The following is a 57,671-nucleotide window of genomic DNA, read 5'->3' on the forward strand; positions in this document are numbered from 1 at the left end:
AATTTGGCTCATAAAGAAGCGGTAAAAACAGAAGTATATTTTTCGATTTAAACTTATCAAATATATATAAAAGTGTTTTGTGTATCTTGTAGCTAAAAGATTTTGCTCTAAATTTAACTATCTTATTTAGGCTTGATTTTGCCATTTTTCTATATTCGGTTTTACTAAATTTAACGCCCATTTTATAAACTTTATGTATAATATCAACTATTTTTATTTATAGGAAAAAATATGAAACTAAAAAGTCTAATTATAGCATGTTTGCTTATTTTTATTTACGGTTGTAGTAAAAATGACAAAAGCGAAGATACTACGCCCACATCCTCATCTATAAGTGAAAATTACGATAGAAGTTTCACTTTAACGTTAAATGATGGTAAGAATTTAAATATGCAAAGAAATAGTGAAGGTTTTGATATAGAAGATAACAATAAAGCGGTTTTGTTTACATTTTTTACGACTTGGTGTCCACCGTGCAAAGCTGAAATTCCGCATCTAGTAAGTCTTCAAGATAAATTTAAAAACGAACTCAGGATAATAGGCGTACTTATGGAAGAAAGAACAGCCGATGATATAAGTGAATTTATAAAAATGTATAATATCAACTACAGCGTAGCTTACGGCGAGTCGAATTTCTTTTTCGCTAAAGCACTTGGAGAAGTAGTAGGCATACCGTATTCAGTGTTGTACTATCCAAATGGCAAGTACGCGACTCACTATATCGGTTTGGTTCCAGAAGAAATGCTAGAATCTGACATAAAAAAGGTAATCTCATAATGTTCGATTTTCTAAAAAAAGGCTTAGAAAAGACTATTTCGTCGATAACCTCAAATAAACCAAAAGATAAAAAGATAACAAAAGATATATTAGAAGAGTTGCTTTTAGAAGCGGATGTACCTTTTGAAATTGTAGAAGAGATAGTGTATTATCTTCCGCCTAGAGATCTAGTAGATAGAGCAGATCTCGCAAGAGTTATGGAAACATACTTTTTATACGATAATCCAAACGATTTAGAAACAAAGCCTTTTGTACAAATGATAATCGGCGTAAACGGTGCTGGAAAAACGACGACCATAGCAAAATTAGCAAATTTATATAAAAATAGCGGCAGAAGCGTTATCTTAGGTGCTAGCGATACTTTTAGAGCGGGAGCGATCGAGCAGTTACGCCAGTGGGCAACCCGCTTAAACGTACCTATAATAGCAACTGCGCAAGGACACGATCCAGCAGCAGTTGCATTTGATACCATCAGCTCTGCTGTAGCAAAAGACTATGACAACGTTATCATAGACACTGCAGGTCGCCTGCAAAACCAAAAAAATTTGGCAAACGAGTTAGAAAAAATAGTTCGTATTTCAAGCAAAGCTTTAGCTTCAGCACCGCATCAAAAGATCATCGTACTTGATGGAACCCAAGGAAATGCCGCGTTAGCTCAGGCAAAAGCATTTAATGAAATTATAAATTTAGACGGCGTTATCATCACGAAGCTTGATGGAACAAGCAAAGGCGGCGCTCTGCTAGGCATAGCAAGAGAACTTGAGCTTCCTATACTATATATCGGCGTAGGGGAACAGATGGACGATATAATCAAATTTGATCCAAAAGATTTTGTTAAAACTATCTGTGATGCTATATACTTGGATAACGATGGCAAAAACTAAAACTATATTTGAGTGTGAAGCTTGCGGAAATCAACAGAGCAAATGGATGGGCAAATGTCCTGGATGCGGGGCTTGGGAAAGCTTTGTGGAGCTTAGTAGCGAACAGATAAAAGTCATCAATGAAATCTCAAAGATAAGTAACTCTCCTTCATCAAAAGCAAAAGCCATAACTGATATAAAAATAGAAGAAATTTCACGCCGCACTACAGGAGACGTTGAGCTTGATATCGTTCTTGGCGGAGGCTTGGTAGATGGCTCACTTGTGCTTATCGGCGGAAGTCCAGGCATCGGAAAATCAACACTGCTTTTAAAAATTGCTTCAAATTTGGCCGAATTTGGTGAAAATGTTTTATACGTAAGCGGGGAAGAAAGTGAGTCTCAAATAAAGCTACGTGCAAACAGACTAAATGCGAACAGCAAAAATCTATATCTTTTAACAGAGATAAACTTAGACAATATCCTAGCAGAAATCTCGAAAAAAGAGTATAAAACGCTAGTAGTGGATTCTATACAAACATTATATAGCGATAAAATAAGCTCAGCTCCTGGTTCAGTTTCGCAAGTACGCGAGATAACTTTTGAGCTGATGAGGCTTGCAAAAAGTAAAAATATATGCGTGTTCATCATCGGACATATCACAAAAGAAGGCTCTATCGCCGGACCTAGAATTTTAGAGCATATGGTTGATGTCGTGCTGTATTTTGAAGGCGATAGCAGTATGGAGCTCAGGCTTCTTAGGGGATTTAAAAATCGCTTTGGCTCAACTAGTGAAGTTGGGATTTTTGAAATGAGCAAATTCGGTCTGATAAGCGCAAAAGACGCTACTAGCAAATTTTTTACTAGAGGAGACGCAGTGAGTGGCTCAGCCATAACAGTCACGATGGAAGGAAGCCGCGCGCTTATAGTAGAGATCCAAGCTCTAGTTTGCGAGAGTAGCTATCCAAAAAGAAGTTCCACTGGATTTGATAAAAATCGTCTGGATATGATACTTGCTTTATTGGAGCGAAAGCTTGAAATTCCCTTGGGGCATTATGACGTTTTTATAAATGTTACTGGCGGAGTAAAGATAAATGAGACCGCATGCGATCTAGCTGTTGTAGCAGCTATCATATCGAGCTTTAGAAATCGCCCTATCAGCAAAGAAAGCATCTTTATAGGTGAGCTTAGCTTAAACGGAGAAATCAGAGATATATTTAACCTTGATGCAAGGCTAAAAGAAGCCAGTATGCAAAAATTTAAAAATATAATAGCACCGAGCAAACCGATAGAAAAATCAAATTTAAAGATATTCGTCGCAAAAGAAATTTCACAAGTGATTGAATGGATGTAAAGCAACGTCCAATAAACTTAGCATTTAAACTTAAAAATAGTGGAAAGTTTTGTTTAATAGATATAAAGTTATACCTTATGAAACAATAGTGCTTAAATTATGCATTATACCGTTCCAAATCATAACTGTCTTTGGATATATGCAAAAGATTTTATGATTTTAGTGAATATAGTGCAAGACCAACAACGAAAAGCATAAACAAGGTAAAAAACAAGTAAAATAAATAGTAATAAAAGTGTGAGCTATTGGCTCAAGTATAGTTTTATAAATGCTTTCCATATGGTTATTATAATATAAAAAAGTAAGCTCCAAATCCTAAAAAAGGTGAATTTTATACCATTTTGGGTTTAATGAGATTTTATCAATGGATTTAAATGAATTTATAGATTATTTTGAGATAGCAAAAAAAGGATAAATGAGGCTTAAAGCTTGATATCTTTATATCTTGCATCAGTTTTGCCAGTGTAAGGCTTTGAGCAGCTAAAATCAAAATGACAATAAAATTTTATTAAAGCAAAAACCAAAACCATAATAATAAAACTAAACATTTATAAGCCTTTTTTAAAAAAATACCATAAAAGGATTAAATATGTCAAATGCTACTTTAACCTTTGGAGTGGATTTAAGTGAGTTTAATACTGCTTTTAATAAAATTAACAAAACAACAACCACCCTAAGCGATGCCCTAGATAAAAACATAAAAACAGCACTAACAGCGATAAAAAATGCAAATCACAAAAAGTTTCAAATCCTAAAAGGATAAATTTATACAATATACCTTTATAGCGCTCTCTCCGCCTATTTGAGTTTCAAATCCTAAAAGGATAAATTTATACAGATATCTATGCAAACCATAGGGGGATTTTAACGTTTCAAATCCTAAAAGGATAAATTTATACAGCAAGAGATAGATGAAGCGTGGGCGAGGCTTAGGTTTCAAATCCTAAAAGGATAAATTTATACCAAAAATACATAAAGCCCATAGGGTAAGCATAATAAAAGTTTCAAATCCTAAAAGGATAAATTTATACCGTAGCATTTCAGCCAAAGGAATGAAAGCAGTGCAGTTTCAAATCCTAAAAGGATAAATTTATACCATAATTATCCAGCCACGGTGTTGATGAAACCTTAAGTTTCAAATCCTAAAAGGATAAATTTATACTCCTTAGTTTTGATTTTGTGTAGGGCTTGAAAAGGTTTCAAATCCTAAAAGGATAAATTTATACTCCTTAGTTTTGATTTTGTGTAGGGCTTGAAAAGGTTTCAAATCCTAAAAGGATAAATTTATACCCTTGAAATGTGGCAGTATGCGTTTGATTACTACTGGTTTCAAATCCTAAAAGGATAAATTTATACTGTTTGCCAATGTTAAAACTCTCTGTCGGTCTATGAGTTTCAAATCCTAAAAGGATAAATTTATACACAGAGGTAAAAAGAGACGACGAGGCTATTCAAAAGCGTTTCAAATCCTAAAAGGATAAATTTATACCAAAGATAAACAAAACCAAATCTACGCTTATGATGAGTTTCAAATCCTAAAAGGATAAATTTATACGGGCTAGTATATACTTTGGCTTTATATCGAAAAATATCGGTTTCAAATCCTAAAAGGATAAATTTATACCGGCAAACAAAAATGCATAGTAGCCTACGACTCTAGTTTCAAATCCTAAAAGGATAAATTTATACTTATTACACTTTCAAGCTCATCAGCAAGGTTAAGTTTCAAATCCTAAAAGGATAAATTTATACTATATGATGCTCTTTTTATTTGCACCACTCTTTACGTTTCAAATCCTAAAAGGATAAATTTATACTGAATATACCAAAGGGCTTTCAAACAAACGGGGCGTTTCAAATCCTAAAAGGATAAATTTATACCATTTTTTACCCTAAGATATTTTTTCGCAAAACTCTAGTTTCAAATCCTAAAAGGATAAATTTATACTACACCTGTTATTGCTGAGCTTCCTATAATGGACTTGTTTCAAATCCTAAAAGGATAAATTTATACGCTAGCTTATTTTCTACAAAGACGCTCATTTTGGGTTTCAAATCCTAAAAGGATAAATTTATACAATAAAGCGTTACTTTTCTAGCATATCAATCAAAAAGTTTCAAATCCTAAAAGGATAAATTTATACTTTAGAATGCGTCTGTGCAGAGAATAGCATAACGCGTTTCAAATCCTAAAAGGATAAATTTATACCAAGCCTTTTATTGTATATTTCATATTTTTCTTCGGAGTTTCAAATCCTAAAAGGATAAATTTATACGTTATGCTTGAAACAATACCCGGAAGCCAATTTTGGTTTCAAATCCTAAAAGGATAAATTTATACAAAGCCAAACCACGTTTTTAAGGCTATTTAAACAGTTTCAAATCCTAAAAGGATAAATTTATACGAATTATTCGGTTCTTTTGGTTTTGAAGCAATAGAGCGTTTCAAATCCTAAAAGGATAAATTTATACTTAGGGTATTTGTTAGCTCGTCTGTTTTAGTGTTGTTTCAAATCCTAAAAGGATAAATTTATACCAAACCAAAGGTCACTCCACTACCAACAAAAACACCGTTTCAAATCCTAAAAGGATAAATTTATACTCAACGCCGACAAAAAACATAGGGTCGCCATACTTAGTTTCAAATCCTAAAAGGATAAATTTATACTCATACAAAAAACAACTCATCTAAATTTAAAAAGAAGTTTCAAATCCTAAAAGGATAAATTTATACTCAAAAAAGGAATGAGCGTAGCGGAATTTTTAAATTGTTTCAAATCCTAAAAGGATAAATTTATACTGCCTGTTATATCATTAGCAAAACTTATATTTGAGTTTCAAATCCTAAAAGGATAAATTTATACACTGGGTGCTTAGTAGATATGACCTGAATGAGTTGTTTCAAATCCTAAAAGGATAAATTTATACTAATTCCAAAATAGAGAGCCTATATCCACAAGCTAGGTTTCAAATCCTAAAAGGATAAATTTATACAAAGATAGATTTGAGCTAGTAGAAGAATACAGGTAGTTTCAAATCCTAAAAGGATAAATTTATACTACGAGAACGAGGAGCTATTAGTAGGAGAGATGAGTTTCAAATCCTAAAAGGATAAATTTATACGACCCAGCCAAATAAACAACGATAGAACTCTCAGAGTTTCAAATCCTAAAAGGATAAATTTATACAAAGTTTCAATGCTCATTTTTAATCCTTTTTTGATAAGTTTCAAATCCTAAAAGGATAAATTTATACTTAATTGATGATTTTTATTTTCTTTGTGAAATCTGTTTCAAATCCTAAAAGGATAAATTTATACTTTTGCTGATTTGTTAGACTTCCCCTTGAACTTCGTTTCAAATCCTAAAAGGATAAATTTATACCTATGGGATAATTCTATAAGCCCGATGTTACTTGAGTTTCAAATCCTAAAAGGATAAATTTATACCTTTTGGTTATGGAGAAAAAGAGGGAAAAGAGGTTGTTTCAAATCCTAAAAGGATAAATTTATACATGGAAATGTTAGATAATAAAAACGTCACAACAAAGTTTCAAATCCTAAAAGGATAAATTTATACATTTCTATTTTGTAGGTCATATGTGATTTTTGATAGTTTCAAATCCTAAAAGGATAAATTTATACGCAAGATAGATAGCTTAAATGATGAGCTTAAAGCGTAGTTTCAAATCCTAAAAGGATAAATTTATACAGCGGTTGGGAGCATTTTCAATTTTCTAGCTTTGAGTTTCAAATCCTAAAAGGATAAATTTATACGAAATCATCAAAACAACGCAAGATGAGTTCAAGATGTTTCAAATCCTAAAAGGATAAATTTATACATAGCACTGTCTAAGCCGTTCATTTTAGATTTTAAGGTTTCAAATCCTAAAAGGATAAATTTATACTTATTTCAAATTTAGCCGATTTTTATTTGATAGTGGTTTCAAATCCTAAAAGGATAAATTTATACGATACTGTCTTGAATTTCACGTGTGCAAAGTATCCTGTTTCAAATCCTAAAAGGATAAATTTATACTCCTTAGTTTTGATTTTGTGTAGGGCTTGAAAAGGTTTCAAATCCTAAAAGGATAAATTTATACAAATGCTTGAAAGGCTTAATACAATTTTGGAAGAGTTTCAAATCCTAAAAGGATAAATTTATACGTTTCAATGCTCATTTTTAATCCTTTTTTGATAAGTTTCAAATCCTAAAAGGATAAATTTATACATTCGGCGGATACCAATACAGAAGTTGCGAGGACAGTTTCAAATCCTAAAAGGATAAATTTATACAAAAATCACGCTAGGCTTAACTTCAGCGTTATAGGTTTCAAATCCTAAAAGGATAAATTTATACCAATGGCGATAGAAATGCGATAGAAACAAGAGCCAAGTTTCAAATCCTAAAAGGATAAATTTATACCTAAATAGACCAAAAGAGCCAAGCCTTGATGAGCGTTTCAAATCCTAAAAGGATAAATTTATACTTAGCAGGTATGCCTATCATTCCTTTATCGATGATGTTTCAAATCCTAAAAGGATAAATTTATACGATGAGTTTCTTATATCGTTGTTATCAAAAAAATGTTTCAAATCCTAAAAGGATAAATTTATACGTCAGCTCCAACCATATGCAAAATATTACCATTTAGTTTCAAATCCTAAAAGGATAAATTTATACCTTGCGCGACTAGAAATGAAAAAATCACCAAAACCGTTTCAAATCCTAAAAGGATAAATTTATACGTTGTGTATCAGTTTTTAAATTATTTTTCAAAGGGTTTCAAATCCTAAAAGGATAAATTTATACTAATATTTATCCGCTATTAGAATTTTAGCGTAATGTTTCAAATCCTAAAAGGATAAATTTATACTCTATCGCCGATGATGACTAGCTCATCATTTAAGTTTCAAATCCTAAAAGGATAAATTTATACTAAAATAAATAATAATTTAGTCGAGCTTAGCTATTTGTTTCAAATCCTAAAAGGATAAATTTATACATCACGAAAGAGCGTTAGAGAGAAATTATTCACAATGTTTCAAATCCTAAAAGGATAAATTTATACATTCCGTTTATAGAGGGGTTTATTTCACTCCTTAGAGTTTCAAATCCTAAAAGGATAAATTTATACATTACCAGTCAGGCGCGTATTTTGTTATCAAGCCGTTTCAAATCCTAAAAGGATAAATTTATACCGTTTCAGATGCAAGCAGCATAAACATCAAAGTTGAGTTTCAAATCCTAAAAGGATAAATTTATACATCTATGGGCGGATTAACACTTATAGCACTGAAATTTGTTTCAAATCCTAAAAGGATAAATTTATACGCTTTTGAGCTTAATAGTGATTGAGTTTCAATAGTGTTTCAAATCCTAAAAGGATAAATTTATACTGTATCGTGCTATCCCTTTGCAAAATAGCCGATACAGTTTCAAATCCTAAAAGGATAAATTTATACGTAATACAATTGGCGAGTTTTGGGATGATAGCGTTCGGTTTCAAATCCTAAAAGGATAAATTTATACGTTTAGCTCTTTTAAACAAAGTTCAGCTAAACACTCAGTTTCAAATCCTAAAAGGATAAATTTATACGATTTTGTGGGCGGCGTGGCAGAAGATGCAACGAGTTTCAAATCCTAAAAGGATAAATTTATACCCATCCAGGTTGCTTTGCTCAACTTCCATTAAACGTTTCAAATCCTAAAAGGATAAATTTATACCAATAGGGCTTATTCCATATCCTCCGCCAAAGCTAGTTTCAAATCCTAAAAGGATAAATTTATACGTAAAGCCCTCCGTTTTGATAGGATTGTTCGCATATGCGTTTCAAATCCTAAAAGGATAAATTTATACATATATGGGAAGTTCAATCGGTGCAGATGAACCGTTTCAAATCCTAAAAGGATAAATTTATACTCAAAAACAGCTCTTGAAATTCAACAAGATATCGGTTTCAAATCCTAAAAGGATAAATTTATACAGGTGGTAGGCGATATAAAAAAATCGATAGTAGCAGGTTTCAAATCCTAAAAGGATAAATTTATACTTTAGCTTTTTTCACACTCTTCTATCAAAAAATCGTTTCAAATCCTAAAAGGATAAATTTATACTATCGGCGAAATTAGAAAAATGTATTTTAAGAATTTGTTTCAAATCCTAAAAGGATAAATTTATACTTTTATCATTTATTATTCTTGCGTATTTTTCCATTGTTTCAAATCCTAAAAGGATAAATTTATACGTGAAAATAGTCTGGGCATCGAAACTTTGGTAGGGTTTCAAATCCTAAAAGGATAAATTTATACAGCAGATATCCACTCCCTCGAATGATTTTATTTTTGAGTTTCAAATCCTAAAAGGATAAATTTATACCTATACTTACTTTTGTCATCTTTGTATTTTTTTCGTTTCAAATCCTAAAAGGATAAATTTATACTTAGCTCTCTATCAAACACAAAATACAGAAATTGTGAGTTTCAAATCCTAAAAGGATAAATTTATACGCGGAAGTATATCAATGACAATCAAGAGAGAATGTTTCAAATCCTAAAAGGATAAATTTATACTAAAATGACAAAACAAGACTTTCAAGAAGTATTTAGTTTCAAATCCTAAAAGGATAAATTTATACCAAAACGATATTTTAGAAATATCACAAGGGAGTTAGTTTCAAATCCTAAAAGGATAAATTTATACTTTTTGATGATACCTCATCAGCTTTTTTAAAACTTTCGTTTCAAATCCTAAAAGGATAAATTTATACGAGGTATGCCCCCTTTGTGGCGTTAAGTTGATAAAGTTTCAAATCCTAAAAGGATAAATTTATACACAGATAAAATAGCACTTGTGGATTATGAAAAGGCGTTTCAAATCCTAAAAGGATAAATTTATACTTTATTTGAGGTTGTCCTCTTTGTTTTGATAGAGGTTTCAAATCCTAAAAGGATAAATTTATACTCGATATATTTACGCTTTTATTTAAGCAGGTGGTGTTTCAAATCCTAAAAGGATAAATTTATACTTATTCAGATAACGACACAATACCATTTTAAGGAGTTTCAAATCCTAAAAGGATAAATTTATACGGTATCATCAAAAAGAGATTTAACAGTGCAAAAAAGTTTCAAATCCTAAAAGGATAAATTTATACAAGTTTTTCTTTGGATAGTTGAGGTTCATTAGTTAGTTTCAAATCCTAAAAGGATAAATTTATACTGGTTGAAGCACTTGGCGGTTGGGTGGATATTTGCAAGTTTCAAATCCTAAAAGGATAAATTTATACGGCAAGTTTGAACCAAAAACGCCTATGACGATGCTGTTTCAAATCCTAAAAGGATAAATTTATACATGATATAAAAACTCTTATCAAGCTTTTAGGTTAGTTTCAAATCCTAAAAGGATAAATTTATACGAAGTAAAAAGAGACGACGAGGCTATTCAAAAGCGTTTCAAATCCTAAAAGGATAAATTTATACAATGTCAGAAAGACCGATATTGCGCAAGTAAATAGGTTTCAAATCCTAAAAGGATAAATTTATACTTAATATCGCTCATCTTTATATCCAAAGCGGAATGTTTCAAATCCTAAAAGGATAAATTTATACACAATAGGGCTTATTCCATAGCCTCCGCCAAAGCTAGTTTCAAATCCTAAAAGGATAAATTTATACATATTTTCAACTTGCAAGCCGTTTTTTAAATCATTGTTTCAAATCCTAAAAGGATAAATTTATACTATGACCCCTTTGCTTGATAGGCATTATCAATTATTAATGTTTCAAATCCTAAAAGGATAAATTTATACTCTTAAGCCACTTGCTATCTTGCTTTGAAATCCTTGTTTCAAATCCTAAAAGGATAAATTTATACTTCACTATTTGGCTTTCTGATTGTAGGGTCAAGGAGTTTCAAATCCTAAAAGGATAAATTTATACACTATATCAGATTTTTTTATATTAACAATACGTATGTTTCAAATCCTAAAAGGATAAATTTATACGATAGTTTCCCAGCCTAGCACTTGTGATACTATTGTATTGTTTCAAATCCTAAAAGGATAAATTTATACGCCTACGATTTTGAAGCCTTTTTGTTCGCAGTATTGTTTCAAATCCTAAAAGGATAAATTTATACTCTCCTGCATTTTCTCATATACTTCTTTAGTTGGGTTTCAAATCCTAAAAGGATAAATTTATACTGAGGACGGCATCGAGTTTATCCGCGGTTTTGAGTTTCAAATCCTAAAAGGATAAATTTATACCGCAGTAAAATCTTAACTTAACACATTCAAAACTGTTTCAAATCCTAAAAGGATAAATTTATACTTCCACCACTGCGTTTATAGTCTTATCTTCAAAGCGTTTCAAATCCTAAAAGGATAAATTTATACTCAAAAAGTTCTGATATTTTGATTTCATTTATCAGTTTCAAATCCTAAAAGGATAAATTTATACTTGTTTCAGGGAGGAAAATTCACAAATCTCATCTTAGTTTCAAATCCTAAAAGGATAAATTTATACCGAATTACTAGCGTAAGCATTTATCCCTAAATTAGTTTCAAATCCTAAAAGGATAAATTTATACTCCTTAGTTTTGATTTTGTGTAGGGCTTGAAAAAGTTTCAAATCCTAAAAGGATAAATTTATACCGATAGAAACGGCATTTTATGGGTAGATTATACCAGTTTCAAATCCTAAAAGGATAAATTTATACAAGAAAAAGAGCAAGATAGCATAGACTTTGATAAGTTTCAAATCCTAAAAGGATAAATTTATACCCAATATTGCTTTTATTTTTTTCTTATTCATATTGGTTTCAAATCCTAAAAGGATAAATTTATACTAGAGGGTACAAAGTAGATACGAGCTCCCCTCAAAAGTTTCAAATCCTAAAAGGATAAATTTATACTGAATAAAAACTCGCTTCCATTCACGTGCTTAAGTTTCAAATCCTAAAAGGATAAATTTATACAATGTTTCATTTATCTTCATTGTTTATCATTTCATTGTTTCAAATCCTAAAAGGATAAATTTATACCTAAGAGTATTTTTTAAAATATAGATATATATTTTGTTTCAAATCCTAAAAGGATAAATTTATACATGGAAAAACTCTTAAACGACTTAAGAGATGTCCTGTTTCAAATCCTAAAAGGATAAATTTATACTGAAGCTGAAATGACTGAAAGTGAAAAAATAGAAGCGTTTCAAATCCTAAAAGGATAAATTTATACGTTGGCGGATTAGCACCACTTCCTACGAAAATGCAGTTTCAAATCCTAAAAGGATAAATTTATACTCTCTAGCATAGTGCCTTTTTCGCCTATAAGAACGTTTCAAATCCTAAAAGGATAAATTTATACAATCTCAATGGATGCTACCTACCGAAGCAGAATATTGTTTCAAATCCTAAAAGGATAAATTTATACACCCCTTTACTTGATAGGCATTATCAGCTATTGATGTTTCAAATCCTAAAAGGATAAATTTATACGCAGATTGGGGCTTTGCAAACGACCCTAACACGCGTTTCAAATCCTAAAAGGATAAATTTATACAGATAGCAAAAATGATATAAATAGCCCTTGCGAAAAGTTTCAAATCCTAAAAGGATAAATTTATACCAATCATTATTAAGCTCAAAAGCTCCAAAGAAAGTGTTTCAAATCCTAAAAGGATAAATTTATACTGGGACGAAGATATCAAGCAAGGCGTTTTAAGCGGGTTTCAAATCCTAAAAGGATAAATTTATACGCTACACTTCGCGGATATTTAGCAGGTGCGAAAAAAGGTTTCAAATCCTAAAAGGATAAATTTATACTTCAAAACAATCAGTCTCACAAAGCCTAAAAAAACGTTTCAAATCCTAAAAGGATAAATTTATACTTTAGAGGGTGGGAATAGTGCGTTTGGTGAGTTTTGTTTCAAATCCTAAAAGGATAAATTTATACGGTTACTTTAGGCACACAGTTCTATTGTTCTGCGAAGTTTCAAATCCTAAAAGGATAAATTTATACACACACTCATACTCATCATTCAGAATTTCACAAAGAAAAGTTTCAAATCCTAAAAGGATAAATTTATACACGGAAGCACAAAAATAGCAATGGAAAAAGGAAAAAGTTTCAAATCCTAAAAGGATAAATTTATACTTTAATAATCCATATGTTTTATTATTACCATTATGTTTCAAATCCTAAAAGGATAAATTTATACATGTTTGCGTAGATGGCGGAACAGATGAAGAGATAGCGTTTCAAATCCTAAAAGGATAAATTTATACTGAGAAAATATAAAGTATCACTAGGCACGGTGAAGTTTCAAATCCTAAAAGGATAAATTTATACTGGCTTCTTTAAAAAAAATCAATTCAAAACAAAAGGAGTTTCAAATCCTAAAAGGATAAATTTATACTTGGCATCGCTGATAGTTGCATCGGCTTCCTTGAGTTTCAAATCCTAAAAGGATAAATTTATACTTACATACCTTAAAAAACTTTTTTAGTTATTTTAGTTTCAAATCCTAAAAGGATAAATTTATACGTGGTTACTTTAGGCACACAGTTTTATTGTTCTGCGAAGTTTCAAATCCTAAAAGGATAAATTTATACTGATGGTAACACAAAAATAGCAATGGAAAAAGGGAAAAGTTTCAAATCCTAAAAGGATAAATTTATACCCAAAAGATAGCCGATGAAATGTTTTGCTTTGGTTGGTTTCAAATCCTAAAAGGATAAATTTATACTTAAAGCAGATTGATAGCAGTTTTTACAAATGGAGGTTTCAAATCCTAAAAGGATAAATTTATACTTCCTTTTGCTAAATTTAAGGCTGGTTTTGAAGTGTTTCAAATCCTAAAAGGATAAATTTATACACTTTGTATCACAAGAGCAGAGCTATCAGAAATATGTTTCAAATCCTAAAAGGATAAATTTATACTATCAACCGATGATTATGTGAGTGTTTATCAATCTAGTTTCAAATCCTAAAAGGATAAATTTATACAACAAATCAAAGATGAACAATAGAACAGCAAGACGTTTCAAATCCTAAAAGGATAAATTTATACGGTAATTCACGACTATCTATGCGATGAGGCTAAGAGGTTTCAAATCCTAAAAGGATAAATTTATACAACGTGGATTTTAGGCTTTTTGACAACTCTACAACGTTTCAAATCCTAAAAGGATAAATTTATACGGTTTTAAAATTACTCTATTCATATCATACACGCGTTTCAAATCCTAAAAGGATAAATTTATACTGCACAGACGCACTCTAAAAATGCGATATGCCTGTTTCAAATCCTAAAAGGATAAATTTATACACGGTAGGAATGCCTATCATTCCGCTACCTGCACGTTTCAAATCCTAAAAGGATAAATTTATACTAAAGACAAGAGAGTGGCCAAAGACGTAATTACTTGTTTCAAATCCTAAAAGGATAAATTTATACCGACCAAAGCGGACTACTAGCAAGTGCGACGGTTGAGTTTCAAATCCTAAAAGGATAAATTTATACTTTAGCCTATTGTTCATCTCTTATCCTTTATCAAATTGTTTCAAATCCTAAAAGGATAAATTTATACATCACAAAGCATAGGCGAGAGTTTAAGCTCTCAACGTTTCAAATCCTAAAAGGATAAATTTATACGAAAGGATTTAAAGATGAATGAGGAAATTGAGAAATGTTTCAAATCCTAAAAGGATAAATTTATACAGCAATATTCTAAATACCTCTCGAAGCAGTAGCAAGTTTCAAATCCTAAAAGGATAAATTTATACCAAACGGCGGAAATTTCTATTTTGAAACTCAAAAGTTTCAAATCCTAAAAGGATAAATTTATACTAAAGCCTTTGTAGCCGACCAAAAAATAGAAATTCGTTTCAAATCCTAAAAGGATAAATTTATACCCTTTGCATAAATGGAAGCGCCCCAGTGCTACCGGGTTTCAAATCCTAAAAGGATAAATTTATACAGATACTTCGTCCTTAAGTCCTTCAAGCTCATAAAGTTTCAAATCCTAAAAGGATAAATTTATACTATTTTTTTGTTGTCCGGATAAATTCCAGTTAAAGGTTTCAAATCCTAAAAGGATAAATTTATACAAAAACACGAACGAGCTAGTTTTCAATAATAAATGGGGTTTCAAATCCTAAAAGGATAAATTTATACTAATGCAGTTGTGATTAAGCTTAACTATCAAGACAAGTTTCAAATCCTAAAAGGATAAATTTATACTGTCGTTGAATTTGGTAGAAACTAAAAGGAGGAAAAAGTTTCAAATCCTAAAAGGATAAATTTATACATTCCTACCGTTTCAGAAAGAGGCGTTAGCGTAAAAGGTTTCAAATCCTAAAAGGATAAATTTATACATGAGAAATTGTCTATCTGATGGTTGGAAATCTTGTTTCAAATCCTAAAAGGATAAATTTATACTATGGCTCTACGGTTTTTAATGGCGTGAGGAGTAGTTTCAAATCCTAAAAGGATAAATTTATACCATAGATGATTATCCAGTAGTCATAATAGGAAAGTTTCAAATCCTAAAAGGATAAATTTATACAGCAACAAAAACAGCTAAATTTAGTACTTTGTACCAAGTTTTACTATATTTATTTTACTAAAAAATGGCTTAATATAGTATTTATAAAATCATCAAATAAAGCATTTAAGCTATTTTATAAATCTTAAATATAGCTTTATCAAGTTATTTAAAGCAATTTTTTTTAAGTATTTAGGCAAAGGTTGATCCATAAATAAATCTAACTTAACCATATTAAATCAAAATAAAAATAGCTATAAGGCAAATTTTAAACTCGCTAAACGCTTGTAAATTATTTTATTTTTTCATAGTCTATCAAGCCGATTATACCGTTTTCTATTTTTTTATGACAAGCCACGCAGTTTGCTTTGGATTTTACATCTTTTCTTAAAAATACTTTTTCATCTATCTTTCTATGCTTTTTTATCCAGTATTCATTTTGAGTTATGGCTATATTTTGGTCGTTTTTTGCATATTTAAGTATGTTAAATGCAGTTTTATCACCCCTTGTCTGAGCAGAATTTGCGACTAAAAAGTTCAGTATATTTTTATTTGTATCATCATCTATGCTTGCATCAGTGCCGAAATGATTTTCTAGTCCACCCATCATGATCTCCCATGATTTTTTAGGTAGTAGAAATGGCGGATAGATCATATGGCAGCTTCCGCACTCTTTAGCAAACAGAGCATTTTGCGACCGATAATCCACGCTTATAGCGTGAGATCTTAAAATAAAATTATTTGTATTAAAAATATAAAAAAAAGTCGAAAGTATAGCTAAAATCCATACAAAACAAAATACTTTTTGGATATAGTTTGGTTTAACGCTTTGATCGTTTTGCGTTAGTTTATAGCCAGTGATCATAGAGTCCAAAGCATCATTTTTATGTATAAATTTATCTATTAAAGCTCCGCAAGTATGGATAAGCACTGTATATAAAAGCACATTTGCAGATACTTCGTGTATGGATTTTACAAATTTAAGCTCACTATAACTATCATATAAAAATGCAAAAATTCCGCTATTTTTATCTATTGCATAGAGCATAAGTCCAGAAACAGCACAAACAAATCCGAGGCTTAACATAATAATGATCGCTATACTTGAAGCTGGATTATGTCCGATAAATTTCTCTTTCTTACCAAAAAAAGGGTGAAAATATGCCATCAATCCGTGGAATTTAAAATCGCTAAATTTAGAATGTTTTGTCCCGATAAATCCCCATACTATCCTAAATATAACCGCAACGCCAAAAACCACGCCAAAAGCGGCGTGGAAATAAAGCAAACTATCAAATTCACTCAATATATAAGAAATTATAAAGCTAAATATCAAGGCGATATGAGAAAATCTCGCCCAGAAGCTCCAAATATAACTTTTAATCACGCCAAGCTCCGTAATTTGGTATATCTATGCTTTTTTTACCATATATCCCAAGCTCAGCTTTTTTATGACAGGCGGTGCAATTTGACAGAGTTTTGACCTCTTTTTGAGTTATCATCCACTTTTCTATCTTTTTATGCTTTTTGATATGATAAGGGATATCTGTTATAGACTGGTACAAAACCCCGTTTTCTAAGGATTTGGTTATCTTTGCACTTCTTTTATAGTTCATCGCATTTTGGCTAGAATTTGCTAAAAGATAGCTAAGTATGCTTTTATTTGTCTCATCATCAATGCTCGCATCAGTGCCATAGTGATCGGCTAAATTTTTCATTATAAATTCCCAAGACTGAGTTGGCATAAGTCCAGGCTGATAGCCAAAATGACAGCTAGCGCACTCTTTTTTATAAAGCTCATTATCCACAGGTTTTACATCTAGTCCGCCTCTTACACCATCTCCTTTTGCATACAAACTCAAAATCGCCATACATATAAATAGTAAAAATTTCATATTTTATCCTTATTGCTTTATAAGATAATAAAGAACATCGCCTTTTTCTATAGCGGTTCCTTCTCTTAAATAGACATCTTTAAAATTTCTTTTTAGCCATTTTTTCACCTCTTTAACATAGCTTAGCCTAGAAGAATTTGCATTTGGCGAAAGCGGTGCGATGGTTTTGTTTGTAAAGATATTCATAGATTCTTTAGTAAGATCTTCGCCGTGACAGCTTTGACAGGATATATTTTGTGAGTTTTTACCAATATTTTTTGTAACAAAGATAAGCTCGCCTTTTGCTGCATCAAAATCTTTAAAATTTGGATCCAACTTTAAAGCTTCAGACTTCAACTCCGCTATATACTCTTGCATAGCAGCATTGAACTGAGCTGCATTTAGTGCATATGCACACAAAAATAATAACGCTATTTTTTTCATAATCTCTCCTTAAATAATATGCGAAATTATAAGTGTAAATTGTTTATTGATTGTTAAATTTATATTGCCAGAATAATCAAATTTAGATTAATAATGCTTTTAAGCGATTAATTATAAACTACTTGTAGTTGTTATTTGGCATTGAATTAATAGCCTGTTTAAAAGCCAGAAAGAATTTAATGGTGGAAGTTCAGTAATGCCATTTTAAGCCTTTAAATGCTGATTATAACATTGTTCAAGCCTTTTTTTATTAAATTTTACAATCATAAATAAAATTACTATAATGTTAATTTTTTATCTTTGTATTTTTGTAGGATTTTTTATTTCTTACTTTTGATTTATGTATGTCTAAATTTACTCTACTTTTTTGACTAACCTTAAAGTATAGAAAATATTCTCCACCACTTAAATTTAACCTTGTTATTTTTCTAAATTATGGCTCTTTAAAATAATGAATAATTTTCTATGTTTTTATCTTAGTGGGCTTTTGAATTAATATAATATAAAAATAGTATAATAAAACAATATTAAAAAGTATAAAATCAATATAAAAAACATATATTTTCATTTTTTTTATTTTGTATAAATCAAAAATAGTTAAAAAAGAGGGAGGAGTGTTTATCTGATTTTTTTACGGCTCTTTTAAATTTAAAATTTAGTAATTTTTGACTTGTTGTTTTTGCTTGTAATATCAAACCCATTTAAAATATCAATCAGTATTTATCTGTTTCTTTCCTTTTTTTTTAACTTTTTTGGTTTTTTTCTAAAAAAGACACTATTTCCCCATTCTTTATACTTTCATAAGTTTTTATAAGGGTTTTGACAATGTATAAAATAATGCTTATGATACTATATTAAAATAAATATTAATTAAATAAACTTAACTAAACTATTTAAATAATCAACATACCGCTGCATTAAAGCCCTATTTTGCTCTATTGTAGCTGTTTTTCTCTCATATGCGTATTTTACATTGTTTAACTCTTTATGTGCTAGTGCGTTTTCTATTGTTTTCTCGCTTATTCCTAGTTTTGTAAGGGTTGCAAGGTTTAAGGTACAAATTGTTTTAAATGTCGCTCTAAATCCGTGAGCACTTGCTTTGTTTAAGTATTTATTTTTACCACCTAAATTTCGTATCGCTTTGCCTATGCTGTCTTTGTTTATATGTCCTGCCATTGTAAGAGCTGGAAATACAAATTTGCTATTTATGGGGCTATATAGCTTTTGTTCTTTAAAGATATTAATAACTTCTTTTGATAAAGCTGTTTTATGGGTAAATCTCATTTTCATCTGTGTAGCAGGAATGCTCCATATGCCATTTTCTAAGTCAATATGCTCCCACATTGCACTAGCTGTATTGATAGGTCTATTTACACATAAAATTTGAAGTATTACTACTCTTTTTTGTTTGTAAATCCATCTTATTATCGTCTCGTAAATCACTCAAAAACTCTTTTAAAAGCTCTTTGCTAGTAATTGCTGCGTATCTTGTGTCAATGCCATTTTTAAGTGTAAAATGGCATTGATGTGGGGTATTGTTTGTGCAAAGCTTTGCAAGGATTATAGTCAATGTATCTGTCATTGATAGCAATTTCAAATAATGCGTTTAAATGATTAATTATACGATGTATTGTTTCAAGGCGAGATTGCTTTGGATTATAGGGATTAAAAAGTGGGTCTAGGACTTCTTTTAGGTGGCTAAATTTTATGTTTGCAATATCTGTATTTTCAAATCTAGGTAGTATATAAGTTTGCATCTGATTTATTATTTTTTGCGTATAATTTAGCGTTAATGTGGCTTGTTTTTTTGCTTGATATAGCTATCAAACAGTGCACCTATGCTGTATTTATTTGACTTTAAAACTGATGAGTGTTCTATTCTTTTTACTATCTTTAGTGCATCAGCTCTTGCATGTTCAACCATGTATTCGCCTTGTATAAATTCTTTTAATTTTTGAGTTTTGCCTTTGTGGAGTATAAAAAAAGTTTTTACCCCCGCTTGGATTAACCCAAATATAAAGCTCTTTTGGATTGCCAACTGCTTTTCTGCATTGCTTCTCTCTTATTTCTAACTCTCTTATATTTTTATCTTGTAAATTTACTCTTGATATGTTCGCCATTTTTATTTCCTTTTTTTATAAAACTACACTAATAAAACAAAACTACATTATTATACTACATTAATTTTAGAAATTATATAAGACTTTTATGGATTAACAAAAATTTTTAAAAAGCTTTAAAATGACGATATACAAGTAGTTTCTAGAGACTTTTTGAGATTTTCAAAAGGGATGAGATTTGATACTTGGTGGAGGTGTGCGGGATCGAACCGCAGTCCAAAAATAACAAACCCACAGCCTCTACATGCTTAGCAGAAATGAAAATTTCACTTAGTCATGCTCATTTCCCAAAACACTTGACTAAGCTAAGACTAAATTTGGGCTCTAAACTCGTCAAATTTAGAACCTACACTATCGAAAATTACCCGCAAAAACTCCTAGATAGTATCAAAGTTTTGCAGGGCTCAACTGAACTTACGCAGCTTTAGCGTAAGCAGGAGCGAATTTAACGTTATTTGCGTTTAATTTTAATTTTAGGCTTTTTAAGCTTTGCCCAAAGCTGCATGCCACCGTGACTTCACTACTCCTGTCGAAGCCAAGTCACCCCCGTAAAGTGGGAAGATTATACATAAATTTAATACTATTGTCAAGAAAAAAATCGTTTTGGCATATTGATGATCTTTGGATTTAATATGTGAAAATACAGCTCGTCGTTTTCTATATCTGCTCTATAAGTTTCTACTTGATCAGCAACCAATAAAAGCCAGTCTATAAACTCATCACTCGCCTCAGAGTTTTCATCTTTTTGATTTTTAGCTTCATCAAGTATATTTTCACAAAGCGTCGCGAGCTTGATAAGAGGCTCTAGCTTTAAAAATCCTGCTGCTGATTTTATATTGTGAAATATACGAAAAATTTCATCTAAATTTCCTGAGCAAACTTCTTTTTTACTCAAATTTATAATCAAAGGATCCAAGCTCGAGGACATAAAATCGAAATGCGTCAAAAAGTCTTCAACTATATCTAAATCATAATCGGTTTCTAATTGTTTGAGTATTCCCACTGGCGTTTTCCTTTTATATTCAGACAAATTGTAGCAAATTTTAGGTAAAATCTAGCAAAAAATAAAATAATTAAGGTAGAAAAAAATGAAAAAGATCACTATAAGCGATCTATTTGCTATGAAAAACAAGCAAAAGATTGTGATGATAACTGCTTATGACGCTCTTTTTGCTAAGCTTTTTGATGATTACGCAGATATGATCTTGGTCGGAGATAGCTTAAATATGAGCTTTAATGGGAAAAATGAGACCATAGGACTTAGCGTAAAAGAAATGATATATCACGCAAAAGCAGTTAGAACCGGCTCTAAAAGAGCATTTTTGGTAGTAGATGTTCCTTTTGGAGCAATCTACTCTAAAAAAGTAGCCTTAAAAAACTGCATAGAAATTTATAAAAAAACAGGCTGCGACGCAGTAAAGATAGAAGGCGGATCCGAGATAAAGGGTATCGTAAAAGCTCTAAGCCAAAACGGAGTCGGCGTTATGGGACATATCGGGCTAAAACCGCAACTCTCAAGAAAAGAGGGCGGTTTTAAAGTAGCAGGAAGAGACGAAGAGACTGCAAAAAAAATATTAGATGACGCGCTAGAGCTTGAGCTAGCAGGAGCTGGGCTACTTTTACTAGAAGGCATCCCTAGCGAACTAGGTAAAAAGATAACTAATAGCGTAAAAATCCCTACCATAGGCATAGGCGCTGGAAGCGATACGGATGGGCAAGTGCTTGTTTGGAGCGATGCGTTTGGATTTTTCGAAGAGTTTAAACCTAAATTCGTAAAAAGGTTTTTAGACGGTGCAAATTTGATAAGAAACGCCATGCAAGATTACGCAGACGAAGTGCGTACTAAAAAGTTTCCAAGTAGTGAGCATGAATATACCAAATAATCACATAGTAGATATCAGACGTCCTAGTGAGTGGATAGAATTTGGCATTTTAGAAGGCTCAAAACTAATAACGTTTGAAAATTTAAACGGAAAGATAAATCCTATGTTTTTGCCACTCATAGAACAAAATTTCAAAAAAGACGATGAGATAGTCTTGATGTGTCATACGGCGCTCAGATCTAAGGCGGCTATGAAATTTTTGCAAGAAAAAGGCTATAGTAATGTCAAAGATATAAAAGGCGGAGCGTATTATTTTGAAAAAATGGGCGCTAAGTTCATGCCATATAGTGGAGAATAATTTTGGATAGAATAGTTGAGATAGAAAAAGTAAGTTTTGAGAGTGAATATGAGGTAAATTTAAGACCGGCTAGCTTTGATGACTACATAGGACAAGAAAAAATCAAGTCAAATTTAAAAGTTTTTATAGCAGCGGCAAAAAAAAGATCTGAATGCTTGGATCACGCCCTATTTTATGGACCTCCTGGACTTGGAAAAACTACTATCGCTCACATAATAGCCTCCGAAATGAACACAAATATAAAGATAACCGCAGCTCCTATGATAGAAAAATCAGGAGATCTTGCCGCGATCTTGACAAATTTAGAAGCCGGCGACGTACTTTTTATAGATGAGATCCATAGACTAAGCTCTGCTATAGAAGAGGTTTTATACTCCGCTATGGAGGATTTTAGACTAGATATCATCATAGGAAGCGGACCTGCTGCTCAAACCATAAAAATAGACATTCCTAAATTTACGCTGATCGGTGCTACAACAAGAGCTGGAATGATATCAGCTCCTCTTAGAGATCGCTTTGGAATGCAGTTTAGATTACAGTTTTACACACCAGAAGAACTCGCTTTGATAGTATCAAAAGCATCAAATAAGCTTGGGAAAAATTGTCAAAAAGAAGCTAGCTTAGAGATCGCAAAAAGAAGTCGTGGAACTCCTCGTATAGCTTTACGCCTTTTAAAAAGAATACGTGATTTTGCTGAGATAAATGATGAAAACAATATAACAAAAGATAGAGCAAAAGAAGCTCTCGATAGTCTTGGGGTAAATGACCTTGGGTTTGATGAGATGGATCTAAAGTATCTTGATATACTTTTAGACGCTAAAGATCGCCCTTTAGGACTTTCTACTATAGCTGCTGCTTTAAGCGAAGACGAAGGTACGATTGAAGACGTGATAGAGCCATATTTATTAGCAAACGGATATATACAAAGGACTGCAAAAGGAAGAACCCTAAGCTACAAAAGTTTTGATACTTTAGGGATAAAACCTAGCAAAGGCTTATTTGATGAGTAACAACTCACTAAAATCAGTAAAGGACGATAAGGTGCAAAAAACAAATCAAATTTTTTTCGCTCTATTTGCCGTATTTGTGCTTGGCTGGATGATATTTTTATTTAAGTCATACTTACTCACCATAAGCATAGGCATACTCTTAGCAGTCGCTACAGCAAACATACAAAATTTCTTTTTGCGAGCCACTAAAGGTAAAAGATTAATATCTACGATATTTACTACGATATTTTTTGCGGCGATATTTATAATACCTTTTATATATGCCGTAGTTGCGATATTTCAGCAAGGTACTAGCGTAGATATAGAGTATTTAAACTCTATTGTTACATATGTTAAAAACTATGACTTTACGCTGCCTAGCAAAGTCCAGTTTTTAGAGCCTAAATTTAAAGAATTGCTCTTAGGCGTAGACTTCAACTCTTTAGTAACAAATGCTTTTAACTACATAAAAGGTAGCTTAGAAAAAAGCGCGTCATTTTTTACTGATATGGGACTTATAGTTCTGTTTTTCTTCTTGTCTCATCTATATGGAAGCGAGCTTGCAAGCTACATAAAAAGCGTAACCCCTATGGCACCTAGCGAACTTGAGTTTATATTTTTAGAAGTGACAAATACGATGAGCGTCGTCTTTTATACAACTATCGCAAATGCGATTTTACAAGGATTTTTATTTTCACTGATAGTGCTTTTTTACGGACAAAATGGACTTTTATTTGGCGTACTTTTTGGATTTGCATCTCTTATACCTATAGTGGGCGGCGCGCTTGTCTATGTGCCTTTTAGCATATATGAGCTAAGCATTGGCGATACATTTGGAGCAATCAGTATATTTTTGTACTCAGTTATAGTGATATCTACTTTAGCGGACAATTTTATAAAGCCACTTATAATTAAATTTATAAACCAAAAATTAGTCAAAACAAAAGCAAAGATGAACGAGCTGCTTCTGTTTTTTGCGATGATAGCCGGACTTTCTAGCTTTGGATTTTGGGGAGTGATACTTGGTCCTGCGATAGTTACTTTAACTACTGCTACGCTTAGACTTTACGTTCTTTTGAAAGAACGAGGCATTATGTGATGGAGGATAGCTTGAAATTTGAGTTTGAAAACGGCGTTTTAACGCTAAGTGGCAAATTTGACTATAATCTAAGCAAAAGCGACATTAAAAAACTTAAAAGTCTGAAAGTTCATACTTTAGATCTTTTAAATTTAGAGCGAATCGACTACAGCGCTGCAGTTTTTATGACAAAAATTTACGACTCTCCTAAACTCATCAACTCAAATGATAAATTTGATAAGATTTTCGCATTAGTCGGTGATAAAAAGATTCTAAATACAAAGTTATCAAAGACTTTTAGCTTAAATTTAATAGAGGATTTAGGTAAAAGTTTTTTATCTATAAAAAACAACTTCATCAACTTTTGCATATTTTTAGGAGAGTTTTTATTTGGTGTAGCTTCAAGCATTTGGAATTTTAAAAATATAAGATTTAAAGAGCTTTCAAACCACTTCAAAGACGTGGGTATAAAGGCTGTTTTTATCGTGTGTTTAACAAGCTTTTTGATAGGTATAGTTTTAGCGTATCAAGGAGCTAGTATGCTAGAGCGCTTTGGAGCTAGTATCTTTGTAGTAGATATAATGGGTATAATGACGCTTCGTGAAGTAGGCCCACTCATCGCTGCCATCGTCGTAGCTGGACGCTCTGCTTCAAGCTTTACGGCGCAAATCGGCGTTATGAAGATCACCGAAGAGATAGACGCTATGAAAACTATGGGATTTGAGCCTTTTAAATTTATCGTTCTACCAAGAATTATGGCACTTATCATTGCTATGCCACTTGTCGTATTTTTAGCAAATTCTATAAGCATAGTTGGACAAATGATAGTTTGTAATTTCTATTTAGATCTTAGTTTTAATGATTATCTTGAGAGATTTAAAAGTAGCATTGAACTCAGGCATTTTTGGGTCGGGATATTAAAAGCACCATTTTTTGGAGCCGTCATTGGGCTGATTGGTTGCATGAGAGGATTTGAGGTAAGTGGAAGTACAAATAGCGTTGGAGAGCTTACTACAAAAAGCGTTGTAAATGCGATATTTTGGATCATTGCAATAGATGCTATTTTTTCGATAATTTATACGGAGCTTGAAATTTGATAGAAGCAAAAAATATAACAACCGCTTTTGGAAAACGCATTATGCACGATAACGTAAGTTTTAGCATAAAACGTGGTGAAATTTACGGATTTTTGGGCGGAAGTGGAAGTGGGAAAACTACTCTTTTAAAAACTCTTATCTACCTAAAAGAGCCAACAAGCGGCGATATATTTATGGATGGCGTAAATTTATGGCAAGCAAATTTAAAACAACGTCAAGAAATCCGCTTAAAAATGGGCGTGATGTTCCAGTTCGGCGCTCTTTTTAGTGGTATGAGTGTTTTGGATAACATAGGAATTTTGCTTAGAGAATATAGCAAATACGATAAAAAAGATATAGACGATATAGCTAAAATGTGGCTTTTAAAAGTGGGTTTAAACGCTGAAGCAGCAAATTTATATCCAAGTGAGCTAAGTGGCGGTATGAAAAAAAGAGTTGCGCTTGCTAGGTCTTTGGCTCTTAGCCCTGAAATTTTGTTTTTAGATGAGCCAAACTCAGGGCTTGATCCACTTAGCGCAAGAGCGCTCGATAGGCTCATTTGCGATCTTAGAGATAGTCTTGGAGTAACTGTCGTTATGGTAACTCACGATATAGATAGTATTTTTAGTATTTTAGATAGATTTTTGATAATATACGACCATAAGATAGCCTATGAAGGTGATCTTAGAGGCGCTTTGGAATTTAAAGAAAATCCTTTAAGGGAGCTTTTTATGATGAGGAGTTTAGATGGAAAGTAAAAGTTCGTATTTCATAGCTGGAGCATTTTTTTGTATAGTTATGATATTTGCGGTAGTTTTTTTGCTGTTTATGAACAAAAACGGAAACGCAGAGGAGTATAGAAGCTACTATATACAGACAAAAGAGCTACCAAACGGCATAAAAAAAGATGCACAAGTAAGGTTCATAGGAGTTCCAGCAGGTATCGTAAAAGATATATATTTTAGCGATCCAAAAACTGCTACTATCGAGATAAAACTCAGCATTAAAAAAGATCTACCTATAAAAAAAGATAGCGTCGCCGTAGTCGAAATTCAAGGTATAAGCGGGATAGCTAGCATAAATATATCCAAAGGCTCCCCTGAAGCGCGTACATTTGCTGCTGATGAAAAACCCGTCATTTTTATGGAGCAAGGACTACTAGCAAAGATAGGAGATAGCGCGGTAAATGTATCTCACAGACTAAATTTAACACTCTCAAAATTTGGCGAACTTCTAAGCGATGAAAATATAAAAGCCCTTAGCCAGACTTTGGATTCGATAAATAAATTTAGCTCTTTTTTAAATTCCAAAGAAAACATTGAACATATAAAAACTATCTTAAGTAGCACAAACAAGACCGCGTCTGCACTTAGCAAGATCAAATTTGAAGAGCTAGCAAATCAATTAAATGCCTTTTTAGTTGATGCTAAGCGCCAAGCAAAACTTTTAGAACAAACGCAAATGTTGCTAACAAAAAAGATAGAAAGTGGCGAATATGACTTCAAAAGTATAATCTCACCTACATTGCAAAATACGAACGATACGCTATCTGAACTAAACGGACTAATAGCAGAGATACAAAATACACTATTTAGATTAGAAGATAATCCATACGAGTTTTTCTTTAAAGATACAGGAGATAAAAAATGAAATATTTATTTATAACACTAGTTGCCATTTTGCTAAGCGGATGTATAGCAAAACAAGGCGTACAAAGCAGATACTACGAGCTTGAAAATGTAGCTAAACCAAATTTCAAATGCGATAGAAGTGCAAATATAGATGTATTTATAGATAAGATAAAAATGTTAGATATTTATCAAAGCAGAAATATAATTTATAAGCAAAATAGTCAAATTTCATATCTAAAAGATGCGAAATTCGCCTCATATCCAAACGTGATGATCTATAAATCTTTGATAGATTATCTACAAAATCACTGCAAATTTAAGCCTGTTTTATCGAGCAAAGAAGGTTTTTTAAATTTAAAAATAACCATACTAGACATCTACGTCAGCCAAAACGAAGCTAAAATTTCCGCTTTTGTTAGTGTCAATAATGATAAAAAAGTTCTAGTAAACAGCGTCTTAAGCCAAACAAAAAGTATTGATAAATTTAGCGAAGAAAATGCTATAAACGCGCTAAATTTAGCATTAGCTAACATACAAGACCAAATTTATGACTTACTAACTTCAGCTTTAACAACCACTTCTAACAATTAAACTTTTTGGAAGAGAGAATTTCTCTATGATATCTATCTCTCTTCTTCTCATCTCTCCATCATCATTCTCGTGATCAAATCCTAATACGTGAAGCAGTCCGTGAGTAAATAATAAAGCTATCTCATCTTCTACTTTATGCCCTAGCTCTTTTGATTTTGAACTAGCTAAATTACTGTTTATAACAATAGATCCAATAGGGAAATGAGGTACATACTCAAGTGGAAAGCTAAGCACATCTGTAGTTTTATCTATATTTCTCTCTTTTTTATTTATCTCTTGCATTTCATCACTACTAACAAATACAAGCTCAATCTCTGCTTTAGTAAGCTCATCGCATATATCATCTAAAATACTAGGGTAATTTGTATCACAAAGTATCAAATTTAGTCCTTGGTGTGAATTAAAGATATAATTATACCAAGAATTCTGATGATAAGATATCTCTATCTACCTTTAGATACTCATCTTCTACAGCTCTGATGTAGTATTTCATTGTTGTTTGATATTAAGAGCGGTTGCGCGACCGCTCTTTTAAAACTTACTTATTTCTTCAAATAATGGCAAATAGCAATCATCTTGTTATAAAACGCCATAAACTCCGCCCATTTCATCTGTTATTGTGACACAATCATCGTGTCTTAAGATTTCAAATTTTACGTTTTTGATTTGAAACTCTGTATCTTCTGTCTCGTTTATTAGCTCTACGAACTCGTCTATGTTTGTTACTTTTGTCATTTTCTATCATTTAAATTTAATTTGTGGATGTTAATCGCAATGTATGCAAGCAACAAAACTTCTACTACTTCTAAAATTTCACTCATCTTTAAGCTCCTTGTGTTAAAATAGGCTTAACGAAATGGCATAAGTCAGAGGCTTTCGCCTCCGCTCTTAGACTATCCATATCTGAATAATCTTTGAGATTATATAGATTAAAGCGGCTACTTTAATCATCAAATCTAACTTTGCCATTTCGCTAACTCCTTTCTTTAGATTTAAAACAAATGATTTATTTGTTTTATAAGTGAATTATAACATATTTTAGTTATATTGTCAATAGTTTTATAAATATTTTAGTTGTTTTTTTGTAAAATAACAAATATTTTATTTATAAAAGGTATCAAATGAATTATGACGAATTTGAATATAAACTAAAATCAATCGATTTAAGTAAAAAAGATTTTTCCGAAATGGTTAAAATGAGTTATACAGGCGTAACAAATTGGAAGCAAACAAACGCCTTGCCCGGTTGGGTTGATAGTTGGCTAGAAAACTACGAAAAAGGTAAAACCCTAGATGAGCTTTTAGCTTTAGTAGATAAATTTAAAAAGTAAATTACGTATTTCCTAGTTTTTATCGTTATTTTTTGCCCTAATTACCACTGGCTTACCGAAGATTGCGATACATCCATAGCCTTAGCTAGTATCACGGTATCTATTCCTTTTGTTGCCGATATGCACTCTTTTAGTTTTTCTGCAAAACTTTTCATCATTGCTCCTTACAAATATATTGCTTTTCGTAAGATTATAGTATCTTACTTAGAGTAAGATTTGTGTATGAAAAGTAATATTTTCTATACTTTAAGGTTAGTCAAAAAAGTAGAGTAAATTTAGACATACATAAATCAAAAGTAAGAAATAAAAAATCCTACAAAAATACAAAGATAAAAAATTAACATTATAGTAATTTTATTTATGATTGTAAAATTTAATAAAAAAAAGGCTTGAACAATGTTATAATCAGCATTTAAAGGCTTAAAATGGCAATTGCACACCTCCACCAAAATCCAATTTCAATCATTTTCAAAATACTTACAAATTACTTTAAAATCATCATCTAGCAAAAATTAAGCTTTCATTCATTATCATTCAATTTCATAAAATTACAATTAAATTGTGATTTTTTCTACAATCACAATTTTTAACTCAAAAGGAGCTACAAACTTTGCAGCATATCCTTTATTACCAAAATCTTTATTTAGTGTTTGAATAAAATTATCCAAACTCTAAGTTATCCACTCTTGAGCATTCCATACTGTGATCTGTTTCTGTTATCTTGAATTCTTTGTTTTTGATTTTTTATCCTTGTTTGCATTTATTTGCTGGAATATACATCTACTGAAAATTTCTTTTTTTTAGGATTTTGAGCCTGTTTGTTTATTGTATATCATTTTAAAAGCCCTTGGTATAAATTTATCCTTGTAGGATTTAAAACTTACACCTTATAACTTTATGTGGATAAATATTTTAGTGTGGATTTATTTTTTTATGATTGAATGAAGTGATTTTTAACTGTTAATTATGAATAATTTAGTATAAATTTACCATTTTTCTAGCTTAAATATGTAAAATTATGTCAAAAATAAAGTAAATATCATGTATAATTATCCTTTTAGGATTTAAAACCATTACTATATTTTGCGTATAGTTTTACCATAATTTTATAATTAAATTAATCGGTTTTCATAGTGCTTTAAAATCTTTGATTTATATAAAACAAACAAATAATAACTAATTTAAAATATAATTAATAAAAGAAAAAAATAAACATAGACGAGGTAGAAATAAAATAATGGTTGAGATAAGAACAAAAAAAGGACTTTCAGATAAAAGAATATCTGAAATAACTGGGTTGCCGTATAATACAATTATGCAGTGGAAGCGCACTGATAAAAATGGGTATAGATATAAATTATACTTATACATAAAACTATCAGATGAGAGCAAACTTTTAGAGCATTTTAACCGCTCTACGCCCTGCACTCAAAATGGTTAAATCAAAAGCCGATAAAATCGGCTAAATATTTCATTTGTTTGTGGATAGTTGTTAAGGGTTATTAAATTTACACCCTGTTTTTTATATAATGATTTTATTAAAAATACGACCCAAAATAAAGACAATGATAGATAATGAGCGAACAAAATTTACGTAATATCGAGCCAAATAAAATAGGCAAATCAATAAGAGATGAAACTCCTGTATCATAAGCTACCATAAACGAGCTAAACAAATACAGAGAATTACACATCCCTATAATGCGTTGTTTAGCTACCGTAGCAAGAAATAAAAGACTTAAGCCTGTTATCACAGCTAGGAGATTAAAAAGATTTCCTTCTATCGAAAAGAAGCTTAAACGCTTCCATACTATGAGACTATCTCAGATGCAAGACATAGCAGGAGTTAGAACAGTATTTAATACCATAAGCGAAGTTTATGATTTTGCTGATGATATGCAAAAAACATATTCTAAAAATCGAAACTTTAGCTTTAAAAGCTCAAAAGATTATATAAATAGACCTAAAGAAGACGGTTATAGAGGTATTCATCAAATCTTTATTTACAAAAAAGGACCACATAAAGATAGTTTTGGGCTTAGCGTTGAGCTTCAGATACGTACACTACTTCAGCACTACTGGGCGACAGCAGTTGAGATTTTATCACTTAAATCATCACTAAATTTAAAGCTTGGCGAAGGACTAGAGTATAAAAAAGAGTTTTTTAAACTCTGATTCGTGCTTATAGCTTATAAGGAAAAAACAACTCTATCAGATGAATACAAGCACTTATCAAAAGTTCAGATTATAGAAAAATACAAGAAATAGACAATCAATACGAGATTTTAAAGCACTTATCAGCCATTGCACTAACTAGCAAAGAAATACAAGATAGCACCAACAAAAAAACATTTGATTTATACGTTATGTATCTTGATGTCAAAAACAACAGCCTTTTTATACGTGGATTTGCCAAAAAAACAAGAGCAAGAAGCTAAGATGTTTTATCAAGCACTAGAAACAAATGCATATTTTGATGTTGTTTTAATATCTCTTGACAAAGTAAAACAGCTTAAAAGTGCATATCCAAACTACTTTTTAGATAGCAAAAACTTTTCTAAATTCATAAAAGAAAGTTATAAAGAGCTGTTGAAATAAATAACTCTTTATACTTTACACATACAAAATAATACTTTAAAAATCAATACATATGTTCTTTAACATACTTTTTAAGTGGATTATTTGTTTTGACAACCCTATACACGTTCTTCTTATTCGTGACATTCATAAATTATTTTGTGTAGGGCTATCAAAGTAAATTCCTAATTTAGGAGCACAACATGGATGACTGGATTATATTTATCTTGATAATGATGTTTAGTTGGTTATTTTTATTTGATTGAGTTGTCCACGCTCTGCTAAGCGTGGATAGAAATCACTTTTTAGTCTTATTTGTATCTTTTGATTGTGGTTTTTGTGGTGGAACTTGTTTATTTGCCATAATACCACTATCATTAGTTTGAATTGGTTTATTATTTGTAATTATGTTTGTAGTAACTGGCTTTACATCTTTGCTAATTACTGGTTTATTATCATTTGCCATTTTGTCTACCTCCTTTCTTGAAATTATATCCTTAAGTGTAAAAGATATCGAGGTAAGCATAAAAAATATAAACGCACCAATAAGCCAGTAAAAACTATCATGTATCCAATTTGATCTATATTTGATTATATCCAAATTTTGATTTAGTGCATTTTGTGTTGAGCTTATAAGTTTTGTAAGGCATTCGCAGTGTGCATAAATTCCATCTTGTATATTTGATATTTCAGACATATCAAAACAACCAAGTGATTTAGATGCACGATGACTAAGCGCCTTAATTAGTATAAAAATAGATGAAAAACTTAAAATTATGCAGACATATATGCTTGTATATAAATACCATGTTGCATTCTTATCACTAATATTATTTATAGCCAAAAAACAAATACCTATCATAAAGGTATTTAACCATAAGTAAGTTTTTATTAGATTTTTCTGATTTGGTATGAGTGAAGTCAAAACTATATCCAAATCTTTACGCAAAGCTTCATAGCTTACTTTTAGATTGTTTTCATAGTTTTTTACATCATCTATCTTTGGCTTTTTTTGAAGATACATTTTTGTTTTCATTTTTACCTCTTTTTTAAAAATTATATAAAAATTATATAAAAATATAAAGATTTAAAAACTAATTAAAGGATTTATATGTTTTACATCATTATTATCACTATTTGGGCGTTATGTATATTTGGATTATATTATCAAAGGAGATTTAAAGATGAGCTATAAAACACTGAAAAAGTATAAACATCTCATCACAAAAGAGATGAGCGTAAAAGAGTTTGCAAATTTAGAAAGTATAAAAGATGAAATTTGTTATAATATTAAGGTTAAATTACAAAGGATAGATAATGAGCGAAGATGAAAACATAGTCAAAAGAGTATGCCGTGAGCTGGGCATTACGCAAAGAGAATTAAGCGAGATTTTAGGGGTTCATTTAGTATCAGTCCAAAAGTGGGTAGCAAATGCCAACGACTTACCACTCCAAACACAAAAAAGCTTAAATTTAGTTCTTGAAAACCATCACCTTAAAAACAAAGTCGATAAAATCAATACCATTTTAAAACTTATTGATGAGATAAAAAATAGCTAATTTATAGGTGCGATTTTAAATCATACCTATAAAATACATAAAAATTTTGTAAAAACAGATATAAATTACAAAATATTTATATAAATACTATTGACAAATACAAAAATATTTTGTATAATAACGATACAAATACAGTAAAACGCTGTATAAGTTATTTAAAATAGAGTTGTTAAGTTTAGTAAGTTGTGGTAGAATACCAAAATGAACGAAGTAATAAAAAACATAGGCTTAGGTATCTTTGTAAATGGTGCCTTTGCTTGACAGTTTGCAGGTGCTCCCTTAGAGGGTGCTTTAGCAGTGGTTGAGGGCATTATTATAATGTATATCGCCACTAAACTGAAAAAAAAGGAGTAAAGACAATGAGTAGCCTTTTTTTAATTCTCTCTACGGCTTTAACCATAGGTTGCATTATAGCCTATATAAAAGCTTATAAAAAAGATAAAAAACACCAACACTAACTTAAACTTTAACGCTCTATTTTAAAGTAAAAATTAAAATGGAGCGTATTATGTTTACAACAGATACAAAAGACTTTTACACCAAACAGCAAAATTCGCTATAATTATTAAGGTTAAATTACAAAGGAGCAAAAATGCAAGATGAAAATCTAATAAAACAAACTTGCAAAGAACTAAATTTGACTTATAAACAGCTTGGTGAGATGATAGGATATAGCGAGAGTGCGTTAAAAAATGCAGCAACAAGCGAAGCTAGTGATCCGATGAAAAAAGCTATAAATATGTATCTTGAAATTTTAGCTTTAAAAAAAGAGTTAAAAGCTAGTCAAGACTTTAAAAATAATCTCAAAGACTTTTTAAGGGACTAATCAAAAATGATTAGTCCTATTTTATACTAAAAATCTACAAAAATTACTAATTCTATACTTTTACTCTTGATTTTTAGTCCTATTAAGGATATAATTATCATATCAAAGGACAAATAAGGACTTTGATAGAAAGGAGTAAAAGATGTCTCACAGTGAAGTACTCGAGCTAATCACTGCGATTATCTGCTTGATAACGGCAATTATTCAAGCGATAAAGCGGTAAGCAAAGGGGCGAAAGCCCCTGACATCTTTTACCCTTTAAAATTATATCATAAAGGAGCTGTTATGTTAGATATTTTAGTAGTTGTTATATCGACTTTAGTTTTAGGGCTTAGTGTTAAGGTTTATAGACTTGAAAAAGAGATTAAGGAGCTTAAAAAATGAGTGCCTTAATCAATATAAACGATGTAGAAGTTAAATTTGAAATTGTCGGCGATGATATATTCGCCGACAGTCTTAAAATAGCTGAAGTTTTTGGAAAAAACCACCATAATATTTTAAGACTAATTAAAAATTTACTTGATTATGAGTTTAAATTAGCAAATTTTAAAGCTGGATTTTATCTAAATTCGCAAAACAAACAGCAACCGATATATAACATCACCCGTGATGGAAAGTCGAGTTTATCAAAGCGTTTAATATGATGGAGAAAGAGCTAACCAGCCTTAAATTTGCAGAGCAAACAAACCGCATAGCAAATTTACAAGCTATTCAAATATCACAAGCCAAACACCACCAAAGCGTTACAAACGGATATAAAAGCACATTTGTCAAACAAAAAGCTAAGCTAGAAGTGTTAAAAGCTCATCTGACTATCACCAAAGATAAAAATCTGAGGTACTGTGTGGACAATGATATATATTTTAATACAATTAAGCTGTGAGATATTAGCTCATCTTTATCAAATCAGAGTCTTCTAATGGCTATATTTATAGTATTTTACTCATAGGGCGTTTTTCGCTAATTATAAAAATTAAATAAAAAATTACTACCATTTATAGAGTATTCTTTATGCTCTCCTAATATCTCTTCTACTTGTCTTGACATAGGCAATATAAAATTCCTTTTTCATCTTCATTTTTTCAGCATTTATCACAAAAATTTATTGTCAAAGTCTACTTCTCCTCCACTCTAAAGCACGTACATTAAAAGGTCTTAAAGCAGTATGTATAATCTTAGCTTTAAAGCTATTTTAGTTTTATATCTACAGTTGTATTCTTTCAAAGTTGAAAAGTTCCTCTCTTTGCTTTGTTTGAAAGTATATTTAAAATTTATATCAACTATTATATTACGTGTTATTAAATTTGTACTTTTTTAAAGATTTGATTGAGTAGATTAAATATGCGTTTGAGAGTTTCTAGTTTATCCATTTTTCTAATGGCTTAAGATATCTGTAGGAGTTACACCCTTATGTCGCATAAAACCAAATTTAGGGAAGGTATAATGTTCTAAACGACGTAATTCTCGGGCTTTTGTATCATAGCTCAAATATTTTTTAACTGTCGGTGTTGTTTTAATTTGCAAATTTGATCAATCGCTTTTACAATATAGCTTATCTTTTGGTTTTAGATTTTTGATCAATTTATCTGTAACTTAAAATATCAATTTTTTAGTAGTTTTGATGAATAAAAATGAATGAATAAAAAGGTATAAAAACATTCAGATGGTGGGTTCACCAGGACTCGAACCTGGGACCATCCGGTTATGAGCCGGATGCTCTAACCAACTGAGCTATGAACCCACTTGAATTGAAGTTGGAATTATATACCTTTTTTACTTAATAAATACTTAATTCCAGCTTCTTTTCATTAAAGCTTATTTTCGCTTCTTTGCTTCATTTTATCGAATTCTTCACCTATCACAGACAAATTCGGCTCACGTGACATTTTTTTTATCATATCGTTATATTTATTTACAATAGCTATAGCCGTACAAGCAAATACAAATCCAGGAAGAAGCTCATAAACTACATCGCTAAGACCAAAAACTATCCACAATAATACAGTTACGCCGCCAACCACCATACCGCAAAGTGCAGAAAGTGCGCTCATATGACGAGAGTATAAACTAAACAAAAGTACCGGACCAAAACTAGCTCCAAATCCAGCCCACGCATTTCCCACTACTCCAAGAACAGTATCAGTAGAATTAAACGCTATAAAAGTAGCAGTTATCGCCACTATGACAACGGCGAAACGACCGACTAAAACTTGAGTCGTTTGGCTAACTTCTTTTTTATAAAAGGCAAATATAAAATCCCTTGTAATAGAACTGGCACTTACTAAAAGCTGACTAGATATAGTACTCATGATCGCAGCCAAAACAGCAGATATGATCACGCCGACTATAAATGGATGAAACAATACTTCTCCCAGCTTTAAAAACACAGTTTCAGGATCTTTTAAAGGCATTCCTATTTGATTGAAATACACAAAGCCTATAAGTCCGCTAGCCATAGCTCCGATAAGTCCTAAAACCATCCACGATATACCGATAAATCTAGCTTTATCTAGCTCTTTAGAACTTCTTATAGCCATAAATCTAACTATTATATGAGGTTGTCCAAAATACCCAAGTCCCCAAGCAAGCAGCCCTAATATACCAAGAAAATTCTGTCCAGCAAATAAATTCAAGTGATCTTTTCCAGCCATTTGAGAATACTTCGATAATTCAGTAAAAAATGAACTATCGCTCGGAGTATTTAAATTTAAAAAAGCAACTACTGGTATCAAAACAAGCACTAAAAACATAAGAGTGCCTTGAAACGCATCTGTTAAGCACACTGCTTTAAATCCACCAAAAAATGTATAAAACACAACTATAAAAAGTGTAAAAATAGCTCCTAAGCTAAAATTTAGTCCAAAAAAGCTCTCAAAAGTTTTACCACCGGCGATTATCCCGCTACTTACATAAAGCGTAAAAAATATGAGTATAAATACACCAGATATTATACGCAAAACTTTCGTTCTATCTTTAAATCTATTTTCCAAGAAATCTGGTATAGTTATGCTGTCGCTCGCGACTTCGGTATAAATTCTTATACGTTTTGCAAGGTATTTATAGTTTGCCCATGCTCCAATACTAAGCCCGATAGCTATCCACATATTTGCTATACCACTTAGATACAAAGCTCCTGGCAGTCCTAGAAGCATCCAGCCGCTCATATCGCTAGCTCCGGCACTTAGCGCAGTCATCACAGGGCCTAAGCTTCTATTATCGAGTAGATATTCATTTAAACTTGAACGCTTATTGTAAGATATACGACCTATGATAAGCAAAACACCAAAGTACAGCGTGATCGCTATATAAACACTAAAACTCATCCAAACCTCCGATATAATAACATTCGACCATTCTACCTAATTTAAGTTTAAAAATATATATTTTTTTGTATAATTTACATTTATTCTAAATTTAAGCAAGGTTTTATATTGACAAATTTACTTAATGAAAAAACTTTTAAATTTATATTTTCCATAGCCATTATAATTATAGGAATTTGCTACACTTATCCAGTTAGCATAACAGATGCCCAAAAAGGCGCTTATGTAGATTCGTATTTTACTACGCTAGGACTTACTTTTGGTGGTATTTTCATAGGTATCGTACTTGGCTTTATACTAGCTTTTTTAAAGTTTTTAAATATCAAAATCCTATCATTTATCATAGACGAATACATAGACATAGTAAGAGGAACTCCTGTACTTTTGCAACTTATGATATTTGCCTTTGTCATACTTGCTACTCTTAGCGACAACTTTTACGCCGCGGTAATAGCTCTTGGATTAAACAGTTCTGCATACGTTGCTGAGATCGTAAGAAGCGGTATAAACAGCGTAGATAAAGGTCAAATGGAAGCGGCTCGCGCTATGGGACTTAGCTATAGCGTTTCTATGCGTCAGATCATCTTTCCTCAAGCTGTTAAAAATATACTTCCGGCTCTTGCAAATGAGTTTATAAGCCTATTTAAAGAGACTTCGGTCGTCGGACTTATAGGTATATTTGATCTTACTATGCAAAGTAAAAGTTTGCAAGCAACTCTATTTAGTCCCGAGCCTATCTTGTTTGCAGGAGTTATATACTACGCAAACGTCAAACTCTTTTCACTTCTTGCAAAACTCTTAGAAAATAGGCTAAACAAAAATGATTAAGATAGAAAATTTAGTAAAAAACTACGGAAATTTAAAAGTTTTAAACAGCATAAGCACCGAGATAAAAAAAGGTGAAGTCGTAGCTATCATCGGACCTAGCGGCGGCGGGAAAAGTACTTTTTTACGCTGTATCAACCGCCTTGAAGAGCCTACGAGCGGTCATATTTTTATAAAGGGTGTAGATATTTTAGATCCTAAGATCAATATAAATAAAATTCGCCAAAAAGTATCTATGGTATTTCAGCATTTTAATCTTTTTGCAAACAAAACTGTAATGCAAAATCTCACGCTTGCCCCACTCCAAACAGGACTTTGCGATCTAAAAACAGCAAACGATAGAGCAAACGAACTACTAAAAAAAGTCGGACTTTCATACAAAGCAAACGCTTATCCTCATAAGCTAAGCGGTGGACAAAAACAACGCATAGCTATAGCTAGAAGCCTTGCTATGGAGCCTGATATCATACTTTTTGACGAGCCGACAAGCGCACTTGATCCAGAGATGATAGGCGAAGTTTTAAGCATTATGAAAGAAGTCGCCAAAGACGGGCTTACGATGCTTGTAGTAACTCACGAAATGGGATTTGCTAAAAACGTAGCAAATAGGATATTTTTTATGGATAAAGGTATCATCGCAGTCGATGATACGCCAAAAAATGTCTTTGAAAACTGCACCCATCCACGTTTAAACGAATTTTTAAACAAGATACTAAATCACTAGAAAAGGAAAACAAAATGAAAAGTTTTTTTAAATTTATCGTTGCTGCTTGTGTAGCAGCCGGTTTTTCCCACGCCGCAGACGTGTTAAGAGTAGGCACAAATGCCGCTTATCCTCCATTTGAATTCATAGATGAACAAAATAAAATAGCTGGTTTTGATATGGATCTTATAGACGCTCTATCAAAAAAAGTAGGATTTGAGTATAAGATAGTAAATATGAGCTTTGATGGGCTTATACCTGCTCTAAAAGCAGGTAAAATAGACGCAGTAGCAGCAGCTATGAGCGCAACTCCTGATCGCATAAAAGCAGTAAGTTTTACAAAGCCTTACTATACTACGGAAAATTTATTTATTAAACAAGCGAAAAACGGTGATCTAACATCAAAGCAAAACTTAGAGGGTAAAAAAATCGCAGTACAATTAGGAACCGTCCAAGAAATAGCAGCTCGCTCTATAAAAGGCGTTAAAGTTATGGCAAACGAAGATATATTTGCAGCTATAATGGCACTTAAAAACGGCAAAGTAGATGCTGTTTTAGTAGATAGTTCTATAGGTTATGGTTACTTAAACAAAAACAAAGACCTAGCCGAGTTTTTAAAAGAACCTGATGGTAGCGAAGGCTTTTCTATAGCTTTTGATAAAAACAAACATACCGATCTGATCGCAAAGATCAACCAAGCAACCCAAGAGCTAAAAAATGATGGTACTTATGATAAGCTGCTTGAAAAATACAATCTAAAATAGTCTCAAACAAATAAAAAGGAGAGTTTGATGAATAGGGTTTTTAAATTTATCTTTGCTTTATTATTGATGCTAAACCTAGCAAATGCTAAAACGTTGATATTTGGCTCAGACGCTGAGTATCCTCCGTTTGGCTATGTGGATGAACACAATAAAATAGCGGGATTTGATATAGATCTAGTAGATGCTATATCTAAAAAAGCTGGATTTGAGTATAAATTTATAAAAGTCGGGTTTGACGCTTTGATACCTGCTCTAAAAGCCGGTAAGATAGACGCTATCGCAGCTAGCATGAGCGCTACAACTGAAAGAAGAAAATCAGTTGATTTCTCAAATGCGTATTTTTATACAAAAAATTTGTATCTTAAAATGGCGAGCGACAAAGAGATCACTTCAAAAGACGACCTCAAGACAAAACGAATAGGTGCAATGCTAGGCACAGTCCAAGAAAGCGTTGCCCATGAGATAAAAGGTGCAAAAGTCATAGCCACAGAGGGCATAGCAGGAAGCATTATGAATCTAAAAGCTGGTAAAGTCGATGTCGTGATAGTAGATAGCTCAGTAGGATACGGCTATCTTAAGAAAAACACCGATATAGTAAAATGGCTTGAAGAAAACGATGGAAGTGACGGTTTTGCAATGGCGTTTGACAAAGATAAACATAGCGAGTTTTTAGCTAAATTTAACAAAGCCTTAGAAGATATCAAAAATGACGGAACATACGAAAAACTTCTTGAAAAATACGATCTAAAATAGCTTAGCCCTACTTTAGGGCTAAATTTAAGGGCTTGAAATGTGTCAATTATATGTTTTAACAGACAAAGAATTTACTCCGCAAAATAGTATCTCTGGGCAAATTTTAGAGCTCTTAAATTCTGGTATCAAGTTCATTCAATACAGAAATAAAATACAAGATCACGATATAAGATTACTCAGATCAATAGCTGGCTTATGTGATGACTTTAACGCAAAGTTTATCATAAACGATGATCCATTCTTGGCTAAAGCTTGCGGTGCACACGGTGTTCATATCGGAAAAGACGATGAAGATATAAAAAAAGCAAAAGAATTGCTAGGCAAAAACTCCATTATAGGAGTTAGTTGCTACAACGATATAAATTTAGCGCTAAAAGCTCAAAGAGATGGCGCTTCTTACGTTGCTTTTGGAGCGATGTATATGAGTAAAACCAAACCAAACGCCCCTCTTTGCGACCACGATACCATAAAAAAAGCAAAAGAGAATTTGAGCATTCCTATCTGTGTCATAGGCGGTATAAATGCTCTAAATTTAAAAGAAGTTAGCACTCTTATGCCTGATCTAATAGCCATAGTAAGTGCTGCTTACTCACCAAAAAGTATCAGTGAAAACATAACAAATTTAAACAATATAATAAGGAATTAAATGGATTTTTTAAGCGCCATAATACTAGGAATAGTCGAGGGCTTGACCGAGTTTTTGCCTGTTAGCTCGACTGGACATATGATACTTAGCGCAAAGTTACTAGGGCTTGAGCAAACAAGCGTGTTAAAATGCTTTGAAGTAGTTATCCAGCTAGGAAGTATCTTAGCAGTTGTGTTTATGTTTTTTGATAGATTAAAAGAGGATTTTAATCTTTGGATAAAGCTTGCTATAGGATTTGTACCTACAGCCATCATCGGTTTTTTGGCTTACAAGCACATAAAAACATTTTTTGAGCCAAGTACCGTTGCTTATATGCTCATCATAGGTGGTATCGTTTTTATCGTAGTTGAGCTTTGGCATAAAAAGATAAACTATGAGGGTGACACGAAAACATTGCACGAAGTAAGCTTCAAACAAGCTTTTCTAATAGGACTTTCACAATGCTTTGCTATGATACCTGGCACATCAAGAAGCGGCTCTACCATCATCGCGGGTCTGCTTTGCGGACTTAGTCGCGAAGTTGCGGCTAGATTTAGCTTTTTACTAGCTATTCCTACTATGTTTGCCGCGACTGCTTATGATAGCTACAAAAATGCAGATATTTTCGTGCAAAACAAAGAAGCTTTATGGATGTTTTTAGTCGGTGGATTTATGGCGTTTATAGTAGCTTTGATAGTTATCAAACTATTTTTAAAATTCGTATCTAAGTTTAGCTATATCAGCTTTGGAATCTACAGGATAGCCCTTGGTTCGTTATTTTTGATCTATGTTTTATAAGCAAAGCTATCAAAAAAATTTGATAGCTTCTTTGATGGCATTCAAGAGATAGTCTAGATCGTCTTTTGTTTGAGTGTAGTGTAGGCTCGCCCTAACAAAGCCCGGTTTTTGGGCAAAATCCGCGTCATCTTCCAGTCCTAAAAGCTCATGCCCATATGGACCAGCGCAAGCGCATCCGGCTCTTGTTTGGACGCTAAATTTATCGCTTAAAACTTTAGCAAGCTCATAAGGCGATATGCCTTTGATGTTAAAAGAAAATATAGGAAGTCTATCACAGTTTTTTGAGCCATAACATATCAAATTTTTTATACGCATAAGATTATCTTCAAAATACTCTAAATTTGCCTTTTCTATCTCTCTTATGGTTTCTAAACCTATGTCGTTTCTAAGCTTAAATGCTAAAAAAGAGCGTACTAGCTGAGTGATACCAGGAGTTCCAGCGTCTTCTAAGGCTTCTTTATTTTCTACAAATTTAGCACTTTTTCTACTTACGTAAGTTACTGTTCCTCCACCAGCAAAAGTAGGTTTGTCGCCTGTGCAAAGCTCTTTTCTTATGGCTAAAAGCCCAGATCCGCCAACACCACCAAGCAACTTATGTGATGAGATGAAAGCCGCGTCAAAAAAGTCGCTATTTACATTTTCGTAAGCAGCAAGGCTTGATAGATCAAGTGCGATAATGCCACCATAATCCCTTATCATTTTATTTAGATTATACAGATCGGTTTTTATACCAGTCACATTTGAAGCTGCACTAAAACTAGCGATTATCTTGCGTCCTTTATTTAGTTTAAGGACGCGTTCCATTTCACCAAAATGGATACCTCCGTCTTTTGCCAAAGGTACTCTAAAAACTTCGCAAAGTCCATACCTAAAGCTTATCTCATTGCTGTGATGTTCGTAAGGAGAGACGATGACTAAAGGAAATTTACGCTTGTCTATATTTAAATTTCCTAAAACTGCTCTAGTAGCTGGCGGGATATAAATTCCCATTATCTCTTGAAATTTTTTTATCGCCGCAGTACTTCCAAAAGAACAAGGCATAAGATAAAAATCATCGCCTAGCTCTAAAAGTTTCTTTATCCCGCTTCTTGCGCTTTCATAGTAATTCGTAGTAACCCTAGCACAAGTTCCGCACTCGCTATGAGTGTTTGAGTATGTCATCAAAACTCTTAGTATTTCGTCTTCTATCTCTTTATATCCGAGTCCTGAAGCAGTCCAATCAAAATAATAAATTCCGTCTTTTAAGATTATATTTTTTCTTACTTTTTCTAAATTTATCAACTTTATTTCCGCCGTTTTTTATATAAATTATACAACATCTATGCTAAAATTATCACAAAATAAGGAGCTAAAAACTAAATTTGAAAAACAGTTTTGATGATAGCAAAATTCAAAGTTTGCTCGAGTTTTATTTTGTGTTTGATAACTGCACTTTGAGTAAGGATTTTAGCGATATATTTGAAGCCATACAAAAACATATTTTAGATAGATATGAAGAGCTTAGCGAACGTTTTAAATTTAGCAGTTACGATAAAGAGATAAAAATAATGCTTAAAAAACTAGCAAGAAGTGATAGAAAACGCTTTAACATCTCAAAGTCACTCCCAAGAAAACTAGCAAGTATCATCATAAAAACTCTACAAAATAATGGTATCTTAAAGATAGAAAAATCAAAAGAGATAAAACCCAAAAGCTCAAAACATCAAAAGATAAAAAAAGAGCTTAGAAGATATCAAGTCCAAGATAAAATTCACTTTAAAAGCAACTTCGCACGGTTTTGGTTTAGGTATTGTGAGCCAAATTTAGAGCTGTTAAAAGACGCAAAAACAGACCAAGTTCTAGACATCATCAAAAACGATTTTTTACTATACTGCTCTTTGCCATTTGAGCTAGCTAGCATAAAACTGCTTTCACACCATTTAAATATACCTAGTGAGCTCATCTCAAGTTACTGGAATAAAAAAGATGAAATAGATATATTTATAGATCACGAGGGGTTTATCATAGTCGGCGAAGTCAAATACAAAGATAGAAAAATCTGCAAAAACGTGCTAAATATCCTAAAAGCAAAATGTCAAAACGCAGATATAAAGCCAAATTTGATAGTTTTATTTTCAAAATCAGGCTTTAGCAATGAACTTTTGAGCTTAAAAGATGATAAAATACTACTTTTTGGACTCGAGCATTTTAAGGAAATATTATGGAACTCTTAGAACAAAACGAAACGAAACATATCCAAGACGGATTAAAAAATCTAATAGAACAAACTTACTTGATAGAAAAAGAGTACAAAACTCTAAATGAATCATACATAAGTTTGCAAAACTTCATACAAGATATCGTTGAAAGTCTAGGTGCCGCACTTTGGGTCGTAGATATGAGTGGCAACATACTACTTAAAAATGCTAAAACAAGCGGATTTGACGCTATACTAAATTTAATAGATCTAAAAAGAGCAAACCAAGAGATCGAGCTTGAAAATAGACACTTTGCTATCAAGATCACTACAAAAGAACAAAATAAAATCATACTTGCTACAGATATAAGCGATGAAAAAAGAAGTGCTAGGCTAGTTTCTATGGGCGCCGTAGCCGCTCATCTCTCACACGAGATCAGAAATCCTATAGGTTCTATCTCTTTACTTACAAGTACACTTTTAAAAAGAGCCGATGAGAAAAATCGCCCTATCATAGACGAAATTCAAAAAGCGATATTTAGAGTAGAGCGCATCATCAAAGCTACGCTTTTATTTACAAAAGGCGTTCATATAAACAAGCAAAGCTTTAGCCTAGAAAAGCTAGAGCAAAACTGCCTCACAGCGATAAACCAATACGCATTTTCAAAAGAGATAGAGTTTAAATTTAGTGGATTTGAGGGAGAAATTTTAGGCGATATCGATCTTTTAGATATGGTTTTTAGCAACCTTATCTTTAATGCTATAGATGCCATAGAAGAAGATGAAAATAACAGCGGTCAAGTAACCTTAGAGCATATCTTTAAAAATGATTCTCACGTATTTTACATAAGCGATAGCGGTGTAGAGATAGATAAAAGCGTGGTTTTTGAACCATTTAAAACTACAAAGCTCAAAGGCAACGGCTTAGGACTAGCCCTAAGCATAGAGATCGTTCACGCTCATAAAGGTAGCATTTGCTTTAAAAACAAACCAAAGATCTTTACTATAACATTGCCTTAACCCCCCCCCACCTTTTTTTTCACAACCTCCACTCAACCCCAAGTCTACCACTTACTCCTTCATTCTTACCTACTAGTCCCATTACTCCTATATCTAAAGTAAGCTTGTCATTGTCATTTATAGGTTTTAGTTTAATTCCAGCTTCTATACTTCCAGTATTACCTTTTATGCTAGGAGAGTCTATATCATAGTTATAGCTGATATTTCTTCCTTTAGCTTCACCTTTAAACTCTCTTTGAATTCCTACTCCAGTATATAAGCTTAGATTCTCTTTTAGTTTATAGTTATATAAAAAGCCTAGTTTAGTAGAAACTGAGTTTGTAGCATCAAATTTATATCTATCATTTGTACTCATAGTTATATCTTCACTATTAACTCTAGTATAAAATACCTTAGTATAGATATCTAAATTTGATATATCATCTATATCAAATACCTTTCCTAGTCCTATATGAGTTCCAAAGTAAGCTCTTTTAGATTCAAAGCTTGAGCTTATATTACCATTACCAAAGTCATCACTTTTAAAGTCACTCTTTACTTGTCCTACTCTAAAGCTATTTTCAAAGTAGTAGTTACTAGCCATATCAAATTTACTAAAAACTCCAAATCCAAAGTATGAGCTATCTCCACTTCCTTTTACATTTCCAGATACAAAACTATTATAGCTATTATAGTTTCCAGATCCTGCTTCAAAAAATGCACTATACATAAAGCTATCGTTTGCTTTTTTAGATACTCCTGTTAGTAAACTTATACTTCTTATATCTACATGAGAGCCTGTATTACTTCTAGTACTACTTGCTCCTATACTTCCTATACTAGTTTCATTAACTCTAGTAGTATTTAATGCACTTGACATATCTTTTATACTTGATTCTAATGTATCATTTGCTCTTGATACTATAATAGAGCTTGATATACCACCTTCTAAGATAGCTTTTTGGTTTTCATTAACCTTTTTTCCTACACTAGTTGCTACTATTTGTTTTACATTACCACTTCCATCATCGCTGATAATTCCATCATCTTTTACTGCTGCTAGACTAAATTCATAACTGTTTGATATACCTTGCAAAGCTGAAATGTTATTACTCATATTAGTGGGTGGAGTTATAGTAGCATTTGGTTCATCTATAAGAATTATTTTATCACCTACCTTTAAAGCTGGACTATCACCATCCATCACTCCTACGCCTATTTTTGAATTTGATAAGTTTGTATTATCAACAGTACCAACAGTACTTAAACTTAGTAAAGTATCGTTTGCTTTGGTACTGTCTAGTAGATATAAATTTATAAACTCAAAGTTTTTTATATTCTTTACTTTTATATCTTTAGTGCGAATGTTTAGAGTATTGCCTGTAAAGTTATCGACATCTGAACTTCCACCATAAAGTATAGTAGTTACTCCAAAAGTAGGATTTCCTGAGATGTTTATGGTGTTTGAATTTGCGTTACCTGATTGACTAATACCGCCGTAAATCAAACCATTCATAGTTCCGCCTGTGATATATATATATCTTGTTGTTTTCTACGTTGTCACTTGTAGCTGAGTAGCCACCTAAGACATATCCGCTTATATCGCCACTATTTACAGTTACACTGTTTTCTGAGAAGCTAGTAGCACTAGGAGCTAGTGAATTAGCCTTGCCAAGAACATTGGTAAGAGTAGCTCCTGGATACGTGATAGTTTCTCCTGCTATAGCATTTATAGCTGTTAGACTTAAAAGAAATGCAAAAGGTTTTAAGCGTAAATAGTAGTACCCCCCCCAGATATATTTAGGAGTATTCATAGTAGATCCTTGATGTAGATATGGATAAATTTATTTAGAGAGTTAGTCTAAGCAAATAAATCAGATTAAGACGATTTTATAATTTAAATGTTTATTAAATAGAATATATTTTTTAAATTTAGTGTATGATTTGCTGTATTTTAATGTATGAAATTTAAATTTGTCTATAAACTCCGCCGCTCTGGGCTATAAGCGGCGAGAAGTGAAACGAAAAGCTTTACGAGCAAAGACTCTGCGGAACGCTTATGATATTTGCAAGTTTTTCTTCAAAATCGTCATTTACCACAAATTCAGTGTTAAATAGCATAACTTCGCTTTTGTAGTCGTTCGTGATACGCAAAACTAGGCGTTTATCGCCGTTTTTTTGATGCTCTTTATGGGCTAGATTGTAAATTTCGCTTATCTTGCTTTTATCTAAATTCCCAAGCTCTAAGTCTATCTGCAAGCTCCCTTTTATAGATGGTATAGCCACCACGGGCTCGTCTTTAAAGATCCTTTTGTTTCGTTTTAGACTAAAGTTTCCACTAGCTGCGTCCTCTAAAGAGATGATCTGATTTATGATAGGTTTTGACTGACCATCTTTGTTAGGAGCGACTCTAAAAGCGTAAATTTGATTTAGCTCTTCGCTTTGCATATTTGAGATAAATTTACTAGTAGCATCAAAGGCTATCATCTCAGAATTTCCGCTCATATCGGCTACATTTAAGATAGTCATATCCATACCGCTTTTTGTAGTTCTTGTATTTATGTTGCTCATCTTACCTAAGATCAGCACTTCGGCGTCTTTAGTAGCGGAAAGTTCGCTTATGCTTTTATGACTTATAGACTCAAAGAACTGCTCTACGCCTTTTATATCTGCGGTGCTTAGCTTGCTAGATTTTAGCGAATATCTACGATTTATCGCGTCTTCTAGACTCAAGATATCATTTATCTTTATCTTAAACTGCTGTCCGTCTCTTGTTAGCGTAACTTTAAACGCGTATGGCTTGCTAAGATCGTCGCTGTTCATAGCATCTATCTTTTTGTATTCGTCAAACGCCGTAGCTTCGATACTTCCGTGTACATCTAGTATAGTCACGATAGCCATCTTTCTGCCACTTTTAGTGATCTTTATAGTTGTATCTTCTATCTTACCCACTATCAAGATCTCGCTTCCGTCTTCAACGCTCTCAAACTCATCGCAAGTCACATAGTCGATGCTTTCTATCTCATCTTTATAGTCATCAAGCGGATGCCCTGAAACATAAACTCCCAAAATGTCTTGCTCAAAAGCAAGCATCTCTTTCTTTTCAAATTCCTCTTTTATATGAGTTAAGCTCAGATTTACTTCTTTCATGCTTTCATCATCGCCAAATAGTGAATTTGACACATTTCTCCTTATATCAGAAACCCGTTTTGTGGCTTCTACTATATTGTCGAGATTGCCTACTATCATTTTTCTGGTAAATCCAAAATCATCAAACGCGCCTGATTTTGCAAAAGATTCATAAACTCTTCTATTTACCGAAGCACTATCTGTTTTAGAGATGAAGTCGTTTAAGCTAGTAAAAGTTCCATTTCCTCTGGCTTTTATGATCTCTTCTGCGGCACCTACACCGACACCTTTTACCGCCGACATTCCATAGATAATGGCGTCTTTTCCGTCTTTTTGGATAACGCTAAACTCACGCATAGAATGATTGACATTTGGTGGCAAAAATCCTATATCCAAACGTTTTATCTCATCAATGTATTTTATGATCTTATCGACGTTATTTTCTTCGCTAGTAAGAAGAGCAGCCATAAACTCAGCTGGATAATAAGTCTTTAGATAAGCAGTTTGAAACGTGATGAGAGCGTAAGCTGCGGAGTGGGATTTGTTGAATCCGTATTCGGCGAATTTCATAATAAGCTCGAAAAGTGCGTCAGCTTTTTTCTCATCAAAGCCCGAACTTTTGGCTCCCTCTAAGTACTGAGCTTTTAAACGAAGCATTTCGTCTTCTTTTTTCTTACTCATTGCTCTTCTGACAAGATCAGCTCCACCAAGGCTAAATCCACCTATAGCTTGCACTACTTGCATAACTTGTTCTTGATAAACTATAACGCCATAAGTCGGCTCAAGTATAGGTTTTAGTACGTCAAAGGCGAACTCTATTTTCTTTTTTCCGTGTTTGATATCTATAAAATCATCAACCATACCAGAATTCAAAGGTCCCGGACGATAAAGCGCTATCATAGCGATGATGTCCTCAAAGCAGTCTGGTTTGAGCTTTGCGGCTAAGCTTTGCATACCGCTTGACTCTATTTGGAAAATTCCCAAAGTATTTCCACTTTGTATAGTCTGATATGTTTTTGGATCATTAAAATCTACCTTTTCCCAAAGTATATCTACATCAAATCTAGCTTTTATAAGCTTCTTAGCATTATCGATAACCGTTAGAGTTTTTAGCCCTAAAAAGTCAAATTTGATCAGATCTACATCTTCGAGATAGTCTTTTGTGTATTGTGTAACGTAGTGTCCGTCCTCTGCGTTGCTTTGTTTCCAAAGCGGTGCTTTTTTCCATAACTCTTCATTGCTTATAACGATACCAGCGGCGTGCATTCCTGGGTTTCTGTTTAAGCCTTCAAGCTCACACGAGTACTCCCAGACTTGCTTTGCAAGCTCGTTTTGATTGATAAGAGCTGCGATCTTTGGCTCTTTTTCAAAGGCGCCGTCTTCCATTTCGCCCTTTTTATTTTTATGCGCTTTTAGCGTGATACCTAGCTCATCTGGTATGAGTTTTGCCATAGCGTCGGCTTCTGAGTAAGGCATACCCATCACCCTAGCCACATCTCTTATAACTCCTTTTGCCAAAAGCTTACCAAAGGTTGCTACTTGGGCGACGTTGTACTGTCCGTACTTTTCTATAACATAGTCGATAACCTCACCGCGTCTATTTTGACAAAAATCCACGTCGATATCAGGCATACTTATACGTTCTGGATTTAAAAAACGCTCAAAAAGCAAGTTATAAGGTATCGGATCAAGATCAGTGATGCGAAGAGCGTAAGCGACCAGACTTCCAGCCGCACTTCCACGTCCAGGGCCTACTGGAATTCCACGTCTTTTGGCTTCGTTTATGAAGTCTGCGACTATGAGCATATAGCCTGGAAATTTCATATTGTTTATCGTATTTATCTCAAGCTCGAGCCTATCTCTGTATATCTGATGTTTAGCAGGATCGATAAACTCAAGCCTCTTTTCAAGTCCTTGTCTACACTCATACTCAAACAAAAAGCTATCATTTTGCAGATCATACTCTTTGTCTGGATTTGGCAGGGTTAAGTTTTTATTTCTCGCGTACTCTTGAGTAAATTTAAAATTCGGTGGAGTCGCATCGCCGAGCTTTATCTCTAGATTGCACTTTTCTACTATATCTTGAGTATTTTGTATGATCTCTGGAATATCAGCAAAAATTTCGCTCATCTCTTCAGGGGATTTTGTGTAAAATTGACTTAAAACTTGTCCTCTGACTTTATCATCAAAGTTTTTGTTGGCTGAGATATATACAAATATCTTTTGTGCTATCGCACTCTCTTTTGTAGTATAGTGAGCATCATTTGTAGCTATGAGCTTTATACCGGTTTCTTTTGAAAGCCTGATGATATCGTCATCTATGCGCTGTTGATCGCCTATACCGTGACGCATTATCTCAAGATAAAAATCATCTCCAAATATCTCTTTGTAGCCCAAAGCGACTTTTTTAGCAGCTTCGTAACCCCCAGCACCTCTTTTTAAATTTCTCTCACTCAAATTTAGATGAAAATTTACTTCTCCTGCTAAGCAAGCAGAGCTACACACCAAACCTTCGCTATGCTCTCTTAAAATCTTTTTATTTATCCTTGGATAATAATAGTAGCCTTTTATGTAAGACATAGAGCTAAGATACATCAAATTTTGGTATCCTATTTCATTTTTTGCAAACAAACAAAGGTGAAACCTCTGCCTACTTTCTTTGTTGCTTATATCTTCGTGATTGTGTATGTATGCTTCAATACCTATGATAGGCTTTATGCCTTCATTTTTCATAGTTTTATAAAATTCGATAGCACCATACATATTGCCGTGATCTGTTATAGCACATGACTTTATACCCATTTCTTTGAGTCTTTTTGCCAAAACTTTTATTTTATTTGCACCATCAAGTAGTGAATATTCGGTATGTAAATGTAGATGTGTAAATTCGCTCATTTTCAGTTCCTTTATTGATAAATTCTATCATATAAGCACTAAAAACAAACTTATTATTATCTGAAAGATTTTTAAATTTATAACTTTAAATTTAGTTATGGATCAATATAAGAATGTAAAAATTTAATGGGTGAGGTTTTTTTAAAAACCTCAAAAAATCAATCTCTTGGTCTAGCCTCATTTACTCTAAGAGCTCTACCACCGATATCTTTACCATTCATTGCTTCTATAGCTTTTTTTGCTTCTGCATCAGTACTCATTTCAACGAAACCAAAACCTTTTGAACGATTTGTTTCTTTATCTTTTACGATTTTTGCACGTGTAACTTCACCAAACTCACTAAAAGCTTCTCTAAGCTCTGCTTCACTCATACGATAAGACAAGTTGCCTACATAAATGTTAATCAAACTACATTTCCTTAATTTTTATTCCGGTTTAATCGGTTATAGATATGATACCCAAAATATAGATAAAAAGCTATAAAAATTCTAAATTTCTCATAAATATTTTTAAAATTTGTAGAAATCCGTTATATCGACTAATAAAAACTATGTTTTTTTGGGCTTTAAAACATTTATATTATTATTTAAAAAAATTAATTTATTATTACTTATTATTATATTTTTGATGTTTTTATTTTATTTTTGAAATAAATCATTGTTATATTGTTAAATAATAATTTAATTTATATCTTTTTAGATAAATTATTTTTTATAATATTTATTTTGTTATGGTATTATCTAGATATTAAAAAATTACTAAAATATATCTATGATAATTTATTTTAAATAGCACTATTTCGTAGATAAATTTATAAATTCAAAAAAATATTTTTAAATTTATAAATAAAATTTACTATTTAGATCTTGATGATTAAGCGCCCTAATATTCATAATCTTTTAAATATATATTTACTATTTTTGCAAATATTTAATTAATATTAAACACATATGTTAAATAAAATTTAAAAAATATTATTATTGAATAATCATCAATAAATAAAAAAATTAATACTAAAAAGGAGGGAGTCAAATTTGAAACAATGCAAAACATTTACAAATCTTTTTGGCGTATTGATTGTATTGCTTTTTATCCTATTTGGCGTAGGTTTTTATACGTTTTATAACGCCAAAGGTGCTTCATACTTTAGCGATGATAGCAAGTCTTGTAACAATTGTCATATAATGAATGACGTATATAACGACTATCTAAACGCGCCGCACTCTAAAAAAGTCGCAGGTAAACCAAGAGCTAGCTGTGTTGATTGCCATTTACCACATAATTTCATAGATAAATGGATCGCAAAAGGAAAAAGCGGTTTGAACCACGCTTACTCATTTACATTTAAATTAGATGAGCTGCCAACAAATTTAAGCGCAAATAGCAATAGTAAAATTATGGTACAAAACAACTGTATAGAGTATCACGGTGAAATAGCATCTAACGTGATAAATTCAACAACAACTCCACACAATGACAGATCTCTAAGCTGTGTATCATGTCATACCGGTGTTGGACATAAAAGAGGATTTTAACATAAAGGAGAAGATATGAATAAAAAAGGTTTTATCTATTTTGCGATTATTGTTGTTATCATAGCGATAGTAGCAGTATTTATGCTAAATAAAGATATCAGCAAAAAACAAAATGAAGGTACAGGAGGCATCATCTCAAAAGAATTTGTTGAACTTAGCGATGATAATCCTACTTTTGATCACTGGGGTAAAAACTTCCCAGATTATCTTGATATGTACTTGACTGTAGAGACACAAAAGCCTGTTAGTACGGAGTTTGGAGGCAACCTAGCCTACTCTAAACTTATACGTTATCCACAACTTACTATGTTATGGGCTGGATATCCATTTTCTATAGATGCAAATGAAGAAAGAGGTCACTTCTGGGTTCAAGTCGATCAAATGGATACAGCAAGAAACAATAAAGACTTTTTAAATGCACACAGATTTGCGGCATTTGGTGGACAACCTGCTGCATGTATGAACTGCCATAGTGGCTGGTCTCCTTGGCTATACAAAAACGCTGCAAAAGGCGATTGGGTAGCATTTAACTCTACAAAATACTGGACTATGATAAAAAACGTTCCAGCAGTAAATGGTATAGAAGAAAACTCTGCTGAACACAGCGGTCCTCACGGCGGTAAAAGAATGGGTTTAACGTGTGCAGATTGTCATAATCCAAAAGATATGAGCCTAAGACTTACTAGACAAGCAGCTATCAACTCTTTAATCATGAGAGGTTATGAAGCAGACAAGGAACAAGGTGTAAAAGCTACCAGAGAAGAGATGAGAACTCTAGTTTGCGCACAATGCCACGTTGAATATTACTTTAAACCAACAGGACAAAAAGTAAAAGTAATGGGCGAAAGCATAGCAAAAGACGCTACTAAAACATGGTGGAACGGAAAACAAAAAACTTATGATGAGTTTGATTCTTGGAGAGATGGAAACAAACCTACACAGATCGAAGTCGATGGCATAGAGCTTATATATCCTTGGTCATACTGGAAAAAAGGAACTCCATTTAGAATTGAGATGTTTGATGATCACTATGAAGCAGTACGTAGTGTATTTGACAAAGACTGGTCTCATAAAGCAACTAAAGCACCTATGCTAAAATCCAACATCCAGAGTATGAGCTATATAGTGGCGGCGTACATGCTGCAAATGGCGTAAGCTGCGCTGATTGTCATATGCCTTATATCAGAAAAGGTTCTAAAAAGATGACAAATCACAATGTTACATCTCCACTCGCAAACATAAATGCAGCTTGCAAAACTTGCCATACTCAAAGTGAAGATTATCTAAAAGCACAGATAAAAGATATCCAAAATTCCGTAGCATTTGATCTTAGAATGGCTGAGTATAGTATCGTAAGTCTTATAACAGATATCAAAAATCTAAGAGACACTTTAAGCGCTATGCCAGCATTCCAAAAAGACGGTAAGACTGATGAGGGTAAAATATCTGCTGAATTAAAAGACGTCTTGGAACTTCATAGAAAGTCTCAAATGAGAGCTGATTTTGTAGGCGCTGAGAACTCTACAGGATTCCACAATCCAAGAGAGGCTTCAAGAATGCTTCTTCAATCAGTAGATATGGCTAGACAAGCTCAAACCAAACTTGTGCAAATCGCTGCTAAAAACGGTATAGCGAACTTCAAAATATCTAATCTTGGTTTTGAAGATATGCAAAAATTAAATCCAGGCGAGATACGCTATAAAGTAGATCTAGACGGACATAAAGCAGGTGATAGATACTATGAGCATGACTATATAAACGGAAATCCACCTTCTAATCTTTTAGAAGATGATAAGAATTTAAAACCATACAACTATAGTATTGTAGATAAAAAATAAGCTCTTAAAAGCTGATTTTGCCAGACTTCATCAGAGGTCTGGCTTTTATAAATGCTTAGCTATAAGTGGCAAATGCAAGCTGGACTAAAACAAAAGCCCATTTTTAACTTCGGTATATTTACCATCCCCTTCTAAAATCTTAACTAACTCTAAAGCAAATTTCATAGCCGTAGCAGGACCTCTTGAAGTTATGATGTTTTTATCTATCACGACATCAGAATTTGACACATAACCATTTTTTGCTACAATCTTTTCAAATCCAGGATAACAAGTATAGCTATTTTTTAAAACACCAGCAGTATTCAAAGCCCAAGGAGCAGCGCAAATGGCTCCTATAAATTTACCCTTAGCATCAAAATCTTTCAAAACTTTTTGAAGTTTTTCGCTTTTTGCCAAATACTCTGCCCCAGGAAGTCCGCCGGGCAAAACTATCATATCATATTCATCAAAATTTACTTTATCAAATTCAATATCCGCTTCAAATTTAAGCTGATGAGCTCCTCTTATATATAGAGCTTCTAATCCTACTGCAACGGTATTTATGTCAGCTCTTCGTAAAATATCCAAAATACTTATCGCCTCTATCTCTTCAAAACCATCTACTAAAATGATCGCAACATTTTTCATATCTGCTCCTTATTTTAAATTTAAAAAATTATAGCTAATTGTATCAAACTTCATAAAATATTTTTGTAGTTTAGGCTATGATTCTAAATATTTTATAAAATAATAATATGTAAATCAACATTTCTTACTGCGATATTTGCCCTAAAATCACCGCCGAATCTTTAAACGTCGAAAAGTAGCTAAATAAAAGTTTTTTAGATGTAAAGGTTTCTAGAAAGAATAAAATCGTTACTACGATCAAAAAAGACTTCAATCTTTAGTTTAAAAAAAGCATTTAAATTTATTTAAATGCTTATCACTATTTCATCTTTAAATATCAAATTTATATCAAAATAATAAAAAATTTATTTACATTATAATGATACCATAAAACATTTTAACGAAAGGATTCAAATATGCAAGTAAAAATATTTTATTGCAATTCTTGAAATTTCCGCCCAAAAGCTTCTAGTTTAGAAGAAGAACTAAAAAATAATTTTCCAGGTGTGGAAGTTTCTAAAGAAATAGGCAACAAAGGTGACTTTATAGTTGAAGTAGATGGAAAAGCAGTTTTTAACAATCACGAATTTCCAAGACCAAGATTTCCAGATCATGGAGAAGTAACCAAAATCATAAAACAAGAATTTAATCTCTAAGACAAAAGCCCTTTTTTAGGGCTTTTATTTTTTTATTTATTCGCTCTTTCTATATACTCACCTCTTACAGTATCTACGCGGATAACTTCACCTTCTAATACGTGAAACGGTATTTGGACAACAGCACCACTCTCTAAAGTAGCTGGTTTTTTATTGCTTCCTTGGGTATCGCCTTTAAAATTTGGCTGAGTTTCGACTATCTTTAACTCAACGACTTGAGGAACTTCTACACCGATAGCTTTGTCATTGTGAAATAGAATTTGAACCATCATTCCATCTATCATCCACTTTTTAGCTTCACCGATATCTTCATCTGAGATAGCGACTTGCTCATAACTCTCTACATCCATAAACTGGCAAAATTCGCCATCGTCGTAAAGATACTGCATCTCTTTTTCTACTAAATTTGGAGATTCGCATTTATCACCCGCATGAAAAGTTTTTTCTAAAACTTTACCTGTAGAAAACGACTTTATCTTTACGCGAACGAACGCCGCACCCTTTCCAGGTTTTACATGTTGATACTCAACTATCTTATATGGAACTCCGTCTAACTCTATCTTTAAACCTTTTTTTAAATCGCCCATTGAATATGAAGCCATTTGTACTCCTTAAAAATTATAAAACTGCGTACTCAGCCCAAACGCAAGTATCTAGTGCGTTTAGCTTTGCTAAAATTTCTTTTTGGATATCATCATCTACTAATATCACAGCAAGCGCAAAACCATTTTCATCACGACCCAAACGGAAATCCGCGATATTGATCTTAGCTTCTGCTAAAATAGAGCTGATACTGCTGATAACACCAGGAACGTCTCTATTTTTAAATACTATCATTCTACCTTTTGGTTTGAAGTCTGTCTTAAAGCCGTTTATATTTACTATTCTTTGCTCTGTTTCGCCAAATACAGTTCCGCTAATGCTTACAACATCTTTATCAGAGATAAGTTTGACAGTAAGTTTATTTTTATATCCACTTTCTGGAACTACCGTAGCTGAGATATCTACGCCTTTATCTTGTGCTACAAATTTTGCATTTACATAGTTTATAGTGTCACCTAAAGTCTCTTTAAGTGATCCAACTATCGCAAAAGTAAGCATTGAGTTTGCATAATCACTGATACCACCTTCTACTTCTACTCTTATAGCTTTGATCGGACGTTTGTTTAACTGAGCAGCAAAATATGAAATTTTTGATATAAGCTCTATATAAGGCGCCACAAAAGGAGGTAGATCTTCTGTTTTGATCGGTAAATTTAGTGCATTTGGATAGCAAATTCCTCTAGCCGCACTCATTGCTTGTTCTGCTGCAGCAATAGCTATATTTTTTTGAGATTCAAAAGTATTTGCACCAAGATGCGGAGTAGCACTCACATTTTCTAGATCCAAAAGAGGATGGTTATTTCCTGGCTCTTTGACAAATACATCAATACCGGCGTAAGCTATTTTACCACTCTTAAGACCATCTAGTAAAGCATCTTCATTATATAAACCACCGCGTGCGCAGTTTATTAAACGAACTCCATCTTTCATTTTTGCTATTTGTTCAGTAGAGATCATATTTATGGTTTCTTTGTTTTTTGGAGTGTGTATTGTTATAAAATCGCACGCCAAAATATCATCAAAATTTGTCGTATAAGTAGCACCGATATCGGTTGCTTTATTTGAGTCTATATACGGATCATAAGCTATCACCTTCATACCAAAAGCAAGACTTCTAACAGCGACTCTTGAGCCTATATTTCCAAAACCTATGATGCCAAGAGTTTTACCATAAAGCTCATTTCCATACCATTTTTCACGCTTCCAAGTTCTGTTTTGTTGTAGATCATTTACAGAGTTTATATACTTTCTAGCACTATTTAGCAAATGACACATAGTCATCTCAACAGCAGCTATTGTATTTGCTGTAGGAACGTTCATAACTATAATGCCTTTTTTTGAGCATCCTTCGATATCTACGTTATCTACGCCTACTCCTGCTCTTACTAATGCTTTTAAATTTTTGCAAGCCGATATAAATTTAGCATCACAATCAGTAGAGCTTCTAGTAATAGCTACATCTGCTTCATGCATAATATTTAGAAGTTCGTCTTTTGGAGTATTTACCGCATCTATGATACGCAAATCTTTTTGTGCATTTAAAAGTTCAAAACCAACTGGATGTATTGCGTCACAAACTATAACTGTTTTCATAATTCAATCTTCCTTTATCCTAGAATGAATAT

54 protein-coding genes, 1 tRNA gene, 1 other RNA gene, 1 pseudogene and 1 CRISPR repeat array (2 of these 58 running past the window's edge) are annotated in these 57,671 nt (G+C 32.5%); of the genes and pseudogenes, 31 read left to right on the top strand and 26 right to left on the bottom strand.

The features are described from left to right. On the bottom strand, positions 1 to 181 hold the beginning of the coding sequence (locus tag CHHT_RS05990; protein ID WP_034963885.1) for a 5-formyltetrahydrofolate cyclo-ligase. The gene continues 461 nt to the left of window position 1, outside the view; the window shows 181 of its 642 coding nt (coding positions 1–181); its start codon is at positions 179 to 181; its stop codon lies off the left edge, out of view. A 50-nt stretch (positions 182 to 231) separates the two neighbouring features. On the opposite strand from CHHT_RS05990, the gene CHHT_RS05995 reads away from it, so the two are divergent. The 3 genes from CHHT_RS05995 to radA are packed head-to-tail and all read left to right on the top strand — an operon-like array spanning position 232 to position 2,991. After that, the gene (locus CHHT_RS05995; protein ID WP_034963884.1) at positions 232 to 777 is read left to right on the top strand and encodes a TlpA family protein disulfide reductase; all 546 of its coding nucleotides are present in this window, start codon (positions 232 to 234) and stop codon (positions 775 to 777) included. Then, entirely contained in the window at positions 777 to 1,661 is an 885-nt protein-coding gene (gene ftsY / locus CHHT_RS06000; protein WP_059430777.1) for a signal recognition particle-docking protein FtsY, read from the top strand. The genes CHHT_RS05995 and ftsY overlap by 1 nt, the downstream gene beginning before the upstream one ends. Further along, the gene (gene radA, locus CHHT_RS06005; RefSeq protein WP_059430776.1) at positions 1,648 to 2,991 is read left to right on the top strand and encodes a DNA repair protein RadA; all 1,344 of its coding nucleotides are present in this window, start codon (positions 1,648 to 1,650) and stop codon (positions 2,989 to 2,991) included. Before ftsY ends, radA begins: the two co-directional genes overlap by 14 nt. A gap of 422 nt (positions 2,992 to 3,413) precedes the next feature. Here the strand turns inward: radA and CHHT_RS09175 are convergent, their stop codons facing one another. The 11 genes from CHHT_RS09175 to CHHT_RS06035 form a co-directional block, all read right to left on the bottom strand. Beyond that, positions 3,414 to 3,539 carry a hypothetical protein gene (locus CHHT_RS09175; RefSeq protein ID WP_255199053.1) on the bottom strand — a complete coding sequence of 42 codons (126 nt, stop codon included), beginning with the start codon at positions 3,537 to 3,539 and terminating at the stop codon, positions 3,414 to 3,416. A 193-nt stretch (positions 3,540 to 3,732) separates the two neighbouring features. Next, a CRISPR array of direct repeats spans positions 3,733 to 15,561; the repeat unit is 30 nt; unit sequence GTTTCAAATCCTAAAAGGATAAATTTATAC. Between the two features lie 271 nt (positions 15,562 to 15,832). Continuing rightward, positions 15,833 to 16,927, bottom strand: coding sequence for a cytochrome b/b6 domain-containing protein (locus CHHT_RS06010; RefSeq protein WP_074898823.1), 1,095 nt, complete (start codon positions 16,925 to 16,927; stop codon positions 15,833 to 15,835). Continuing rightward, positions 16,920 to 17,435, bottom strand: a complete 516-nt coding sequence (locus CHHT_RS06015; protein ID WP_034963938.1) for a diheme cytochrome c — start codon at positions 17,433 to 17,435, stop codon at positions 16,920 to 16,922. Before CHHT_RS06015 ends, CHHT_RS06010 begins: the two co-directional genes overlap by 8 nt. 9 nt (positions 17,436 to 17,444) lie before the next feature. Beyond that, positions 17,445 to 17,858 (bottom strand): DUF1924 domain-containing protein, encoded by a 414-nt coding sequence (locus tag CHHT_RS06020; protein ID WP_034963940.1) that lies wholly within the window; start codon positions 17,856 to 17,858, stop codon positions 17,445 to 17,447. Between the two features lie 870 nt (positions 17,859 to 18,728). Continuing rightward, positions 18,729 to 19,202 carry a tyrosine-type recombinase/integrase gene (locus CHHT_RS09180; RefSeq protein ID WP_234945131.1) on the bottom strand — a complete coding sequence of 158 codons (474 nt, stop codon included), beginning with the start codon at positions 19,200 to 19,202 and terminating at the stop codon, positions 18,729 to 18,731. Between the two features lie 22 nt (positions 19,203 to 19,224). Then, entirely contained in the window at positions 19,225 to 19,440 is a 216-nt protein-coding gene (locus CHHT_RS09185) for a hypothetical protein (protein ID WP_255199054.1), read from the bottom strand. Then, positions 19,364 to 19,615 carry a phage integrase central domain-containing protein gene (locus CHHT_RS09435; RefSeq protein WP_332057433.1) on the bottom strand — a complete coding sequence of 84 codons (252 nt, stop codon included), beginning with the start codon at positions 19,613 to 19,615 and terminating at the stop codon, positions 19,364 to 19,366. The genes CHHT_RS09185 and CHHT_RS09435 overlap by 77 nt, the downstream gene beginning before the upstream one ends. A gap of 32 nt (positions 19,616 to 19,647) precedes the next feature. After that, on the bottom strand, positions 19,648 to 19,782 hold the full coding sequence (locus CHHT_RS09190) for a hypothetical protein (RefSeq protein WP_255199055.1): 135 nt from the start codon (positions 19,780 to 19,782) through the stop codon (positions 19,648 to 19,650). Further along, positions 19,775 to 19,978, bottom strand: coding sequence for a hypothetical protein (locus CHHT_RS09195; protein WP_234945133.1), 204 nt, complete (start codon positions 19,976 to 19,978; stop codon positions 19,775 to 19,777). The genes CHHT_RS09190 and CHHT_RS09195 overlap by 8 nt, the downstream gene beginning before the upstream one ends. 186 nt (positions 19,979 to 20,164) lie before the next feature. After that, positions 20,165 to 20,526, bottom strand: a transfer-messenger RNA (tmRNA) gene (gene ssrA, locus CHHT_RS06030). Between the two features lie 38 nt (positions 20,527 to 20,564). Further along, positions 20,565 to 20,981 carry an Hpt domain-containing protein gene (locus CHHT_RS06035; RefSeq protein WP_034963932.1) on the bottom strand — a complete coding sequence of 139 codons (417 nt, stop codon included), beginning with the start codon at positions 20,979 to 20,981 and terminating at the stop codon, positions 20,565 to 20,567. Between the two features lie 85 nt (positions 20,982 to 21,066). Here CHHT_RS06035 and panB point away from each other — a divergent pair, with 85 nt between their 5' ends. From panB to CHHT_RS06075, 8 genes are read left to right on the top strand one after another with little or no spacing between them, the layout of a single operon-like run. Beyond that, complete coding sequence (panB, locus tag CHHT_RS06040) at positions 21,067 to 21,861, top strand: 3-methyl-2-oxobutanoate hydroxymethyltransferase (RefSeq protein ID WP_034963930.1); 795 nt, start codon at positions 21,067 to 21,069, stop codon at positions 21,859 to 21,861. After that, positions 21,845 to 22,159, top strand: a complete 315-nt coding sequence (locus CHHT_RS06045) for a rhodanese-like domain-containing protein (RefSeq protein ID WP_034963928.1) — start codon at positions 21,845 to 21,847, stop codon at positions 22,157 to 22,159. The genes panB and CHHT_RS06045 overlap by 17 nt, the downstream gene beginning before the upstream one ends. A 2-nt stretch (positions 22,160 to 22,161) precedes the next feature. Continuing rightward, positions 22,162 to 23,169 carry a Holliday junction branch migration DNA helicase RuvB gene (gene ruvB, locus CHHT_RS06050; protein WP_034963926.1) on the top strand — a complete coding sequence of 336 codons (1,008 nt, stop codon included), beginning with the start codon at positions 22,162 to 22,164 and terminating at the stop codon, positions 23,167 to 23,169. Then, positions 23,162 to 24,247, top strand: coding sequence for an AI-2E family transporter (locus CHHT_RS06055; RefSeq protein WP_051663810.1), 1,086 nt, complete (start codon positions 23,162 to 23,164; stop codon positions 24,245 to 24,247). Before ruvB ends, CHHT_RS06055 begins: the two co-directional genes overlap by 8 nt. Continuing rightward, positions 24,247 to 25,323: an MlaE family ABC transporter permease gene (locus tag CHHT_RS06060; RefSeq protein WP_034963924.1), complete on the top strand. Its 1,077-nt coding sequence runs from the start codon at positions 24,247 to 24,249 to the stop codon at positions 25,321 to 25,323. Before CHHT_RS06055 ends, CHHT_RS06060 begins: the two co-directional genes overlap by 1 nt. A 41-nt stretch (positions 25,324 to 25,364) precedes the next feature. Then, positions 25,365 to 26,060 carry an ABC transporter ATP-binding protein gene (locus CHHT_RS06065; protein ID WP_051663811.1) on the top strand — a complete coding sequence of 232 codons (696 nt, stop codon included), beginning with the start codon at positions 25,365 to 25,367 and terminating at the stop codon, positions 26,058 to 26,060. Next, positions 26,050 to 26,952: an MlaD family protein gene (locus tag CHHT_RS06070; protein ID WP_034963920.1), complete on the top strand. Its 903-nt coding sequence runs from the start codon at positions 26,050 to 26,052 to the stop codon at positions 26,950 to 26,952. Before CHHT_RS06065 ends, CHHT_RS06070 begins: the two co-directional genes overlap by 11 nt. Further along, positions 26,949 to 27,524: an ABC-type transport auxiliary lipoprotein family protein gene (locus tag CHHT_RS06075; protein ID WP_034963918.1), complete on the top strand. Its 576-nt coding sequence runs from the start codon at positions 26,949 to 26,951 to the stop codon at positions 27,522 to 27,524. The genes CHHT_RS06070 and CHHT_RS06075 overlap by 4 nt, the downstream gene beginning before the upstream one ends. Here CHHT_RS06075 and ybeY read toward each other — a convergent pair. Both ybeY and CHHT_RS06085 read right to left on the bottom strand, forming a co-directional pair. Next, positions 27,501 to 27,905, bottom strand: a complete 405-nt coding sequence (gene ybeY / locus CHHT_RS06080) for an rRNA maturation RNase YbeY (RefSeq protein WP_034963916.1) — start codon at positions 27,903 to 27,905, stop codon at positions 27,501 to 27,503. The two genes, CHHT_RS06075 and ybeY, sit on opposite strands and share 24 nt — an antisense overlap. A gap of 198 nt (positions 27,906 to 28,103) precedes the next feature. Continuing rightward, positions 28,104 to 28,259 carry a hypothetical protein gene (locus tag CHHT_RS06085; RefSeq protein ID WP_159428488.1) on the bottom strand — a complete coding sequence of 52 codons (156 nt, stop codon included), beginning with the start codon at positions 28,257 to 28,259 and terminating at the stop codon, positions 28,104 to 28,106. A 386-nt stretch (positions 28,260 to 28,645) separates the two neighbouring features. Here CHHT_RS06085 and CHHT_RS06090 point away from each other — a divergent pair, with 386 nt between their 5' ends. The 4 genes from CHHT_RS06090 to CHHT_RS06105 all read left to right on the top strand — a co-directional run bounded on the left by CHHT_RS06090 (position 28,646) and on the right by CHHT_RS06105 (position 31,453). Then, complete coding sequence (locus CHHT_RS06090; RefSeq protein ID WP_059433269.1) at positions 28,646 to 28,855, top strand: hypothetical protein; 210 nt, start codon at positions 28,646 to 28,648, stop codon at positions 28,853 to 28,855. 1,237 nt (positions 28,856 to 30,092) lie between these two features. Beyond that, positions 30,093 to 30,296, top strand: a complete 204-nt coding sequence (locus tag CHHT_RS06095) for a hypothetical protein (RefSeq protein WP_074898824.1) — start codon at positions 30,093 to 30,095, stop codon at positions 30,294 to 30,296. Between the two features lie 260 nt (positions 30,297 to 30,556). Next, the gene (locus CHHT_RS06100) at positions 30,557 to 31,030 is read left to right on the top strand and encodes a RelA/SpoT domain-containing protein (protein WP_051663805.1); all 474 of its coding nucleotides are present in this window, start codon (positions 30,557 to 30,559) and stop codon (positions 31,028 to 31,030) included. Positions 31,031 to 31,231: 201 nt separating this feature from the next. Next, positions 31,232 to 31,453 carry a hypothetical protein gene (locus tag CHHT_RS06105; RefSeq protein ID WP_051663806.1) on the top strand — a complete coding sequence of 74 codons (222 nt, stop codon included), beginning with the start codon at positions 31,232 to 31,234 and terminating at the stop codon, positions 31,451 to 31,453. 277 nt (positions 31,454 to 31,730) lie between these two features. Here the strand turns inward: CHHT_RS06105 and CHHT_RS06110 are convergent, their stop codons facing one another. Beyond that, positions 31,731 to 32,468, bottom strand: a complete 738-nt coding sequence (locus tag CHHT_RS06110; protein ID WP_034963855.1) for a hypothetical protein — start codon at positions 32,466 to 32,468, stop codon at positions 31,731 to 31,733. Positions 32,469 to 32,616: 148 nt separating this feature from the next. Between CHHT_RS06110 and CHHT_RS06115 the strand changes: the two genes are divergently transcribed. From CHHT_RS06115 to CHHT_RS06135, 5 genes are all read left to right on the top strand, one after another. Further along, entirely contained in the window at positions 32,617 to 32,763 is a 147-nt protein-coding gene (locus CHHT_RS06115) for a hypothetical protein (protein WP_159428489.1), read from the top strand. Beyond that, positions 32,750 to 32,992 carry a helix-turn-helix domain-containing protein gene (locus CHHT_RS06120; RefSeq protein ID WP_034963857.1) on the top strand — a complete coding sequence of 81 codons (243 nt, stop codon included), beginning with the start codon at positions 32,750 to 32,752 and terminating at the stop codon, positions 32,990 to 32,992. The genes CHHT_RS06115 and CHHT_RS06120 overlap by 14 nt, the downstream gene beginning before the upstream one ends. A gap of 592 nt (positions 32,993 to 33,584) precedes the next feature. Then, positions 33,585 to 33,818 (top strand): hypothetical protein, encoded by a 234-nt coding sequence (locus CHHT_RS06125; RefSeq protein ID WP_034963859.1) that lies wholly within the window; start codon positions 33,585 to 33,587, stop codon positions 33,816 to 33,818. Positions 33,819 to 34,198: 380 nt separating this feature from the next. Then, positions 34,199 to 34,462, top strand: coding sequence for a Rha family transcriptional regulator (locus CHHT_RS06130; protein ID WP_051663807.1), 264 nt, complete (start codon positions 34,199 to 34,201; stop codon positions 34,460 to 34,462). Then, positions 34,459 to 34,701 (top strand): hypothetical protein, encoded by a 243-nt coding sequence (locus CHHT_RS06135; protein WP_034963861.1) that lies wholly within the window; start codon positions 34,459 to 34,461, stop codon positions 34,699 to 34,701. Before CHHT_RS06130 ends, CHHT_RS06135 begins: the two co-directional genes overlap by 4 nt. Before the next feature lie 781 nt (positions 34,702 to 35,482). Here the strand turns inward: CHHT_RS06135 and CHHT_RS06140 are convergent. Then, a tRNA-Ile gene (locus tag CHHT_RS06140) sits at positions 35,483 to 35,559 on the bottom strand. Between the two features lie 67 nt (positions 35,560 to 35,626). After that, positions 35,627 to 37,141 (bottom strand): sodium/proline symporter PutP, encoded by a 1,515-nt coding sequence (putP, locus tag CHHT_RS06145; protein ID WP_034963862.1) that lies wholly within the window; start codon positions 37,139 to 37,141, stop codon positions 35,627 to 35,629. A gap of 108 nt (positions 37,142 to 37,249) precedes the next feature. Between putP and CHHT_RS06150 the strand changes: the two genes are divergently transcribed. The 6 genes from CHHT_RS06150 to CHHT_RS06175 are packed head-to-tail and all read left to right on the top strand — an operon-like array spanning position 37,250 to position 41,609. Next, the gene (locus CHHT_RS06150) at positions 37,250 to 37,969 is read left to right on the top strand and encodes an amino acid ABC transporter permease (protein ID WP_034963864.1); all 720 of its coding nucleotides are present in this window, start codon (positions 37,250 to 37,252) and stop codon (positions 37,967 to 37,969) included. Beyond that, positions 37,962 to 38,690, top strand: a complete 729-nt coding sequence (locus tag CHHT_RS06155; RefSeq protein ID WP_034963865.1) for an amino acid ABC transporter ATP-binding protein — start codon at positions 37,962 to 37,964, stop codon at positions 38,688 to 38,690. The genes CHHT_RS06150 and CHHT_RS06155 overlap by 8 nt, the downstream gene beginning before the upstream one ends. 14 nt (positions 38,691 to 38,704) lie before the next feature. Continuing rightward, the gene (locus CHHT_RS06160) at positions 38,705 to 39,433 is read left to right on the top strand and encodes a basic amino acid ABC transporter substrate-binding protein (RefSeq protein WP_034963867.1); all 729 of its coding nucleotides are present in this window, start codon (positions 38,705 to 38,707) and stop codon (positions 39,431 to 39,433) included. 27 nt (positions 39,434 to 39,460) lie between these two features. After that, the gene (locus tag CHHT_RS06165; protein ID WP_034963869.1) at positions 39,461 to 40,186 is read left to right on the top strand and encodes a transporter substrate-binding domain-containing protein; all 726 of its coding nucleotides are present in this window, start codon (positions 39,461 to 39,463) and stop codon (positions 40,184 to 40,186) included. Positions 40,187 to 40,223: 37 nt separating this feature from the next. Then, a complete protein-coding gene (thiE, locus tag CHHT_RS06170) occupies positions 40,224 to 40,832 on the top strand; it encodes a thiamine phosphate synthase (RefSeq protein WP_034963871.1) in 609 nt (202 codons plus the stop codon). Continuing rightward, positions 40,833 to 41,609, top strand: coding sequence for an undecaprenyl-diphosphate phosphatase (locus CHHT_RS06175; RefSeq protein WP_034963873.1), 777 nt, complete (start codon positions 40,833 to 40,835; stop codon positions 41,607 to 41,609). It begins immediately after the preceding gene. 9 nt (positions 41,610 to 41,618) lie between these two features. On the opposite strand, the gene CHHT_RS06180 is transcribed toward CHHT_RS06175, so the two are convergent. Continuing rightward, positions 41,619 to 42,890, bottom strand: a complete 1,272-nt coding sequence (locus CHHT_RS06180; protein ID WP_074898825.1) for an aminotransferase class V-fold PLP-dependent enzyme — start codon at positions 42,888 to 42,890, stop codon at positions 41,619 to 41,621. Positions 42,891 to 42,970: 80 nt separating this feature from the next. On the opposite strand from CHHT_RS06180, the gene CHHT_RS06185 reads away from it, so the two are divergent. Together CHHT_RS06185 and CHHT_RS06190 are read left to right on the top strand one after the other, a co-directional pair. Beyond that, the gene (locus tag CHHT_RS06185) at positions 42,971 to 43,822 is read left to right on the top strand and encodes a DUF234 domain-containing protein (protein ID WP_234945134.1); all 852 of its coding nucleotides are present in this window, start codon (positions 42,971 to 42,973) and stop codon (positions 43,820 to 43,822) included. Then, on the top strand, positions 43,810 to 44,805 hold the full coding sequence (locus tag CHHT_RS06190; RefSeq protein WP_034963875.1) for a sensor histidine kinase: 996 nt from the start codon (positions 43,810 to 43,812) through the stop codon (positions 44,803 to 44,805). The genes CHHT_RS06185 and CHHT_RS06190 overlap by 13 nt, the downstream gene beginning before the upstream one ends. 19 nt (positions 44,806 to 44,824) lie before the next feature. Here the strand turns inward: CHHT_RS06190 and CHHT_RS06195 are convergent, their stop codons facing one another. The 4 genes from CHHT_RS06195 to rbp all read right to left on the bottom strand — a co-directional run bounded on the left by CHHT_RS06195 (position 44,825) and on the right by rbp (position 51,212). Next, entirely contained in the window at positions 44,825 to 46,300 is a 1,476-nt protein-coding gene (locus tag CHHT_RS06195) for an autotransporter outer membrane beta-barrel domain-containing protein (RefSeq protein ID WP_064019812.1), read from the bottom strand. Beyond that, on the bottom strand, positions 46,272 to 46,598 hold the full coding sequence (locus CHHT_RS06200) for a hypothetical protein (protein ID WP_034963969.1): 327 nt from the start codon (positions 46,596 to 46,598) through the stop codon (positions 46,272 to 46,274). Before CHHT_RS06200 ends, CHHT_RS06195 begins: the two co-directional genes overlap by 29 nt. Positions 46,599 to 46,815: 217 nt before the next feature. Next, positions 46,816 to 50,808 carry a DNA polymerase III subunit alpha gene (dnaE, locus tag CHHT_RS06205; protein ID WP_034963850.1) on the bottom strand — a complete coding sequence of 1,331 codons (3,993 nt, stop codon included), beginning with the start codon at positions 50,806 to 50,808 and terminating at the stop codon, positions 46,816 to 46,818. Positions 50,809 to 50,966: 158 nt separating this feature from the next. After that, on the bottom strand, positions 50,967 to 51,212 hold the full coding sequence (rbp, locus tag CHHT_RS06210) for an RNA-binding regulator (RefSeq protein ID WP_034963851.1): 246 nt from the start codon (positions 51,210 to 51,212) through the stop codon (positions 50,967 to 50,969). 630 nt (positions 51,213 to 51,842) lie between these two features. Here rbp and nrfH point away from each other — a divergent pair. Both nrfH and CHHT_RS06220 read left to right on the top strand, forming a co-directional pair. After that, on the top strand, positions 51,843 to 52,343 hold the full coding sequence (nrfH, locus tag CHHT_RS06215; protein WP_034963848.1) for a cytochrome c nitrite reductase small subunit: 501 nt from the start codon (positions 51,843 to 51,845) through the stop codon (positions 52,341 to 52,343). Positions 52,344 to 52,358: 15 nt separating this feature from the next. After that, a pseudogene (locus tag CHHT_RS06220) lies at positions 52,359 to 54,181 on the top strand (ammonia-forming cytochrome c nitrite reductase subunit c552). 84 nt (positions 54,182 to 54,265) lie between these two features. On the opposite strand, the gene CHHT_RS06225 reads toward CHHT_RS06220, so the two are convergent. Then, positions 54,266 to 54,808, bottom strand: a complete 543-nt coding sequence (locus CHHT_RS06225) for a DJ-1 family glyoxalase III (protein ID WP_034963845.1) — start codon at positions 54,806 to 54,808, stop codon at positions 54,266 to 54,268. Between the two features lie 395 nt (positions 54,809 to 55,203). On the opposite strand from CHHT_RS06225, the gene CHHT_RS06230 reads away from it, so the two are divergent. Beyond that, positions 55,204 to 55,443: a SelT/SelW/SelH family (seleno)protein gene (locus CHHT_RS06230; RefSeq protein ID WP_257722328.1), complete on the top strand. Its 240-nt coding sequence runs from the start codon at positions 55,204 to 55,206 to the stop codon at positions 55,441 to 55,443. Between the two features lie 32 nt (positions 55,444 to 55,475). Here the strand turns inward: CHHT_RS06230 and efp are convergent, their stop codons facing one another. The 3 genes in view from efp to CHHT_RS06245 are tightly spaced (at most 16 nt apart) and all read right to left on the bottom strand, a layout consistent with a single transcriptional unit that may run on beyond the window. Further along, positions 55,476 to 56,045, bottom strand: coding sequence for an elongation factor P (gene efp, locus CHHT_RS06235; RefSeq protein ID WP_034963843.1), 570 nt, complete (start codon positions 56,043 to 56,045; stop codon positions 55,476 to 55,478). Positions 56,046 to 56,061: 16 nt separating this feature from the next. Continuing rightward, complete coding sequence (gene serA, locus CHHT_RS06240) at positions 56,062 to 57,639, bottom strand: phosphoglycerate dehydrogenase (protein ID WP_034963842.1); 1,578 nt, start codon at positions 57,637 to 57,639, stop codon at positions 56,062 to 56,064. Positions 57,640 to 57,642: 3 nt separating this feature from the next. After that, positions 57,643 to 57,671: the end of a hypothetical protein gene (locus tag CHHT_RS06245; RefSeq protein ID WP_034963840.1), read on the bottom strand. It continues 445 nt past the right edge of the window; 29 of the gene's 474 nt are visible here — the last part of the coding sequence; its start codon lies beyond the right edge, outside the window — the gene reads right to left on this strand; the stop codon is at positions 57,643 to 57,645.

Source organism: Campylobacter hyointestinalis subsp. hyointestinalis, assembly GCF_013372145.1.
Lineage (GTDB): Bacteria > Campylobacterota > Campylobacteria > Campylobacterales > Campylobacteraceae > Campylobacter > Campylobacter hyointestinalis.

Coding starts and splice junctions, on each gene's coding strand:
- CHHT_RS05995 (WP_034963884.1), top strand. CDS start 232: ATGAAACTAAAAAGTCTAATTATAGCATGTTTGCTTATTTTTATTTAC.
- ftsY (WP_059430777.1), top strand. CDS start 777: ATGTTCGATTTTCTAAAAAAAGGCTTAGAAAAGACTATTTCGTCGATA.
- radA (WP_059430776.1), top strand. CDS start 1,648: ATGGCAAAAACTAAAACTATATTTGAGTGTGAAGCTTGCGGAAATCAA.
- CHHT_RS09175 (WP_255199053.1), bottom strand. CDS start 3,539: ATGTTTAGTTTTATTATTATGGTTTTGGTTTTTGCTTTAATAAAATTT.
- CHHT_RS06015 (WP_034963938.1), bottom strand. CDS start 17,435: ATGAAATTTTTACTATTTATATGTATGGCGATTTTGAGTTTGTATGCA.
- CHHT_RS06020 (WP_034963940.1), bottom strand. CDS start 17,858: ATGAAAAAAATAGCGTTATTATTTTTGTGTGCATATGCACTAAATGCA.
- CHHT_RS09180 (WP_234945131.1), bottom strand. CDS start 19,202: ATGTGGGAGCATATTGACTTAGAAAATGGCATATGGAGCATTCCTGCT.
- CHHT_RS09185 (WP_255199054.1), bottom strand. CDS start 19,440: ATGACAGATACATTGACTATAATCCTTGCAAAGCTTTGCACAAACAAT.
- CHHT_RS09435 (WP_332057433.1), bottom strand. CDS start 19,615: ATGCAAACTTATATACTACCTAGATTTGAAAATACAGATATTGCAAAC.
- CHHT_RS09190 (WP_255199055.1), bottom strand. CDS start 19,782: ATGGTTGAACATGCAAGAGCTGATGCACTAAAGATAGTAAAAAGAATA.
- CHHT_RS09195 (WP_234945133.1), bottom strand. CDS start 19,978: ATGGCGAACATATCAAGAGTAAATTTACAAGATAAAAATATAAGAGAG.
- panB (WP_034963930.1), top strand. CDS start 21,067: ATGAAAAAGATCACTATAAGCGATCTATTTGCTATGAAAAACAAGCAA.
- CHHT_RS06045 (WP_034963928.1), top strand. CDS start 21,845: ATGAATATACCAAATAATCACATAGTAGATATCAGACGTCCTAGTGAG.
- CHHT_RS06055 (WP_051663810.1), top strand. CDS start 23,162: ATGAGTAACAACTCACTAAAATCAGTAAAGGACGATAAGGTGCAAAAA.
- CHHT_RS06060 (WP_034963924.1), top strand. CDS start 24,247: ATGGAGGATAGCTTGAAATTTGAGTTTGAAAACGGCGTTTTAACGCTA.
- CHHT_RS06065 (WP_051663811.1), top strand. CDS start 25,365: ATGCACGATAACGTAAGTTTTAGCATAAAACGTGGTGAAATTTACGGA.
- CHHT_RS06070 (WP_034963920.1), top strand. CDS start 26,050: ATGGAAAGTAAAAGTTCGTATTTCATAGCTGGAGCATTTTTTTGTATA.
- CHHT_RS06075 (WP_034963918.1), top strand. CDS start 26,949: ATGAAATATTTATTTATAACACTAGTTGCCATTTTGCTAAGCGGATGT.
- CHHT_RS06085 (WP_159428488.1), bottom strand. CDS start 28,259: ATGACAAAAGTAACAAACATAGACGAGTTCGTAGAGCTAATAAACGAG.
- CHHT_RS06090 (WP_059433269.1), top strand. CDS start 28,646: ATGAATTATGACGAATTTGAATATAAACTAAAATCAATCGATTTAAGT.
- CHHT_RS06095 (WP_074898824.1), top strand. CDS start 30,093: ATGGTTGAGATAAGAACAAAAAAAGGACTTTCAGATAAAAGAATATCT.
- CHHT_RS06100 (WP_051663805.1), top strand. CDS start 30,557: ATGCGTTGTTTAGCTACCGTAGCAAGAAATAAAAGACTTAAGCCTGTT.
- CHHT_RS06105 (WP_051663806.1), top strand. CDS start 31,232: ATGTCAAAAACAACAGCCTTTTTATACGTGGATTTGCCAAAAAAACAA.
- CHHT_RS06110 (WP_034963855.1), bottom strand. CDS start 32,468: ATGAAAACAAAAATGTATCTTCAAAAAAAGCCAAAGATAGATGATGTA.
- CHHT_RS06115 (WP_159428489.1), top strand. CDS start 32,617: ATGAGCTATAAAACACTGAAAAAGTATAAACATCTCATCACAAAAGAG.
- CHHT_RS06120 (WP_034963857.1), top strand. CDS start 32,750: ATGAGCGAAGATGAAAACATAGTCAAAAGAGTATGCCGTGAGCTGGGC.
- CHHT_RS06125 (WP_034963859.1), top strand. CDS start 33,585: ATGCAAGATGAAAATCTAATAAAACAAACTTGCAAAGAACTAAATTTG.
- CHHT_RS06130 (WP_051663807.1), top strand. CDS start 34,199: ATGAGTGCCTTAATCAATATAAACGATGTAGAAGTTAAATTTGAAATT.
- CHHT_RS06135 (WP_034963861.1), top strand. CDS start 34,459: ATGATGGAGAAAGAGCTAACCAGCCTTAAATTTGCAGAGCAAACAAAC.
- putP (WP_034963862.1), bottom strand. CDS start 37,141: ATGAGTTTTAGTGTTTATATAGCGATCACGCTGTACTTTGGTGTTTTG.
- CHHT_RS06155 (WP_034963865.1), top strand. CDS start 37,962: ATGATTAAGATAGAAAATTTAGTAAAAAACTACGGAAATTTAAAAGTT.
- CHHT_RS06160 (WP_034963867.1), top strand. CDS start 38,705: ATGAAAAGTTTTTTTAAATTTATCGTTGCTGCTTGTGTAGCAGCCGGT.
- CHHT_RS06165 (WP_034963869.1), top strand. CDS start 39,461: ATGAATAGGGTTTTTAAATTTATCTTTGCTTTATTATTGATGCTAAAC.
- thiE (WP_034963871.1), top strand. CDS start 40,224: ATGTGTCAATTATATGTTTTAACAGACAAAGAATTTACTCCGCAAAAT.
- CHHT_RS06175 (WP_034963873.1), top strand. CDS start 40,833: ATGGATTTTTTAAGCGCCATAATACTAGGAATAGTCGAGGGCTTGACC.
- CHHT_RS06190 (WP_034963875.1), top strand. CDS start 43,810: ATGGAACTCTTAGAACAAAACGAAACGAAACATATCCAAGACGGATTA.
- CHHT_RS06195 (WP_064019812.1), bottom strand. CDS start 46,300: ATGAATGGTTTGATTTACGGCGGTATTAGTCAATCAGGTAACGCAAAT.
- CHHT_RS06200 (WP_034963969.1), bottom strand. CDS start 46,598: ATGAATACTCCTAAATATATCTGGGGGGGGTACTACTATTTACGCTTA.
- dnaE (WP_034963850.1), bottom strand. CDS start 50,808: ATGAGCGAATTTACACATCTACATTTACATACCGAATATTCACTACTT.
- CHHT_RS06225 (WP_034963845.1), bottom strand. CDS start 54,808: ATGAAAAATGTTGCGATCATTTTAGTAGATGGTTTTGAAGAGATAGAG.
- efp (WP_034963843.1), bottom strand. CDS start 56,045: ATGGCTTCATATTCAATGGGCGATTTAAAAAAAGGTTTAAAGATAGAG.
- serA (WP_034963842.1), bottom strand. CDS start 57,639: ATGAAAACAGTTATAGTTTGTGACGCAATACATCCAGTTGGTTTTGAA.